This window comes from Lacibacter luteus, assembly GCF_004118265.1.
Taxonomy (GTDB): Bacteria; Bacteroidota; Bacteroidia; order Chitinophagales; family Chitinophagaceae; genus Lacibacter; species Lacibacter luteus.
In genome coordinates this window covers 1038085-1095755 of record NZ_SDHW01000001.1, presented here as the reverse complement: position 1 = coordinate 1095755, position 57671 = coordinate 1038085, and the positions used below count along the sequence as shown (strand labels likewise).

Sequence of the window (57671 nt, the reverse complement as noted above, 5' to 3'; positions counted from 1 at the left end):
TAACTGTAGTTTCTGCAGGTACATTATTGTCATTTTTTTATCATGCGACTTATTGATAATCCTGCTGCTAAGAACTGTTAGTGTTAAAACCACAATGGCGATGAAGGTTTTACTTCCATTGCAAGGCAGCCATCTTGATCGTCTTCGCCTTACTATCCGTCCAAGCAAAGATCAGTTTATTACCAGCTTTTGTCATTTGCGGAAAACCGCTTGAACGTGCATCGGACGATTCGGCAATAACAACAGGTTGTTCTTTTGTACCATCGGCATGTATTTTCATCGCTTTAATGGTAGCGCCTTCCATCCAGCTGATCATGGCCGAATGTTCATCGAGCATAACAAGATCAACACGACCAATGGCTTTACCTTCATCCACTTTTACAGGTTGATTGAACGTTGCACCGCCATCTGTTGAGAAAACAACTTTCACTTCGCCTTTGTTCTCTTTCATCGAAAACCAGGCAATGGCTAAGTTGTTGCCGAGGGCATCGGCTCTTGGTCCGTTTACAGGGCATCCTGCAATTTTCCATTCATCAGCATAAATGCTTTTTGCTGTGGTCCATTCACCATTCACCAAACGTACAATCGACATATCCCTGATCTCTTCATCGGAACGATCTCTGTACACCACAACAGGTCCGTTTGCCGTAACAGCAATGGTTGTCTGGCAGCAATCACAAATGCGTCCATCAAGTTCCCATTCTTTTGTTTTTATTCCTTTCTTATCAAGCAAGGCTGCACGCAGGGTCATTTCACCATGATGTCCTTCATGACCGCTGTGTTCGCCTTCCATGGCTGTCTTTCTTCCATCGAGCCATGACACTAAGAATTGATCGTTGTACGGCACAATAGATACAAAACCATGTTCAGCTTTCTTGCCATCATCATGTAAGATGGTTGGCGTGCTCCATGTATTACCTGTATCGTTGGATGCAAGCAATTTTACATCGTAGGTAAATTTTGCTGTATCGCTTTTCTCTAAAAAATGTGCCAGCATGTTGCCGTTTGCATCGGATGATACAACCGGATAATCGGCCCAGTTCACAAACCAGTTGTTACCGGTATTGATTGCAACCGGTTTCGACCATGCATCGTTTTGCAACGTAGAAAAGAACAAGGTTGATGTTTTCCCTTTCTTCTCCACCCATGATAAATGCACAATGCCTTTTGCATCGGTAAAGAGATAGGGCTCTGCGCAGGAATCGGCAGCAGGAGAGGCGAGTGTTGTGATGGCTGTAGTTGCAGCTGCTTCTTTTTTCTGCTCGTTGTTACAGGCTGCAAATGAAATTGCAACGATGAAGAGGATGATTAGTTTTTGCATGCTTTATTTACTGTTGGTGATGATGTTGATGTTTTCTTTACTGTCCCATTTACGATAACCCATTTCATTAAATACACGTTCGCCTTTTGTATTAAAGATAAATGTGGTGGGGATGGTCATAATATCTAAGGACTCAAAGTTGTCGACCTTTACGTAGTGAAACTTAAAAGGTTTTTGTTGCTGAAATGCTTTGATCTCTGCTGCATCTTCGGTTGATGCAAACAGGAATACCACTTCATCTTTGTTTACTTTTTCCATAGCGTTTGCAATGGATGGCATTTCCTGTATGCAGGGTTTGCACCAGGTTGCCCAGAAATTAAGGAAGATGGTTTTGCCTTTGTATTGGTTAAGATCAATGGGTTCGCCATCAAGTGAAGTAAGCTTTACTTTGTCGAGGTCTGATTTGGTTTTTACTGCAGGTGCGGTTTTCTCCTGTTGATCGTTCTTTGTTTTTTCTTTACAGCCGGTGAACACAACAAGCAGTAAAAGCGATAGTGTGAAGATTGTTTTCATTTGTTGGATGATTATTAGTGAAACCGTTGCAATGTTACTTGCTTTTCGGTTAATGATTATGCCCCGCCATTGGATCGGCTCCTTTTTTAAATACATATTCGCTGTGCAGCAGGTACGCACCGCTGATGACCACAATATCACCAGCGTTTAACCCGCTTTTTATTTCAATACGGTCGCCGCTTTCCAAACCTGTTTCCACCATTTTACTTTTAAACGAATGTGTGCCTGTGCGTATCCAAACGGTAGCACCTTTGCCATCACGTATCACCGCATCAATTGGTAAGCTTAACGAACTGTGTTGTTTACTTTTCAATACAACATAGGCTGGCATACCTGGCTTTAAACGGTTGCCATTATTGGGAATAGCTACACGAATTAAATTGATCCTTGTATCAGGATTGATCTCCGGGTTTACAAATTCAATTTTTCCATTGATCGAAAGCCCATCCATATCGGGAAACTGAACAGTGGCACTGCCATTCACATCAATCACTGCCAACTGTGATGTATACAGCTGTGCTTCGGCCCATAAGCCGGAGAGATCAGCAAGCTTTACAATGGTACCACCATCCATTACATAATCGCCTTCACGAATATCGAGTGTGGTAATGGTGCCCGATGCTGTACTGTAAAATGTGGTAATGGGAGTTGGTTTTTTTGTTTTCGCCAGTTCGTTGATCTGTGCTTCACTCATGCCCCACAGCAGCAGTTTGTTTTTTGCGCTTTGCAGCAGTTGATCGAAGTCAATAGCTGTTTCTGTTGCAAATGTTCTTTTGCGTTCAACCGCCAAAACATATTCCTGTTTTGCATTGTTCAGTTCTTCGCTGTACAGATCGTAAAGTGCTGCGCCCTTACTTACCTGGTCGCCGATGTTACGGTAATACAAACGTTCAATGCGCCCGCCCACACGTGCACTTACCGAAGTTGTTTTATCCTGGTTGAAATTTAAACTGGCAGTTAACACGAGCTGATCACCAATAGTACCTGTACGAATGGTATCGGTTTGAATATTGCCCAACTGTATCTGCTGTTCACTTAATTGTATCTCATCTTTCTTAGCACCGTTGCTTTTCTTAACAGGCGTAAGATCCATTTTGCAGATAGGACATTTGCCCGGCTTATTCTCGATCACCTGCGGATCCATGGAGCAGGTGTAGTACACATCGCTTTCTGTATGCACATGTGTTTTGCTTTTGCAGGAAGAAAAAACAAACAGGCAAAGGGCAATAAGCAAAAGGCAAACATGCACTTGTGTGCTAAATAGCTTTAAATAGTGTCGTATCATAAAACTTTTTTAGTCAATTATCATTTATTCATTATCCACTGCTTTTCATTCATATCCGTTAGACGAGGGCCTCAGACGGTAACCACTCATCATTTATCACTCATTCTCCTTCACCTTAATAAAACTCTCACTATCCATTAAATACTGTGCATTGGCTGCAACCGAATCGGTTACATGCAAACCACTCAATACCTGTATATGTGTTTTGTGCAAAATGCCTGTGTTGATCTTCTGTGCTTTAAAACCATCTTTCACTTTTTGAAACACCACTTTGTCCAATCCTAATGAAAGCACAGCTTCTTTTGGCAACCAGTATGCATTTTTTGAATTGCCAAACACGATGGCTCTTACCTGGCTGCCGATGGGTATTTTCAAACTGCTGTTATCGAAATAGACTCTTGCAGTAAGCGTTTTGTTTTCTTTTCGATAGAATGGTTCAATAAAATCGATCCTTGCACGAAAGTCTTTACCCGGTGCTGTTTCAGGAACAATACGCACTGCATTTCCTTTTTGCAACAAGGCACTGTTATCGCCAAAGATGTTGAGCACAGCCCATGCTTTTGCAGGATTGTAAACAAGGAATACAGTTTGTCCTTTGTTCACATACATGCCTTCTTTCAATAGCAGTTCTTCGGTGAGCAGCGAAACATCTTTCATTTTTTCAGAACTGTTGTCCATACCTGTTCCTGTTGATTCATGAATATGTCCGCTGTAATTGCTGTACACCGCAACGGTGAGTGATGCCTGTTTGCTTTGTAGTACCTGTTGCAATTGTTCTTTGCTCATACCTGCCAGCAACAGTTTTTCTTTTGCTGCTTCAATCATAGCTGTGTTGCCTGCATCATTCTTCAAGAGGAATAAAAGATTCTGTTGTGCCGTAAGTAACTCCGGACTGTAGATGTCCATGATGCGTTGCCCTTTATTGATCTTCTGGTAACGGTGACGCACATACAGTTTTTCAATACGTCCGCTTACACGTGCTGAAATGCTGCCAACAGCTCTTGTATCGTAAGCTATGCTACCCAATGCTTCGATCTCAATTTCCTCGGCTCTTTTTTCAATGCTGGTAACGGGTACTGATGAGATCACAAATTCATTGGTTGGTTTGATAAGTGCATCGAGTTCCACTTCTTTAACTGCAGCACCACCTGTTTCTTTTTTTACAAGATCCATTCCGCAGATGGGGCAGGAGCCAGGGTTGTCTTTCACCACATCAGGATGCATGGGACAGGTATATGCTGCCGCTACATCATTATGCCCGTGTTGATGTTGTTGTTCATTTGTAACTTTCACCAATTCCATTCCACACTTTGGACAAGTGCCCGGCTTATCACTGAACACCGAATCCTGCGGCATGGGGCAGGTGTACATTTCTTTTGCTGCATCTGTTGTTTGCTTTGCCTTGTTGTTTTTGCAGGAAGCAAAGAGAACTAGCAGGAGAAATGGTATGTAGAGATATTTGTAGTTCATTGTTTTGTTTTTGATTGTTCGCTACGCTTACAATGGTTACTCACGCTGAGGTCACAGAGTACACAGAGGAACTTGCTTTTTCTTCTTTGAATTTGTTTCTTGGTCATTGGCTTTTCCTTCTTCCTTTAATCCTAAACCTTAAACCTTCTTTCTTCACCTTCCACCTTATTCCTTTTGTATCAGTCTTTCAATTGTTACCTGCAGTTGCAATGCCTGCTGCAACAGATCGCTGTACTGCAGTTGCGTCATGTACAATGTTTCCCATGCATCAAACAGCATAAACAATTCTTCGGTGTTTTGCTCGTATGCCAGCTGCATGGTTTTGTAATTGTTGCGCAAGGCCGGAATAATATTTTCATCATACAGCTTCAATTGCTTTTGTTTTAACTCCAGTTCGTTGCGCATGCCATAAGCCATGCCACTGTATTCGTTCAGCAGCATTTCTTTTTGCGATTGCAATGCCGCTGCTTTCCACTTTAAACTTTCTACATTGGCTTTGTTCATCTTCGACGACCATTTGGTAAGCGGCAGCTTCATCATACCCATCAACGAAAACTGCATGGGTAAACCACCAAAGCCAAACATGTGCTCGTAGCGAATACCAAACTGCGGTTTCAGACTTTGCTTTTCTGTTTCCTGTTTCAGCCAGGTAAGGTTAATGTCTTTGTCAATTGCTTTCAGATCGCTTCTGCTGGTATAGAACAGACTGCTGTCGAACACAAGACCGGCATAGGTTTTCAGTTCATACGAAGTATCAATATCAAGCGGCGTCATTGCATAGCGGTTCATGAGTGCATTGATGCGGATGCGTTTTTCTTTGATGTCGTTTTCAAACATCAACCGCATATTCTGCACATTGCCCAATGCTGCTTTTGCTTTATAATATGCATTGATCTTTTCAAGATTATTCCTGTAACGGATCTCTGCATTTTTGATCATAAACTCCAGCAGCTTTTCATTCTGATCAAGTATAACAAGCTTCTTTTTCAGTATGATCCAGTCGTAATAAAATTGTTTGGCATCGTTGATGAGTTCGTTCAGTGATGCATTCTTTTTTTCTTTTTCTACAGAAGACATGGCTTGCATATACGCCGCATCTGCATTTTGTTTTTGTTTGCTGGGAAACATTTGTTGCCCGCCAAGCATGTATTGTCCCATGCCTTCTTTATAACCGCCCATGCCATCATCCATTTTTTGCCAACGCATGGGATTGTAGGGCGTCATAAAAAATCCGCTGCTGAACTCCGGCGGCATCCAGCTCTTTGCACCTTTGGCTGCTTCATCCATGGAGCGTATTTCATGTTCATACATTTTTACAACCGGGTGCGATTGTTTAATGCTGTCGATGATGGCATCGAGTTTTAAGGTTTGTGTTTGTGCGGTTACAGCAACAAACAACATGGCTGCAAGTAGGTTATTCTTTAACATCGATTAATTCAATTTTGCCTTTACGTTTTAATTCCCGTTCCTTGATCATTTCAAAGATCACAGGTGTAATAAGCAGTACATAAATGGTTGATGAAATAGTGCCGCCGATAAGTGGTATGGTGATGGGGCGCATAATATCGCTTCCAACGCCGGTTGCCCATAAGATGGGAATTAAACCAAACAAACCAACAGATACAGTCATGAGTTTTGGTCGCAAACGTTTTACCGAACCTTCCAATACATAAGCACGAATGATGGCGGATGTTAATGTTGCTTTTGAATTACCATGTTTCGCTACCATGTTATTCATGGCTTCGTTGAGGTAGATGGTCATGAGCATGGCGGTTTCAATGGCCATACCAAACAACGCAATAAAACCAACAGCAACTGCAACCGATAAATTGATGCCATAGAAGTACACCATAAATACACCACCAATGAGTGCAAACGGAACAGTGATCATGGTAACAATGGCTTCTTTAAACGAATGATACGTAAAGTACAGCACCATGAAGATGATGAGAATAACAATGGGCATGATCATCGTAAGTGTTCTGTTTGCACGGATCTGGTTTTCCCACTGGCCACTCCACTCAAGGAAATAACCTTTGGGTAATTTGGTCACCATCTTGTTGAGTTTTTCCTGCGCTTCTTTTACCGTGCTGCCAAGATCCCGTTCACGAACATTGAATAAAACGGTACCACGCAACATTGCATTTTCAGAATTGATCATCGGCGGGCCATCAGTCAATTGGATGTCGGCAACTGCTTCCAACGGAATGGGACCGAAGTCCATTGTTTGTACCTGCAATCGTTTTAATGCCTGCAGATTGTTACGGAAGTCTTGCCCGTAACGTGCATTCACCGAAAAACGTTGACGGCCTTCAATGGTAGTTGTCAATTTCATACCACCTAATGCACTTTCAACAACGGTGTTCACATCATCAATACTTAAACCGTATCGGCCGATCTCTTCTCGCTTCACCACAATATCAATATACTTACCACCGGTGATGGGTTCTACATACAGATCTTTCACGCCATCAATACCATCGAGTTGTTTTTTGAGGATTTGTGCAAACGCATAAATGCTGTCGAGGTTTTGTCCATACACTTTAATACCAACATCTGTACGGATGCCTGTTGACAGCATGTTGATGCGGTTGATGATGGGCATGGTCCAGCCGTTTGTAACACCCGGTATTTGCAGCTTTGCATTCAGTTCGTTAATGATGTCGTCTTTTGTTTTACCGGCACGCCATTCGTGTTTTGGTTTTAACAGAATGATGGTTTCGATCATGCTGATGGGAGAGTTATCAGTTGCGGTGTTTGCTCTGCCTGCTTTGCCCAACACATGTTCTACTTCGGGTACTGTGCGGATCAATTTATCCTGCACCTGCAACAAACGTTTTGCTTCCGAGTTGGAAACATCGGGTAATGTTACGGGCATAAATAACAACGAACCTTCATCAAGCGGTGGCATAAATTCAGAACCCAGTCTTGTCATCATTACAACACCTGTTGCCAATGCAAGAATGTTTACGGCAATGGTTGTTTTTCGCCAGCGTAAACAGAAGTTCAATATAGGTGTGTAAATTTTTTCGAGTGTGCGTGTAATGGGGTTGGCGCTTTCGGGTTTCAATCTTCCTTTTAAGAAAAAGGAGATGAGTACCGGTGTTAAGGTGATGGCAAGGATTGCATCGATCAGCAGGATAAATGTTTTCGTCCATGCCAATGGATGAAACAATTTTCCTTCCATGCCTGTTAACAGAAACACCGGTAAAAAAGACGCCACTACAATAATGGTGGAATAAAACACACCCGGCCCCACCTGCTTCGATGAACGTTCAATGATGTTCATCTTTTCTTCAGCTGTTAAGGGATCTTTATGTCGTTTAAATAGTTTCATTGTAAGTATTATTGCTTGTTGCCAATTGCCTGTTCTTTATTCAACTGCGCTTCGCTGATATGCCTGTACGCATTCTCCACCATTACAATGCCATCATCCACTACCACGCCAATTGCAAGTGCAATACCTGTTAAGCTCATGATGTTGGATGAAATACCAAACAGTTCAAGAAAAATAAAACCGGCTGCCACGGAGATGGGCAGTTGAATAAGAATGATGAGTGCGCTGCGCCAGTGAAACAAAAACAACAGTACAATGATCGATACAGCGATCATCTCTTCAATCAATGTACCTTTTACCGATTCGATTGCTTCCTGTATCAACGTGCTTCTATCGTACGAAGTTTTAAAGGTTACGCCTTCGGGTAAACCTTTTTCCACTTCTTTCATTTTCTCTTTAATGGAAGCGATCACTTTGTTGGCGTTTTCGTTGTAACGCATTACCACAATACCACCAACCACTTCACCTTTACCATCCATATCAAAAATGCCGAGACGCAGATCGCCACCCATTTGTACCGAACCAACATCTTTTACACGAACAGGAATGCCATTGTAATTTGCCAGTGCAATGTTCTCTACATCTTCTTTGCTTTTGAGATAGCCTAATCCACGGATGATGTAAGCCATGTCGGCCATTTCAAATTTTCGTCCGCCCACATCATTGTTGTTTGCTTTTACTTTGTTCATTACATCCATGAGAGAGATGTTGTAGAACTGCAGCTTCACGGGATCGATCACCAGTTGGTATTGTTTTTCAAAACCACCGAACGATGCTACTTCTGCAACACCAGGCACTGTTTGTAATGCAAACTTGATGTACCAATCCTGCAATGCACGTTGTTCACCAAGATCGAGTTTAGGCGCATCAAGATGATACCAGAAGATATGACCGACACCTGTACCATCAGGACCAAGCGTTGGCATGATGCCCTGCGGTAATAAACGTTGTGCATAGTTCAAACGTTCGAGTACCCTTGTGCGTGCCCAATAGATATCAACATTGTCTTCGAAGATCACATACACAAAACTCATCCCGAACATCGAAGAGCCACGGATGTTTTTAATTTTCGGAATGCCTTGCAGATTACTCACCAAAGGATAAGTAACCTGGTCTTCGATCACCTGCGGACTGCGGCCCATCCATTCCGTAAAAACGATCACCTGGTTTTCACTTAAGTCGGGAATGGCATCGATAGGATTTTTTTGTACAGAGTAAATGCCATACGCAAACAGTGCAGCTGCAAACAGCAGCACAACGATCCTGTTGCGTAATGCGATCTCAATTATTTTTCGAACCATGTGTTTAATTTGTAATAAGCGTTTGCAATAGCAATTGGCAATAAGCAAGATTTATTTACAATTGCTTATTGTCAATTAATTGATCACTTCTTCCACCGAACCACAGGTGAGCATGGATGCACCGAAGTATGGGTTCTTAACTTCCTTCAGTTCGCTGATCCACATAGCACCTTTGTTATCTCTTGCCATCGGGCAATGATCGTGGTAAACTGAACGGCCGGCACCAAATGCTTTTACGAGTGTGTATACATCTTCGCTAAGCGATGCAAAATGCGAACGCTGATGTTTAATGTCATCGCCCTTCTTTGCAATATGTTCTGCATGTTCTTTCAGTTCATCACCCACTTCATCATATACTTTTTTCTGTTCGATTGTGAACAACGACTTGTCAATTTTTGCAACTGCTTTTTCCATAGCTGCTGCAGCATCGGCTGCTTCTTCAGCATTATCATTCGCTAATGCATTTTTAATATGCAGGTAATGATCCACTACTTCGTTGATAACAGTCGAGACCGATGCATCTACATCTTTAAATGTTACTGCAACAGCAGGAATGTTTTGTTCCGCTTCAGCAGCAGGTTGTGTACTTTCCGTTGTTGTGCTGTTCATGTTGTGGCCTTCGTGTCCGTTCTTGTTGTTTTTGTTTGAACAGGCAGCTAATACAACTGTTAAGAGGATGAATGCAATGCTTATTTGTTTCATGTGTTATTTTATTATGCCGCTGAAGCTCAGCTATCCTGAAAAGAAAGCTTCTGTATTTCTGCGGCTTGTTTATTTAATTAGTGATTGTGATTGGAATGATCTTCTTTTTTCTTTAAGTCCATGCCGCATTTACTGCATTTGCCGGGTTTGTTGCTTGTGACATCGCTGTGCATGGGGCATACATATTGATTCATTACTTCTGTTTTCATTTTTTCTTTTGATCTTACCAGGTCCATACCGCACTTGCTGCACTTTCCGGGTTTATCGCTGCTGACATCTGCATGCATGGGACAGTTGTAGCTTTTTGTTACTTCCGTTTTCATCTGTTCTTTTTTCGATAACTCAAGCTTCATTCCGCATACAGTACAATTGCCGGGTTTCTTTGCAGCTACAGTGTCGTGCATAGGGCAAGTGTACAGCTGTGTATGTTTGGTATTGTCTTTTTTACCTGCTTTGTTTTGTGCAGTTACAGTTAATGCAAGGATGGAGAATACTGCCATCAACAGTACGTTCAATGATTTCATTGTTTAGAATTAAAAGGTGAAGAATAAATACAGGGCATAGGGAAATGCCAAGAGCCCGGCATAGCAATGCCCGGCTTATAACAAGAAGCTGATCTTAAATACGGAAAGTACAGTTACGGATGTAAAGCGAAGTAGCATCCGTTAGGGGAGGTGCGTTGCTGCGTGGATTTTCTTCTGTAACCGAAGTTACATGCGGCAATGTGTAAACAATGGATGAAACAGGGATAGCTGTTGCAATCAATTGCATTGCCTGGAACGATTCAGCTACTTTCTGATCTTTTTCCAGCTTTATCTGCTTTTGTTCGTCCTTACAGCAATCATTTTTGCCTTTGCCATCCTTCTCCATACCGCAGTTGTCGCAAGTGTTGGAGTCATCATGACCAATGCTCATGTTTACCAGCTTGCCCATACAGTAATGCAACTGTACAGTGGCACCGCTGGCAGTGCCGATATAAAGAATGGCTAATATGGCGATGATGAGCTTTTTCATCTGAATGAGAAATCGAAAGTACAATTTATCCGCACAACTTAAAATAGCTTAACAAAATTAAAACAGGAAGTGCTGTAAAAGCATGACCACGCTCATACTAATCATCAGGCCGTCTTCAATAATGGTGATGGTGCTCATGGGCAGGTTAAATACTGCTCCAAGACAGGCACAACGGATCTTTCGTTTGTTTAGTACACTTTGCAATACGCCAATGATGCTTACACTCATTACAACCAATGTAACAATGTTTGTAACAAGTGGGTTGAAGTTAACAGCATAAGCGATACCCAAACCAAGTTCAACAAACGCATAGATATAACCCCAGCTGCGGAAACGTTTGGCAACAATATCGTACATCGAATAGCTGTCGGCAAAGCCCTGAAGATCGAGTAGTTTAAAGAAAGAAAACACCAGGAAGAAGCCGCTCATGAATACACGCATGAACTCCATATTGCTGAAGCCGTTTACCGAAAAAGCAGAGAGTAAGCTGATGGTTGTAATAAAACCAAACACAAGTAAAATGGGCTTGTAAGTGGCCAGCCAGCCTTTTGCCTGCTCTGCTGTTTCGTTATGATGAACTGCATCGATCTTGTATTTACTATCGCTGCCGCCCAGTGCTGTTTGAAAGGTATTGATTGAAATATGTTTCTGCATTTCGATGGTAGCAGAGTTGTTGTCTTTCGAAACTTCAACCGATAAAACATCCGGAACAGCAAGCAGTTTGCTTTTTACTTTGGCTTCGCAACTGCTGCAGGTCATTCCGGTAAGTTGGTAATTGTGTGTCATAGCAATTTAATTTAACACAAAGCTACCTGCACCGGCTGCGGGCATTGTTATACAATTATGGAAACGATTTACATGATTTTGAAGCTGCTTGAGTTGGTTGTTCTGAATAGATAATGGATGATTTTTGGAGCGAAACAAGGCGAATTTTGCAGCCATAGTCTAAACGCCTAAGGCGAGAAATTCAACGCAGTTGCAGCCCAAAAATCGCCATTAGTATATCGAACAACTGACTCAAGCAACTTCTCATAGTTCCTCGATGTTGCGTCGCTTGTTTTCTTTGAGCGATTTGAAGAAAGTAGGCGTAAGGCCGGTTTGTTTTTTAAACTGGCTGGAAAGATGTGCCACACTGCTGTAACCCAGGTCAACTGCTATCTGCGAAAGCGACAGTTCATCGTACATCAGCAGTTCTTTTACTTTTTCTATTTTCTGGGCGATGTAATATTTTTCAATGGTGGTTCCTTCCACTTCGGAAAAAAGATTACTGAGATAACTGTAGTCGTGGTGAAGTTTAGCTGAAAGATGATGGGAGAGGTTTTCGGTCAACTCTTCATTACTGTGGTGAACCAGTTCAATGATGACTGTTTTTATTTTGTCGATGATCTTACTTTTCTTATCGTCGATCAGTTCAAATCCAAGCTGCTTAATATTATCGCTGAACTGCTGCAGTTGTTTGGCAGTGGGTTCTTTTTTCAATTCCACTTCGCCCAGTTCTACATGCAGCGGCACAATACCTGTTTTTTCAAGTTCAGAAGCAACCACCATTTTGCAGCGGCTGCAAACCATATTGCGGATGTAGAGTTTCATGATTGATGCGAAGGTAAACCGCCGGATTAATTTCCCAGTTTGTTTTTCTGAAATTCAGTTGGCGTCATGCCGAATTGTTTCAAAAAGTTGCGGCCAAAATTTGTCTGCGAGCCATAGCCAACCATATCCGATACTTCGTAAATTTTATATTCGCCGGTAGAAAGTAACTCAGCTGCTTTTTTTAAACGGGTAATATTGATGAGCTCGTTGGGCGTAAGATCGGTTACCGATTTAATTTTCCGGAATAAACTGGTACGTCCCATGTTCATCAGCTTTGCAAGTTTATCAACATCCAGTGCATGATCGTCGATGTTTTCACGAATATGCTGATTGAGTTTTTCAAGAAACAACTCATCCGGTTTATTATGTGCTACCGATTTCAGGTTAACGAACGGCGTGTTAACGAAATACTCTCTTATTTTTTTTCTGTTGTTGAGCAGGCTTGCAACATGGGCCAGCAGGTATTCTGTTTCGAAAGGTTTTTCAATATAGGCATCGGCGCCAATGCTTAATCCTTCAATTTTCGATTGCAATGTATTCTTTGCTGTTAACAGAATAACCGGTATATGACTGTATTCGAAATTCGATTTGATTTCTTTACACAGTTCAAAGCCATCCATCACCGGCATCATTACATCACTGATGACCAATTCAACCGATTCGGTGCTGAGCATTTTTAAAGCCTGTGCACCATCTGTAGCTTTCAGTACTTCGTATTGTTCCTGCAACTCATCTGCAATTACTTCCAGCAGCTCTTTGTTGTCTTCCACTAAAAGTATCTTCGGCTTCATTGGTTTCGGTTTATGTGTGAATGTATAAAAGATTTGCTATACAGATGTTGCTGAATCGTTATTCAATGGTAATGTGAGCGAAAAGCAATTCATGTTCTCCGATGGCGGGTCAAGTACAAGTGCGCCTTTGTGCAATTGAGTAAGCGACAAAGCAAGTGCCAAACCAATGCCCGAACCTGTTTGTGTTTCCGTTTCACGAATACGGTAAAATGGTTCAAATATTTTTTCTTTCAACTCTTCGGGTATCAGGTAGCCATCGTTTTTTACCTGTATGGTAAATGAGTCTGCGGCTTTATAATTTGGAAGCAATGCAACGGTTACATGCTTTGCTGCAAACTTTACAGCATTACCAATCAGGTTGTACAGTATTTTATTAAAGGCATCTACATCGATCTTTGCATACAGTGGTTCCTGAGGTATGTTGCATATAAAAGAAAGATTGTTTTCTTCTGCAAGATCCGTAAAGTCGTTACAGGCTTCTTCTGTTAATTGTGTAATATTCGATACCGCAAGGTCAAGATGAAACTTGTCAATTTCTGTTTGCCGGAAATCCAATAATTGATTTGTTAATTCAATTAACCGGTTGGTGTTCCGGTTCATGATCTTGATGCTTCTTTCCAGTTCCGGCAGTGCTTCTGTTTTCTTGGTGATTTTTGTAAGCGGAACTTTAATTAACGTTAGCGGCGTTTTAATTTCATGCGCTACATTGGTAAAGAAATCGATCTTGGCATCGAGCAGTTCTTTGTTTTTTGCCAGTTGCATTTCCAGTAATTCTTTTTCCTGCGCCGCTTCCAGTTGTTCGAGCTGGCGTTTGTTTTTTTCTTTCATACGCAGATAGTAATAGCGAATGACAAAAACAACAAACAACAAAGCAGCAAGAAAGTAAATACTGTAAGCAGAATTGCTCTTCCACCACGGCGGCAAAATGCGGATGATGAGTAATTTTTCGTTAGGACTGGAAATGCCGTAACTGTTCATTGCTTTTAACCGGAAATGATACGTACCTGCCGGTAACTCTGCAAAATCAACCCGCCTGTTTTTTTTCAGGTTCACCCAATTGTTCGATAACTCTTTCATCTGGTAAGCATACTGGATGGTTTCTGTTGCAGAAAATTCCAATGCTGCAAAATCGATGCTGAAAGTTGATTGGTTATGCGTAAGTACAATACTGTCGGTAAACGTAATTGAAGCCTGCAGCGGCGATCCTTTTTTGGCAATACCTGTTTCCTGGTTGGCAATTTCAAAGCCGGTAATATAAACAGGAGGCGAGAAAGTTGATTGCCTGAATTCTTTCGGATGAAAACTGACAAGTCCTTTCATACTTCCGAAATACATGCGCCCGTCTTCATCTTTATATGCCGAGCTGTAATTGAACTGATCGCTGATCAATCCGTTTGCTGTAGTAAACACATCCGCTTTTTCTGTAACAGTATTAAAACGTGCAAGACCTTTGGTTGTACTGATCCAAAGCTCATTAGCATTTGCTTCCAGTATGGAAAACATAAAATTGCTGGGGAAGCCATTTGCGGTACCGTAACGGGTGAAGCGGTGTGTCGTTTCGTTCCATCTACACAAACCATCTTCGGTTGTAAACCAAAGATGATTGCGACTGTCTTTAAATACGCTGTTAACACGGTTGCTGCTTAAGCTTGTTGTATCTGTTTCTTTGTATTCAAACGTTTCGCTTTTTCCTGTAGCGGGGTTGTAACAATGAATACCTCTGCCAAATGTTGTTGCCCAAAGTTTGCCGTAATTATCTTTTACTATGCCGGTATACCAATCCCATTCAGGAAAACCCTGTACCCGTTTTAACTGATCCTGTTTGCGATCGTAATAATAAATGCCCAGTGTTGTTCCAATCAAAACAGAATCGGGATGCAATGCATAGATGCAGTAAATAAAATTACTTGCCAGCACACTACCGGGACTGTTTTGAAAATGTTTTACAACTTTACCGCTTTGCATATTCAATACATCCAGCCCGTGTTCAAACGTACCTATCCATACTTCATTGCCGGTTACTTCCAACCCATGTAAATTAAAAAAGGAAAGGCTGCCGGGCTTGCCTGTTGCTTCGTAATGTGTAAATGTTCCCGTTGCCGGATTATACCTGTTGAGACCTGCGTCTTCAGTGCCTATCCACAGATTTCCGTTCTTATCTTTTTTTATTTCCCGCACCACATTTCCACTCAATGAGTTTTCGTTCTTTGCAGGAAAGAATTTTGTAAATGCTGTAACCTGTTTTGGATAATAGTTGATGCCACCAAAATAAGTACCCACCCAAACGCCGCCCTCTTTATCGGTACACATTGTTTCAACTGCATTATCGGAAAGCGAGTAGGGGTTGCTGTAATTTTTTTCTAACTGTGTACCTTTACCTGTTTCAAGATTATAAACAAATATGCCGGATGCGGTACCGAGCCAAAGTGTATTGTTGGCAACCTGCAGAATCCGTTTAACGTAGAAATGGGTTTCACGTTTTAACGGCAAGGGAAGATCTGTATAAGTTCCCTGATTTGGGTTTATGCGCTTTACACTTGCATTATTGGTTCCCGCAAGTAAGTCGCCGTTTGCTGTAACCACCAATGTTTCAATGTACCTGAATTTTGCTGGCGAAGATTTTGCAAAGAGTGGAATTGTAGAAAAGGATCTGCTTCCAGGAATATATTTTTTTATTTCGCCATCAATGGTGCCTGCCCATACCGAACCATCTCCTGTTGTGCAAATTGCTGTTGCAATAAAAAAATTGATATGATCGAAGTACTCGAGCTTTGCAGTTGCAGGCGAATAACTACACAATGCAAAACCTGAGATGAACCAGAGGTTGCCATTTGCATCGCCGGTAAGTTTAAAAACGCTGTGCTCTTTTGTGGAAGGCATAAGCAAGAAGCCTTCTGTTTTTTCATTGTATCTATATAGTCCTCTATCGGTGCCCACATACAATGTACCTTGCTTATCCTCGAAAAGCGAATTAACAAAGTTGTTGCCGATGCTGTTGCTGTCTGCAGCGTTTTTGCGAAAGGTTTTAAACGAATAACCATCAAAACGGTTTAAACCATCTTTTGTGCCAAACCACATAAAGCCTCGTTTATCCTGCAACGCACAAATTACACTGTTGTGCGATAATCCGTTTTCAACCTGGTAGCGTTTAAAATAATAAGGTTGTGCTAATAGCAAATGAGGCAGCTGTGCTGCAAGTAGTAAACATATGGCAATAATAAATCGCAAAGGCAAATCAGTTAATACTTGTTACAGATGAATAAGTTTTACGGGGTAATTGATCATTGGCAGCAATTAAAAATGGTACTTTTTGTTGAAATATTGGCACTTTTGTTTGAATCAAGTACGTTAATATTTGTCAAATTTACACTTATTAATTTAAACTCCTAAAACGAACTTGCTATGATTTATTCAACACATTCCCCTGTGTCAACCTGATCGATTTTGCTTGCCTGCAATGTTTCCTTTCTGAAGATTTTACCGGTATAAATTTTCCGAGGATTTCTTTCCAGGTATATCTCATGTAATTGGCGGTATCAAATACTTATGCTTCATCATACTTACGAAGCAGGTACAATGGTGCTGATGGGATTACTATGTCTGCAGGCCAAACAACAGCTATTTAACCAAAACATACACGGTTCATTTATTTTTTAATTAAACAAGTATTTGATTGCTTATGAAAGAATTTGTAACCAATAAAGCAGGCAGGACCTGGTCTTTATTTGTGCTGATGCTTTGTTTTTCTGTTGCCGTAACAGCACAGGAAAATGAAATTACAGTACGTGGTATCGTACGTTCAGATTCTGCAGTGTTGCAGAGTGCAACGGTTCAGCTGAAAACCGATGCAAAAAAAGCTACACAAACCGACGACAAAGGAAACTTTGTGTTGCGTGTACCATCCAAAGGAACTCTGGTTATTTCCATTATCGGTTATGAAACGCAGGAGGTTCCCATAAACGGCCGCACAACGATTGATGTATTAATGAAGTCGTCGAGTGCAAATCTTGGCGATGTGGTGATCATTGGTTTTGGTGGTACCAAAAAGAAAGAGAGCATGGTTAGTTCTATTACTACTGTTAATGTAAAGGAATTAAAAGGGCCAACAGGTAATCTTACCAATGCCATCGCCGGACGTATTCCCGGTGTTATTTCTTTTCAACGTAGTGGTGAGCCCGGTCTTGGTACCGATAACTCGGCGTTTTATATTCGTGGGTTATCAACCTTTGGTACAGGTAAACAGGATCCGTTGATTTTAATTGATGGTGTTGAATCATCTCCAACTGATCTTGCACGTTTGCAACCCGATGACATCTCTGATTTTTCGGTGTTGAAAGATGCTGCGGCTGCATCGGTATATGGTGCACGTGGTGCAAACGGTGTGGTACTTGTAAACACACGCACAGGTAAAGAAGGTGTTGCTAAGTTTTCGTTCCGTGCAGAGAACCGTGTTTCATCGAACACCAAAAATTTTAACCTGGCTGATAATATCACTTACATGGAGCTGGCAAACGAAGCAGCGCTTACACGTTCGCCGCTTGCCATTCAGCCATACACAAGAAATAAAATTGAACATACAAAAGCCGGTGATGATCCTTATCTCTATCCCAACAATAACTGGATCGATCAGCTGATTAAAAAATATACCGTTAACCAAAGCTATAACCTCAACATCAGTGGTGGTACTAACAGAACACGCTACTATGTTGCAGGTACATATAACCAGGATAATGGTTTGTTGAAAATTGATCCCATCAACAACTTCAACAGCAATATCAAACTCAAGAACTATTCTATCCGTTCAAATGTTAACCTCAATCTTTCCAACAATACCGAATTGATCATTCGTATGTACGGACAGTTTGATGATTACAACGGACCGATCGGTGGTGGTTCTGCAACGTTCAACAATGCACTCTGGTCCAACCAGGTAATGTTCCCGGCTGTATATCCGCAATCGAAACTTCCTTACATCACACATCCGTTGTTTGGTTCGGCACGTACAGTTGATGCAAACGGGTTAACTTCAACATTATATGTGAATCCTTATGCACAAATGGTGCGTGGTTATTCGGTTTATAAAACATCAAACCTGCAACCACAGGTTGAATTAAAACAGAACCTGAATTTTGTTACTCCCGGTTTAAGCTTCCGTGCAATGGGTTACCTGAGAAGATATTCTTATTACTCAGTAGACAGAAGTTACAATCCGTTTTATTATTCTGCTATTATTGATCCAACAACACAAGACTATAATCTTGTTGTGTTGAACGATGGCAGTGCAACATCTATCGGTACAGTTGGTACAGAGTATTTAGGTTACAGCGAAGGAAACAAAGTGGTTGATTCCCGTTTCTGGCTGGAAGCTTCTGTTAACTATAACCGCACATTTAAACAACATGCAGTTGGCGGCACATTAATCGCTGTTGCATCGAACTACGAAACAGGTAATGCAGGAAGTGTAACTGCTTCTTTACCGCAACGTAACCAAACACTTTCCGGTCGTTTTACATATGGTTTTGATAACCGTTACCTCGCAGAGTTTAACTTTGGTTACAACGGTTCCGAGCGCTTTGCAAAGAACAACCGCTTTGGTTTCTTCCCGTCTGCAGGTGTTGCGTACCGTATTTCGAACGAGCGCTTTTTTGAACGTTTGAAAAACGTAATTACCGATCTTAAATTCCGTGCAACTTATGGTTTGGTGGGTAACGATCAGATCGGTAATATCAACGATCGTTTCTTCTACTTATCAAATGTAAATCTTAACGATGGTGGCTTTGGTGCATCGTTTGGCCGTAACGATGGTGCCGGCACTTATTACCGAAATGGTGTTTCCATTTCACGTTATGCCAACGAAGGTATTACATGGGAACAGTCACGTTCGATGAACCTTGGTATGGATATGAAACTTTTTGGCGATCTCAACATTACAGTTGATGTATACAAGCAATGGCGTTCGCAGATCTTACAGGCAAAATCAACTGTTGAATCTGCAGCAGGCTTCTCCGCTATTCCATCTTCAAACTATGGTAAAGCAGAAACACAAGGTATTGATGTGGCCATGAACTATCAACGTTCGCTCGGTAAAAATTCATGGATGAACATCAGAGGTACGTTTACGTATGCTACAAGTAAAGTAAAAGTATCGGATGAAATTGTTTATCCTTCAAACATCTCTTACCTGTCAAGAGTAAATCATTCCATCAGTCAAACATGGGGCTTAATTGCTGAACGTTTATTCATCGATCAGAAAGAAGTAGCCAACTCTCCTGTACAATTTGGCGACAACGGTTTGCTGGCGGGTGATATTAAATACAAAGATGTAAATGGCGATGGTCTCATTAACAACGATGATATGGTGCCGCTTGGTTTTCCGCAACAGCCCGAAATTATTTATGGCTTTGGTGCATCATTCGGTGTTAAACGTTTCGACTTCAGTTTCTATTTCCAGGGTGCTGCACGCAGCTCTTTCTTTATCAATCCATGGAATATTCAACCGTTTTATTTGAATGGTGGTTATCAAAATAACCTGTTACAGGTTATTGCAGATAATCACTGGTCAGAAGATAATCAGAATCCTTATGCATTCTGGCCACGCCTCAGCACATGGAGAGTGAATTCAAATAATCAAACCTCTACATGGTGGATGCGTAACGGTTCGTTCCTGCGATTGAAAAGTGTAGATATGGGTTATACATTGCCCGATTTTAAAGCACTTCGATTAAAAGGCACACGTATTTATTTCTCTGCAACCAATCTCTTTATCATCAGCGGCTTTAAGCTGTGGGATGTAGAGATGGGAGGCAACGGATTAAACTATCCAATTCAATCTGTTTACAGCATGGGTGTGCAGCTCAACTTTTAATTTAAACATTCAACCTTTTAGAAATGAAGACAAGCATTAATTATAAAGTTGTAAACAGGGGTTTGCTTTTTGCTGCAATCTTTGCACTTACAACAACACTTAATTCCTGCCGCAAGTACCTTGATGTGGTGCCGGATAATATTTCCACCATCGACAATGCATTTAAACTGCGTGTGGAAGCAGAGAAGTTTTTATTTACCTGTTATTCTTATTTACCCAAGAATGGCGATGGCTGGTACAATGCAGGTATGGCTTCTGCAGATGAGATATGGTTACCGCAGGACGATCAAACACACTGGCATGCTGCTTTCCGTATTGCACAAGGTCAACAGAATGTTGCCGATCCGTATTTTAACGAATGGGCAGGCTGGCGCAAAGGTGGTACCGGTAATACCCGTTACGATCATCAGAAAATATGGAACGCCATCCGTAACTGTAATATTTTTTTAGAGAACATGGCCGATATGACGAAGGTACCCGATATCAATCCGGCAGAACGTTCACGCTGGATCGGTGAAGTATTGTTCCTGAAAGCCTACTATCATTATTATATGCTGCGCATGTATGGGCCCATTCCGCTTATTACAAAAAATGTTCCGGTAGAAGCAGATCCTGCAAGCTCGTATGTAAAACGTGCACCTGTTGATGAGTGTGTAAGCACCATCACTTCATGGCTCGATAGTTCGATTAAGTTATTACCCGAACGTATACAAAACGAAAACACAGAGTTGGGAAGAGTTACACAGCCGATTGCGTTAGCCGTAAAAGCAAAATTGCTGGTAATGGCTGCAAGTCCGTTGTTTAATGGTAATCCTGATTTTGTAAACTTTAAAGACAAAGATGGCATTGCCTTGTTTAACCCTACTGTTGATCCTGATAAGTGGGCCGATGCAAGAGATGCAGCAAAGGCAGCAATAGATGCAGCTGAAGCAAATGGTTTTGCTCTTTACTATTACAAGAATGATATTTATAATCTCAATACCGCAACCAAAACACAGCTCAACATCCGCAATGCTGTAACAGAACGTTGGGGGTCGGAAACTGTATGGGGCAATTCGCAAATGTATTTCCCGAACGAAGCATTGTGTATGCCGCCGATGACGAGAGGCAGCAATACCAATCGTTTTCAGTTGCAGGGTGTATGGGCACCGCCTATTAAAATTGCAAAAATGTTTTACAGCTCCAATGGTGTACCTATTGAAGAAGATAAAACATTCAACTTTACCAATTACGATCAGCTGCGTACTGCAACAGCAGCAGAGAAATATTACATTGAACCGGGTTTTGTTACGGCACGTTTAAACTTCGACAGAGAACCACGTTTCTATGCCAACTTAGGATTTGATGGTGGTATCTGGTACATGAAAGATGGTAATGCAACAGGCAGCGATAACGGTACGTACTATGTAAAAGCAAAGAATGTTGAAAGTGCTGGCTTTGGTCATTTTACCAACTGGAGCGAAACAGGCTACTTTGTTAAAAAATTAGTTAGCTGGCAATCTACAACTGCGGGTACAGCTGCTCCTGTATGGCGTTCATATCCGTGGCCCGAAGTTCGTCTTGCAGATTTGTACTTGTTGTATGCAGAAGCAGAGAATGAAGTGAATCCTGCATCGGGTATCGCTATTCAGTATGTAGACAAAATCCGTGAGCGTGCAGGTTTAAAAGGTGTTGTTGAATCGTGGACTAATTATTCAAGTAATCCATCAAAGTATAGTTCACAGGCTGGTTTGCGTTCCATCATTCATCGTGAACGTACACTCGAATTAATGTTCGAAGGACAACGTTTCTGGGATCTGCGCAGATGGAAAGAAGCGCCGGATGAATTGAATAAAGACATCACAGGCTGGAGTGTACAGGGTAAAACCGATGCTACTTACTACAAAGAGAAATTTATTTTCAGTCAGCGTTTTGTTGCACCACGTGATTATTTCTGGCCAATCGGCAATTATGATACACGTCGTAATCCATTGCTGGTAGAAAACCCAGGTTGGTAATCTGATTTAAAAATCCTGAAAAAAATTACAATGAAACTCATTCAAACAATAATTCCTTCTTTGTTGCTTTCGGCATTCATCATTGCGTCGTGCAACAAAGAACTGGAAACACATACACCCATCAGCAACGATCCTACGGTTCCTGCACAGATAACAGATGTTACGGTTACTAACGGAAGTGGTAAAGCAACCATTACGTATAAACTGCCAAACGATCCGCACTTGCTTTACGTAAAAGCCGTTTACACGATTACAACAGGTAAGCAGTACGAAACAAAAGCATCGTACTACAACAACTCACTTACAGTAGAAGGTTTTGCAGATACGTTGGAGCATGAAGTAAAACTGTATTCGGTTAGCCGTTCCGAAGTGCAATCGCAACCCGTAACAGTAAAAATTAAGCCGCTTACAGCACCAATATGGGAAGTGTTCCGCAGTATTACAATAACCGATGCATTTGGTGGTTACAATCTTACAGCTGTAAATGCATCGAAAGCAAACATCTCTATTATTGTTACCAAACCCAATGTGTTTAAAGAATATGAAATTGATAACAATAAAACGGTGTACACCAATGTAGACAGTGTGCTGTCGAAAATTCGTGGATTGGATACCGGTAGTTATCGTTTTGGTTTTTTGGTTGCCGACAGATGGGGTAATAAAACCGACACCATGTATAAGGTTATTCGCCCGATTTTTGAAACACAACTCGATCCTGCTAAATTCTCCGGGTTGGTATTACCTGGCGATGCGCCACAGGTAACCAATGGCGCCGCTCTGCAATATGCATGGGATGGTAAGCTGGGTTGGCCTTATACAAGCTTTACCAACCAGGTACCCGGTGGAAGTGGTCCGCACATGATCACATTCAATACAGGTGCGTTGGCAAAACTCAGTCGCATTTGGATTCGCCCATTCCCGGAAGGAACACGTTATTACTATCTCACAACCATGAAGCGTTTTGAAATTTATGGTTCAGACAATCCAAACCTGAGTGGTGCATTGGATGCTTCATGGAAGTTGCTTGGATCTTATACAGTGAAGAAACCTTCGGGTCTGGCATATGGTACTGATGATGCAAACGACCAGGCAACAGCAGCTGCAGGATTTAACTGGGAAATTGATCTGGCTGCACCGAAAGTGCGATACATCCGCATCCGCTGCCTCGAAAATTTTGCAGGTGGTACGGCACAAAGTATTAATGAGTTGAAAGTGTACGGCGATCCCCGTTAATACGAATCTGATTGTTTGATAACATGATTGCTGCAGCGTGCAGTTTCAGATAAAAATTTTACAAATGAAAAAACAATATAAAAAGCTTTCGTTCATTGCAATGCTGGTGCTTGTATTGGCAGCCTGTTCCAAATGGGATGGTTATAAAAAATACACAGAGGCAGGCGAAACGATCTACTCCGGTAAAATGGATTCAGTAAAAACATTTCCGGGTAAGAACCGTATAAAAATTACAGGCTTACTTCCTGCAGATCCGAAGATTGTAAAATGTAAGATCAAATGGAATGATGGTAAGGATTCTGTTATGTATGATATTACAAAAGGCATCGGTATCGACAGCTTCAGTAAAATAGTTGCAATACCCGAAGGTATTTACAATTTCACTATTCAAACGTTTGATGCTGTTGGTAACAGTTCAATGAAAGTAAATGCAGCAGGTACTGCGTATGGGGCAAAGTATGAAAGTGGACTCAGCAACAGAGTGGTGAACCGTGCAGAGTTAATGCCAAGCGGCAAAGCAGAACTGGCCTGGGATAATCTTGATGCCGCTTCAGGCGCATTGGGTACATGGGTACGATTTACAAAAGTTGGAGATGTGGTTGATTCGGTATTTGTACCGCTTACGCAAACATTAACATCAATTGATAATTTCAAACCAGGGTCATCGGTTGTACTGCGTACCTTATATCTGCCGAAACCAACTTGTATTGATACGTTCAGCTGTCAACAACAAACGGTGGGCGTGAAGTATGAAATAACAAGTCAGTACTTATCGAATACAGGTCCCGGATTTCAGCGTGCTACATTTGATGGCAGGTGGGGAACACTTGCTGCTCCCTGGATCACCAATGCTGCAGCTAAAAATAAAGGCGGCTTATATGGAGGCTATTCTTCAGATGCAGGTGGTGTTATAAACTGGGAAACATGGAATAATACACCTGTTACCAATGGTATTGTTTACCAAACAACGTCATCGCCGTTGCCTGCAGGAAAATATGTTGTTTCATTTGATGAGTATTCTGAACTACAGGCAAATTCAACGATCTACTGTGTAGCAGCAGCGGGAGATGCCGGTATTCCTGTACTTGCAAATCTGTCTACTGCGTTGGGTTATGTTGGAGCGTATAATGGAGCAAACATTGGCGCTACTTCGCCAAGTGCTACCGATACAAGAAGTTTCACGTTTACGCTCAGCAGTCCGTCTGTTGTTTCAATTGGCTTTCTTGCAAATATTGTCGGCAGCGGAAACCCCGGTAGTTATATCCAGATAAAACGAATTCAACTTTTCAGTACGAATTAAAACTAAGTGCGATTATAGCTTACTCCTTAGCAGTTGCCGTTTTGAATAAAAAGGGGATAAATAAAAATTGAATCCGTCAACTATTGTTAGGGTCATAATCGACAGAAAGGCTCCATTGTTTCCACAAGGGGCCTTCTTTATTCGATGCAAAATCATTGTTTAAGCAGTTAAAAAAAATAAATGAAGTTGAAGAAAGCAGGCTGTTTAACAGCAGCAATAGTTTTGGTTTGTGCAATAAGTAAAGAGTTACATGCGCAAAAAACAAAACCACAGTACAGCGATTCTGTTCCGTTCAATCCCATCATCCGTAATAAGTTTACAGCCGATCCTGCAGCATTGGTTTATAACGATACTGTTTATTTGTACACCGGGCATGATGAAGCACCAAGAGGACAGGCACGCTATGTAATGAATGAATGGCTTTGCTATTCTTCAACCGATATGTTAAACTGGAAAGAACATCCATCGCCGTTGAATGTAAAAGCATTTGAATGGGCCAAAGCCGACGCATGGGCTTCGCAGGTTATTGAACGCAATGGAAAATTTTATTGGTATGCAGCTGTTGAACATAAAACAATTGGCGGCAAAGCAATCGGTATTGCTGTATCAGATAGACCAACAGGTCCGTTTACCGATGCATTGGGAAAAGCACTTGTTACAAATGATATGACTAAGGCAACCGCTATTTCCTGGGATGATATTGATCCGTCCGTTATTATTGATGATGATGGGCAAGCTTATTTATTCTGGGGCAATACGAAATGTTATTATGCCAAACTGAAAGAAAACATGATCGAGTTTGATGGGCCGATACAGGTGGTGGAAGGTTTGCAGAAATTTACAGAAGCGCCGTGGATCCATCAACGCAACGGCTGGTATTATCTTTCGTATGCTTACCAGTTTCCGGAGAAGATTGCTTATGCCATGAGTAAAAACATCAATGGCCCATGGGAGTACAAAGGTATCCTGAACGAAGTGGCAGGCAACAGCAATACCAACCATCAGGCTATTATTGAGTTTAGAGGCAAGTGGTATTTTATTTATCACAATGGTGTGCTGGCCGATCATGGCGGTTTTCACCGTTCGGTTTGTATCGACCGCTTGTATTACAACAAAGACGGAACCATGAAACGCATTGTAATGACGAGTGAAGGGTTGCTGAAAAAGTAAAACTTACGATCATCTTATTTGTCAGTAAGCGTCGAAATAAATACTTTGGTTATAAAATAATTCAGTTATGCGTTGTGTCAGTTTAATGATGTTGTTGCTTGTGCAGTGTTGTTCTGTTTTTTCACAAACAATACAACGGCCAACATGGATTTCCGATAATGGCAACGGTACATTTACCAATCCTTTGTTTTACGATGAGTTTTCTGATCCTGATCTGATTCGTGTGGGTGATGATTATTATCTCACCGGTACAACGATGCATGCAATGCCGGGCTTACCTGTGCTGCATTCAAAAGATCTTGTGAACTGGACTTTTCTCACCTACGCTGTGAACAAACTTGATTTCAGCCCGGCATACCGTTTGCAGAACGGCAGAGATATTTACGGCCAGGGAATATGGGCTCCCTGCTTTCGTTATTATAAAGGAATGTTTTACATTTTCACGAATGTAAACGGACAAACAACGCAATTGTTTACTGCAACCAATCCAAAAGGACCATGGAAACAGACTGCATTAAAAAAATCATTTCATGATCTGTCGGTTTTATTTGATGATGACGGGAAGGTATATGTTGTGTGGGGTTACGATGAGGTGAAGATGGCGGAGCTTACAGACGATCTTACCGATACAAAACCCGGCACAGAGAAAGTAATCGTCAGCAAATCAAGCGGCGCAGGAGAGGGTTGTCATTTTTACAAGATCAACGGCAAGTATTATATCACCAATACCAATTACGATCCGCTTTGTTACCAGGTTTGTTTGCGTGCCGATAAACCCGAAGGTCCTTATGAAGTAAATGTAATGAGTGCTGAAGAAAGTTTAGGTGTTGGTACAGGCTGGCGTTTGAACGATACACGTAACGGACCTCCGTATAAACTAGTTGCACCTGTTGAAAATTATGTTGGTTGTATACCGATGCATCAGGGTGGTATTGTACAAACACAAACAGGTGAGTGGTGGGGATGGAGCATGATGGATTATAATTCTGTAGGACGTGTTACCTGTTTATCGCCTGTAACATGGAAAGATGGCTGGCCTTATTTTGGTTTGCCCGGTAATCTTACACGTTCGCCACGCACATGGATAAAACCCAACACCGGTTTTTCATCGAAGCCAACGGCAACCTATGAACGCAGCGATGATTTTTCTGCAACAGTATTGAAACCCATCTGGCAATGGAATCATGTGCCTAATGATTCGTTATGGTCGTTAACAGCAAAGAAAGGTTCGTTGCGGTTACAATCATCACCTGCAACAGATTTCTGGAAAGCAAGAAATTCATTAACACAAAGAGCCATCGGGCCGGAATCAATTGCAACAACTGAAATTGAAATCGCCGGGTTGAAAACAGGTGATGCGGCAGGGTTGGCTTTATTAAATCTTCCTTATGCATGGATCGGCATTGTAAAAAGCAATGAAGGGTTGCAGCTAAAAACATTCAATCAACAAACGGGTAAAGCCGATACTGTTTCGTTCAACGGAAAAAAAATATGGCTGCGTGCACATTGCAATTTTGATACAGACAAAGCAAGATTTGCTTACAGTACAAATGGCAACGATTTTCAATTGCTGGGCGATACAGTGATCATGCCTTTTCAATTAAGAACATTCCAAGGAGTGCGTTATGCTTTGTTCAATTATAACAGCAGCAATGCAAAAGGAGGTTATGCCGATTTTAACTCCTTTGTTGTAGATGAGCCACGTTCGAAAGGATTAACCAAGCCTATTCCATACAACCAGATTATTACACTTACTTCATTAGCCGATGGTACCGTTCTTGCCAACTGGAAAGATTTTGTTCGTCCGTTTGCAGCGGCCGATCCCTTAACAAAAACAAAGGCTGTACAGTTTCGTGTGCTCGATCGTGGTAATGGCCGTATTGCATTGCAATCTGTTTTGAACAACGGTTTTGTGACAGTGAAAGGCGATGGCGTACTGGCACAGGTGCGTATTGAAAAAGAAGAGCAGGGAACTGCTTCTCTTTTTCAATGGCAGGATATGTTGAAAGGTGATTTGATGCTGATGAGTTTGGCCACACATAAATATTTGTTTGCAGACCCGAATGCAAGAAGCTTGACTTCTGCTGATGCAGCAGGTACAAGACCCGATCGTAAAGACGGTGCTTGTTTTACATTGGTAATTGTAAATGAATAATAAAAAATCAAGATCAATCATTTGAAGCAGTGTATTGTTTTTTGTTGTTGTGTCTGGCTTGGTGCTTTTTTTGCAAAAGGACAAACAGTAACTTTTACCATCGATCTCAAACACAAAGCGCAAACCATTGAGAACATCGGTGCATCCGGCGCATGGTATAGCGAAGGAATAGGAAAGTATTGGCTTGCAGAAAAAAAAGAACGAATGGCAGAATTGCTATTCAGTAAGTCGTTTGATTCAACAGGCAACCCATTGGGTATTGGTCTTTCTGCATGGCGTTTCAATATCGGAGGAGGAACGTTTGAACAAGGCGACAGCAGCGGCATACGCAATGCATTTCGCAGAGTCGAAAGTTTTCTTTCGCCAGACGGCACATACGATTGGACAAAGCAGGAAGGTTATCTATGGTTTACAAAGAAAGCTGTAGCGTATGGCGTAAAAGACTTGATCGCTTTTTCTAACACGCCACCTGTTCAGTTCACAAAAAACGGTTTAGGCTTTCGCACACAAAAAGATTTTGTTACCAACTTAAGCGATGATAAGTACAACGACTATGCTGGATTTTTAGCAACAGTGCTTGCTCATTTTGATAAAGAGGGCATTCGTTTCAATTACATCAGCCCGGTAAACGAACCACAGTGGGATTGGTCGGCAAAGTTTGGAAGTATGAACCAGGAAGGTTCGCCCTGGCATAACAAAGACATTTATAAGATCGCTGTAAAACTCGACAGTGCATTAACGGCTCAACATCTCACCACAAAAATTCTTGTTACAGAAGCAGGCGATCTTACATATCTGTACAGCCGAAACAATCATGCATCAAAACAACTGCAACAGTTTTATGCGAAGGATAGCAAATTGTACATTGGAAACCTACAACATCTGCACAACGTAATTGAAGGGCATAGTTATTTTACCGATCATGGCGATAGTGCGATCATCAGCGTGCGAAAACAGTTGCATGATACAGCAGCGAAGTACAATACATCGTTCTGGCAATCGGAGTACAGCATGTTGGGCGATGGATATAAAGAAGGGTCGAAAGAGCGACGATCGTCAATGGACTGCGCCTTGTTCCTTGCCAAAATGATTCATCACGATTTTACAATAGCCAATGCAACTGCCTGGCATTTCTGGAATGCATGGGAACCCGGTCGTGCCGAGGCAGAAACACGTTATAATCTAATTGCATTGCGGAACATTGCGGATTATAAAAACGCCGATTACTCCGTTACAAAAAATCTGTGGGCACTCGGTCATTACAGCAGGTTTGTAAGACCGGGTATGCAACGGATCTTTACCGAACGAAACGATGGATTGAGCTTAGTGCAGCAGGCACAGGATATAATGCTGACTGCATTTGCAAATGAAATGACAGTAACGGTGGTGATCGTCAACTACACAACATCAACAAAAAATATTGCAGTAACACTTCCGGGAGTAAAGAAGCTGAAACAAATAAAGCGCTACACTACATCTGCAGATGCAGGAGAGAACATGAAATCATCTGTTGAGGAATCGTTGCGTTCTCTTCAGCTGAGCCCCAGATCAATCACAACATTGGTGATTGATCTGTAGCACTTCAGCTTATGCGGTTACAACTGTTACATTCATTTCATTACGTTCAAGTAAAAAGGCACTCATGTCATCGTTCATGTCAAATCCTTTTTCTACAGTACGGATGCTGATCTTCCAATTGTCCTTTGGTTCGTAGAGATTAAACTTGAGATTGATCTTACCCGGATTCTTCTTAATATTCTTTTCAAAAAACTCAACGATCTCTTCGGTGAGGAAACGAGGTTCTATATCTACGATCAACTGCTTGGTCATGGTACGCTTTACTGTTTCCAGCAACAGCACCTGGCTGATCTTGAATTCAAAATCATCGCTCTTGTTCCAGCGTGTTTTAAAGGCGCCCGTAACAAATACCACAGCACCGGGTGTAAAATGATCTTTGAATTTTACAAAGTCTTCACCAAACAAAGCAAACTCGGTGTTGCCGGTATAATCTTCGATCATGGCAATGCCAAACTGCTTTCCGGTTTTGGTTACACGTTGCTGATGGCTTGTTACCAATCCTGCCAAACGGAATGTCTGGAATGGATTGGCATGCATCAGTATCGCTTCTTTAAATTCATTAAAGTCGGCCAGTGTAGAAATTTTGTAATGCTGTAATTCAAAACGGAAATGGTCAAGCGGGTGACCACTGATGAAGATACCGGTGATCTCTTTTTCATGATCGAGCTTTTCCGTTAACGTCCATTCTTCACAGTTCACAATTTTAGGTGTAGGTATTTCCATCATCATACTTTCACCAAACAACGTGTTGGTATTGCTTTGCACATTTGCCTGGAAACGGTTGCCGAAACTGATGATGCGTTCCAGTGCATTCACTGTATCGCCGGGCATTACATGAAAATATTGTGCACGATGATATTCTTTAAAACAATCGAACGCACCACCGTACACCAAACATTCCAATGATTTTTTGTTCACCGTACGTTGGTTCACACGCTTAATAAAATCAAACACATCTTTATACGGACCTTTCTTTGCACGTTCATCAATAATACTTTCAATCGCTGCTTCACCCACACCTTTCAATCCGCCCAAACCAAAACGGATCTCACCTGCTTTGTTTACAGCAAAACCATTTTGCGATTCATTAATATCCGGACCAAGCACTTTAATGCCCATACGTTTACACTCTTCCATAAAGAAGGTGATCTTTTCAATAGCGCCTGCGTTGTTTAACACCGCACTCATGTATTCGCCGGGGTAGTGTGCTTTTAAATACGCTGTTTGATACGCCACAAATGCATAACAGGTAGAGTGCGATTTGTTGAAGGCATATTGTGCAAACGCTTCCCAGTCGGTCCATATTTTTTCCAGTTTGTCTGCAGGATGTCCTTTAGCCATCGCTCCATCCACAAACTGTTTTTTCATTTTATCCAGTACAGCTTTTTGTTTTTTACCCATCGCTTTCCGCAACACGTCGGCATCACCTTTACTAAAGCCACCGATCTTTTGCGAAAGCAACATCACCTGTTCCTGGTAAACCGTAATACCATACGTATCGGCGAGGTATTCTTCCATCTCCGGTAAATCGTAACTGATGGCTTCCTTGCCATGTTTACGATCGATAAAGTTGGGGATATACGCAATAGGGCCGGGACGATACAAGGCGTTCATTGCAATCAAATCGCTGAACTGATCGGGTTTCAGTTCACGCAAGTATTTCTGCATACCCACGCTTTCAAACTGGAATGTACCAATGGTAGAGCCTTGCTGATAGAGTTCGTATGCTTTTTCATCATTGAGTGGTATCTCATCAATTGAAATTTCCACACCATGATTTTCTTTGATCATCTGCAACGCATTCTTGATGATGCTGAGTGTTTTCAAACCAAGAAAGTCCATCTTGATTACACCTGCTTCTTCAATTACACTTCCTTCAATTTGTGTTAACCACAAATCCGATTCCTTTGATGTACAAACAGGAATCAATTCAGTTAAATCTTTTGGTGCAATGATGATACCTGCCGCATGAATGCCCGTGTTACGAACAGAACCTTCAAGGATCTCTGCTTCGTGTAAAATTTTTGCAGGCAGATCATCGCCATCATACACTTGTCGAATTCGTTTTACCAATTCCAATTCATCAGGACCGAGTGCTTCTTTTTCTGATAAACTTTTTTCACCTGCAAGCGGTGCATGCAATACACGCTTTAATGAAATGCCCGGCTTTTCCGGAACAAGTTTCGATAAAGCTCTGCTTTCAGGCAAAGGCAGATCCATTACACGTGCAACGTCGGCAATACTACTCTTTGCCGCCATTGTACCATAAGTGATGATCTGTGCCACCTGTGCCTTACCGTATTTATCAACTACATAGTCAATTACTTTTTGTCGACCTTCATCATCAAAGTCCGTATCAATATCCGGCATCGATTTACGATCGGGGTTGAGGAAACGCTCAAACAGCAGATTGTATTTAATAGGGTCGATATTGGTGATGCCGATGCAATAGGCCACTGCACTTCCTGCAGCCGAACCACGACCGGGACCAACGAATACACCCATATCACGACCGGCTTTAATGAAATCACTTACAATTAAGAAGTAACCGGCGAAGCCCATTGTTTGGATCGTGAAGAGTTCAAAGTCGATGCGTTCTCTTGCTTCTTCTGTTATTTCGCCATAACGCTCTTTTGCTCCGATGTAGGTAAGATGTTTTAAAAATTCCCATTGATTTAAGTTGGCATCGCTGTGAATCTGGAATTCTTTTGGAATAGGAAAGGCAGGCAGCAGAATATCTTTCTTCAGATTCAGTACTTCAACTTTATCTACAATTTCATTGGTATTGTCGATGGCCTCTGGCACATCAGCAAATACCTTTTTCATTTCGGCAGTTGTTTTAAAATAGAACTGATCGTTGGGAAATGCAAAACGTTTGTTCTTCACATTCACATCATCATCACTAAACTCACGAAGGGCAGGCGTGCTTTGTTTTTCACCTGTGTTGATGCAAAGCAAAATATCATGCGCATTAAAATCTGTTTGATCTACGTAATGCGAATCGTTGCTGGCAATTACTTTTACATTGTACTTCTTTGCAAATTTCAACAACACTGCATTTACTTTATCCTGTTCGGCCATGCCATGTCGCTGAATTTCCACATAGTAATCCTGCTGAAAAATATTTAACCACCATTTGAATTCGTTCTCTGCATCTTCTTCACTCTTGTTCAAAATCATTTGCGGCACCATGGCACCAAGGCAGCAAGTGGTGGCAATCAAACCTTCATGATATTTATGAATAAGTTCTTTATCAATACGTGGATACTTGCTGTACATGCCTTCAATAAAACCAAGCGATGTAAGCTTTACTAAATTTTTATAGCCCTGTTCGTTCTTTGCCAACAATACCTGGTGAAAGCGATTATCACGCTGTTCTTTCGTGAACTGTCGGGCGTGTCTGTTCTCAACAAGGTAAAATTCGCAGCCAACAACCGGCTTCACTTTTAAAGAACCATCTTCGTTCTTATGCTTGTAAGCCTCGGCCACAAACTGGAAAGCGCCGAACATATTGCCATGATCGGTAATGGCCAATGCAGGCATACCATCATTAATGGCTTTGTTGTATAACGAACCGATGGGGGCAGCACCATCGAGCAGAGAATATTGTGTGTGAACGTGTAAATGGGAAAATTTGCTCATAATGATAAACGGGTGAATAATCGCACCTGAGTCCTGAGCGCAGTCGAAGGACGTTGCCCGGAGCATCGAGCGGAGTCGAGATGCGATCTCTCTCCTTCGACAACTCAGGCGTCAAATTTCGTAGTTCTCATTCGAAAAAACAGGAATAAGAAATCCACAAAATGAACGTTTTATAAAAAAGGCCGGGTGAAAATTTGTCAGCATTTCAGCAGAAGCTTATCTTTAAACGATTGACGATTTGGCTCGTTTCTTGCTCAAAAAGGGCAGCGTCGCTACTTTTGCGCCGTGTTGAAAGATTCAATATCATGATGAAACATTTGTTTACATACCTCTCAGCCATCATTCTGCTCAGTAGTTGCAGTATGGTAAAGAGTGTGCTTCAGCCAAAGCAAACAGCAGTTTCACAAGCACCCGCTTCCGAACCAATGCCCGAAGTAAAGCCCGAGAACAAACGGGCAAAAGTGGGCAGTTCTTCTACTGTTAATAACAGCACCGCTTTTCAAACAAAAGAAATCAGTGGTTACAGTGCTTCTCTCGAATTGTTTTCGTTACAGCAGTTTAAATATGCTATTCGTTTAGATGTGCCGGTTGAGGCGTTACAGAATAAATCGCTTTACAATCTCATCGACGAATGGTGGGGTACACCTTACCGTTTAGGAGGAACCACGCAACGAGGCATCGATTGTTCTGCATTTGTGCAAACGTTGATGTTTGGTGTGTTTGCACTCCAATTACCACGAACTGCAAGAGAACAAAAAGAAAGTACTACCTGGATACCGATGAGCGATTTGCGTGAAGGTGACCTGGTGTTCTTTAATACTAGAGGAAGCGTATCGCATGTAGGTGTGTATCTGCATAACAATAAGTTTGTGCATGCTTCCACTTCGGGGGGAGTCATGATCAGTGATCTGAACGAAACCTACTGGAGCCGTAAATTAATTGGAGCAGGACGGCTTGCGGGCACTGTTCCACTTCCATAAGCATTATCTTTGCAAAAGCTTGGCTTCAATTAAGTTGAAGCCTTTTTTATTTAAGCATCAGTAGGTATGCCATATTTAAACAGGTAGATTGAAGGGTTACAGACTATTGGAAATATGGCATACCTAACCACGAAAAAAATATGTTAACAAAACGCATTATTCCCTGTTTAGATATAAAAGATGGCCGCACGGTAAAGGGTACCAACTTTGTTGACCTGCGTGATGCAGGTGATCCTGTTGAACTGGGTGCTTTGTATGCACAGCAGGGTGCAGATGAACTGGTGTTCCTTGATATTACAGCTACAGTAGAAAAGCGCAAAACCTTAAGCGAATTAGTGAAGCGTATTGCCCGTCATGTAAATATTCCGTTTACAGTGGGGGGAGGCATCAGTACTGTTGACGATATGAGTGTGTTGCTGAACTCCGGTGCAGATAAAGTGAGTGTGAATACAGCCGCTTTTAAAAATCCTCAACTCATCAATGATATTGCATTGGCAGCAGGCAGCCAATGTTGTGTGCTGGCCATTGATACAAAGAAGGAGGAAGACGGTGAATGGTATGTATACCTCAATGGAGGACGTACCAAAACGGAGATGAAATGTATCGATTGGGCAAAGCAGGGTGTGGAACTTGGGGCAGGTGAAATATTGCTTACCAGTATGAACAACGATGGTACAAAAGCAGGTTTTGCGTTGGATATTACCAAACGTTTGTCGCAGGAATTGCCCATCCCCGTTATTGCCAGCGGTGGTGCAGGCACTATGCAGCATTTTGCTGATGTGTTTGAGCAGGCTTATGCCGATGCGGGATTGGCTGCCAGTATTTTCCATTTTAAAGAAATTGAAATTGCTGATCTGAAAGCGTATTTGAAGGCGAGAAATATTGCAGTAAGGGTTTAGCTTTGCGGGGGAAAACAATAGAGTCGCAGATGACACGGATGTTTACAGATGATAACGGATAAAGAATTGATCTGTTGAATCAGCTTTAATCAGCGTTATCCGTGTTTCTATCAACTAAAAATAAAAAATCAACAACGTTGAAACCGGATTTTAAAAAATATCAAGACGGGCTGGTACCAGCCATCATCCAGGATTATAAAACCAGCAAAGTGCTAATGCTGGGCTTCATGAACCAGGAAGCATTTGTTAAAACAGAAGAAACAGGAAAGGTTACATTCTTCAGTCGCAGTAAACAACGGTTGTGGACAAAAGGCGAAGAGAGTGGTAACTTTTTAAATGTAAAACAGGTGCTGCTCGATTGCGATCAGGATACATTGCTGATAAAAGCTGAACCGGAAGGTCCAACCTGTCATACAGGAGCTGATACCTGCTGGAGCGAAAAAAATCACAGCGATGATTTTTTAATGTATCTCGAAGAGATCATTGAACTGCGTCGTAAGAGCACCGATGGTAAAAGCTATGTAAAGAGTTTGTTCGATAAAGGCATTAATAAAATTGCACAGAAAGTAGGTGAGGAAGCAACGGAGATTGTAATTGAAGCAAAAGATAACAACGAAGAGTTGTTTTTAGGCGAAGCGGCTGATCTGATGTTTCACTTTATCGTTTTGTTAAGGGCTAAAAATGTTTCTTTGCAGGATGTGATCTATGTGCTGAAAGAACGCCATGCACATAAAGGATAAATCATGAAGTACATTGTAACGATATGTTTGTTGATGATGGTGGCTGTGCAAACGCAGGCACAACAGGCTTTTGCGATTAAAGGAAACATCAGGGGGGCGCAGGAAAATGCGAAGGTGAGCATAAAGCTGGATAGTCCGGAAAGTAAAACGCTTGCGGAATCTGTTATAAAAAAAGGAAGCTTTGAGCTCAAAGGCAAAGTTCCGGAGGCAGCGATCTATGTAATTACAATTGATGGAGCTTCGCAACCGCTGGGTATTTTTTTGAATGGAGGCAATGTAGAGGTAAACGGGCATATTGATACATTGAACCGTGCAGTTATAAAAGGCTCGGCAATACACGATGAGTTTATGCAGTTCCGTGGCAGCTTCGATCCTTATTTTATGAAGCTTGATCAGTTGGGCAGAGAACTATCGAACCCTGCTATGCAAATGAAACAGGATTCGTTGTACAATCTTATCCGCAATCTTGCAACAGAAATCAATACAAGGGCCGATGCCTATGTTGCAGCAAATAATAATTCGGCAGTAACACCTTTGCTGCTTTATTTTACGTACAGCTTTTTTCAACAGGCCGAAGTATTGGATACACGGTTCACACAGCTTACAGCTTCTGCACAGCAAAGTTATTTTGGTCGATTGGTTGGAAGCATTGTAAAAGAAAACCGCATTGGTGCTGTTGGTTACGAAGCGGTTGATTTTACACAGGCCGATACATCGGGCAACCCTGTTTCACTGCAATCGTTTCGTGGTAAATATGTACTGGTCGATTTCTGGGCAAGCTGGTGTGGCCCTTGCCGTATGGAGAATCCTAATTTAGTTGCAGCTTACAACAAATTCAAAGCAAAGAATTTTACGGTGTTGGGTGTGTCGCTCGATCGTGACCGTGGTAAATGGTTAGAAGCAATTGCACAGGATAAACTTTCATGGACACATGTAAGCGATCTTAAATTCTGGAACAACGAAGCTGCACGCATTTACAAGATCACTTCTATTCCGCAGAACCTGCTCATTGGACCCGATGGTGTTATCATCGGAAAAAATTTACGTGGCGAAGAACTGCAGATGCGCCTCGAAGAATTATTCAAATAACATTTCGTACATGATAAAACAGCTCTTGTTTGTTTGCAGCCTGTTTACAGTAGTTGCTGTAACGGCGCAGGATAAAAAAGTTACCATTAGTGGCAACCTGCCTTCTTATACCAAAAAGTACAACGTATTGCTCAGCTGGAATAACGGCAACGGTGCAGAAGAAGCGAAACTGGTTGATGGAAAATTTACCATCAATGCAGAAGTGAGTGGTCCAATGCTGGCAACCATCAGCATTGAAGAAGCAAATCCTGCTCCCGGTAAGAAGTTTGATATGGCTGAATATCGTAAGAACAATCTTATGTTGTTTTTAGATGAAGGAACTATTACCATTACTTCTAAAACAGGATTGAATGATGCGGAAGTAAAAGGCTCTGCTGTGGTAAATGATTATTACAAATATCAGCAGCAGACAAAGAGTCTGCAGGATCTTGAAAATAAGATTGGTGATGTGTATGCAGATTATGCCCAGACAAAAAACATGAAAGCAACCAACACGCTGATGGATATGTATCACCTGCATCAGTCGCTTATTTATGTTGAACAGTTGAAATTTGTTCAAAACAATCCGGCATCGCCTGTTGCATTGTTTATGGTAGAGCAGGCGTTGGGCATGGACAGGGATGCTGCTAAAGCAGAGCCAATGTTTTTGTTGTTGAGTGAAAAGCTGCGTACATCTGAAAAAGGGAAAGAATTAAAGGAGATGATCGAAGTGGGAAAGAAGTCGATGGTGGGCGTTACTGCTCCAGATTTTTCACAACCCGATGCAAATGGAAAAATGATCAGTCTTTCTTCGTTCAAAGGAAAATACGTTTTGATCGATTTCTGGGCGAGCTGGTGTGGCCCTTGCCGTGCAGAAAGTCCGAACCTGGTGAAAGCATACGAACGATTCAAGAATAAAAACTTTGAAATCTTCGGTGTGTCGCTCGATCAAACAAAAGACAAATGGCAGAAAGCAATTAAAGATGATAACTATACCTGGCCACAGGTTGGTGATATGAAAGGTTGGGAAAACGCAGCTGCAAGACAGTTTGGTGTAATGGGTATACCGTTTAATATGATCGTTGATCCGAATGGTGTTGTTGTAGCAAGAAATTTAAGAGGCGAAGCGTTGGAGAAAAAGTTAGAAGAAATATTAAAGTAAATGAAATGCGGCCTAAGCTTCTGTTCATATCTCTAATGCTGATAAGTTTAATTAGTTCAGCTCAGGAGAAAAAATTTAAGATAATTGGCACTGTACCTTCTTCTGAAAAAAAATACCATGTAAAATTAAGGTGGGGTAGTGGTGAAAGAGAAAAGGAAGTGGCAATTGCAAATGGGAAGTTTGTTATTACTGGGTCAATTGATGCTCCAATCAAAGCTTTGCTGAGGATAAGTGAAGTAGGTCAGGTTGCAGAAAACAGTATTTCTGTTTCTACGCTATCACAAAATTCACTAGAGCTGTTTCTTGATGAAGGAACAATAACAGTAACTACTAAAACTACATTATCGCTTGCAGAGGTTAACGGGACGAATGTTGTGAATGATTTTCAATCTTATAAAAGAAGATTAATAGGTATAAATGAATTGCTGGCGAAAATATATGATGTGAAAAGAAATTATCCGTCTCAAAGTGAGCCTGCTCAGATTTTGAGTGAGATAATAAAAAAGCATGCTGATTTGGTTTCATTGGAAGAGATGGAGTTTATTAAAGCGCACACTACTTCGCCTATTTCGTTGTATTTAATAAAGAATTTTTTAGGGTATGATATGGATGTAACGAAAGCGCTGCCTGCATTTTCATTGCTTAGTGATTCTTTGCTAAAAACTGAAAGTGGGAAAAAAATACAAGAGATGATCGAAGTAGGTAAGAGGTCAATGGTTGGTGCAACTGCACCTGATTTTTCACAACCTGATGCAGATGGAAAAATGATCAGTCTTTCTTCGTTTAAAGGAAAATATGTGTTGATCGATTTTTGGGCAAGCTGGTGTGTTCCCTGCCGTGCAGAAAGTCCAAACCTGGTGAAAGCTTATGAGCGTTTCAAGAACAGTAATTTTGAAATCATAGGAGTAACGCTCGATGAAAAAAAAGATAAGTGGCTCAAGGCAGTAAAAGAAGATAACTATACCTGGCCACAGGTAGGAGATATGAAAGGTTGGGAAAATGCTGCAGCTCTGCAGTTTGGGGTACTAGCTGTTCCATTCAACATGATCGTTGATCCCAACGGTGTTGTTGTTGCAAGAAATTTAAGAGGCGAAGCGCTGGAGAAGAAGCTGGAAGAGATATTGAAGTAAGGAGGTGCAAGTAAGAAAACCCAAGGAACAAGGGAATCGACTTTTTAATCTTTTGTTTGCTAGATCGAATGCGAGTTTTTATTTCAATAATTGTATCATTTGTTTGTACAACATCCTGTAATCAAGAAATATCTATTGTAGGTCATTGGCGGCCTGTTGACGCATTTGTGCAAGAACAGAATGGAAATTCTAATGTTGCAAGGTTTAGAGATTTGATACTTAACAACGATTCAACTTTTATCTTAGTGGGCTTAGATCAACAGCCGAAACAATCTGAAGGCTGGAATAATACCGGAACTCTAAAAGGCAAATGGAGTTTGACCAATGGCATACTCTCTCTACTGATTGATGAAGTTCCCCTACCTGTAAAATTTAAAGTTATAAAATTGACCAATCGAGAGATGGTCATAGAAAATGAACATATGAAGTCTGTTGAATCGAAATTAATGCGAGTAAAGAAGTAGTTTAATAGGCTTAATAAAGCCAGCTAAATTAAAAAGCCGATGTTCATTTACGAACATCGGCTTTTTCTTGTGCCTTGTATATTGTGCCTTGAATGTTTATTTCTTCACTTCAACAGTCGACTTCGGGTCAAAGTATGCTTTGCTGTAATTCGCTCCCCACAGATCGTAACGTTTAAACTGAACGAGTAAACGCTTTTCAAAATCGGCAGCATTGCGTTTGTCTTTTGCTGTCCATAATACTTCGCTTAATGCAGCCATACGTGGTAAGATCATGTATTCCACTTTGTTTGTATTGTTCATGTATTCGGTCCAAACATTTGCTTGCGCACCACGTACAAACTTCCACTGACTTTCAGGTAACTCTTTCGGGATAGGTTCGTAAGTGTACACTTTTTGTACCGTTGTAAAACCACCGATTGTTACTGAATCTTCATTTGCTGTTTGTTTATGATCGAAGTACATGTGACTGCCCGGCGTCATGATCACATAATGGTTTTCTTTTGCTGCAGCAATACCACCCGCTTCACCACGCCAGCTCATCACTTGTGCATTCGGAGCTAAACCACCTTCCAGAATTTCATCCCAGCCAATAATGGTTTTGCCTTTTGCATTCAGATACTTTTCAATACGCTGAATAAAATAACTCTGCAGTTCATGTTCATCTTTCAGGTTCAGATCTTTCATGCGCTTCTGGCAATTCGGACATTGTTTCCAATGTGTCTTCGGACATTCATCGCCACCGATATGCACATACTTCGACGGGAAGAGTGCAATTGTTTCATCTAATACATTCTCAAGGAACTTAAATGTTTCTTCTTTACCTGCACAAAACACATCATCAAACACGCCCCATGTTTCCTGTACAAATTTTATGCGGCCTTGCTGTGCTTCCTGTACTGTTTTCAACGATACCATGTTCAAGGGAATTTCAGTTGTTTTCTTGGGGAAACAACTTAACCATGGATAGGCTGCAATCGCTGCACTACCATGACCGGGCATTTCAATTTCAGGAACAACTTCAACAAAACGGCTTTTTGCATAAGCAACAACGTCTTTAATTTCATCCTGTGTATAAAAACCATCGTGTGGTTTGTTATCGTTGCCTTTGCCGGGATAACGGCCAATGATGGTTCCGTTACGTTTGCTGCCGATAGTTGTTAACTCAGGATATTTTTTTATTTCAATACGCCAGCCCTGGTCTTCTGTCAAATGCCAATGGAATGTATTGATCTTGTGCAATGCGAGATAATCAATATACTTTTTAATAAACCAAACAGGTTCGTAATGGCGGCCCACATCAAGATGTACACCACGATAGTCGAAACGGGCTTTATCAAAAATCTGTACAAACGGAATAGTTGCAGTTGCGTTTTGAGCAACAGGTAATAATTGAATTAACGATTGAACTGCATGAAAAGCTGACTCGTCAAAATTTGCTTCAATGCGGACGCCGCTCTTAGTAACATTTAAACGATAAGCTAACCCACCACCTGTAGGCATACGTGTAGACAAAACAGTGATGTCTGCTTTTCCTTTTGTGGCTACCACTTCGGTGTTATAATACTTCTTCATGTACTCTGCGAAGTAATTGAACACCGCATCGCCGTTGCTGTTTGAAAAATTACTGTTCCATGTAATTTTTTTGTTTAAGGTGTAGGTTCCTTTTTGTGGTTGCTTTACTTCGAGCGGCTGAGGAATAATACTGATTTCCTGTGCCGAAGCCCAAAGCGTACAACACGCAAGCATGATCGATAAAAACCTTTTCATCTGCTGGTTTGTTTTTTGTTTTATGATAATGAATAGTTGACTTTATTTTAAGACAGGTAACACAATGCTCGAACTGTTTTTTGCATCGTGCCAGATCTGAATTTTACTTTTGATATAATCTTTCGCATCGGCTTCATAAATATTTACAAACTGTTGGGGATTGCGATCAACCAACGGAAACCAACTGCTTTGTATCTGTATCATAATGCGATGTCCTTTTTGAAAAGTATGCGCTACATCAGGCAATTCAAATTTTACTTTCTCTACTTTGTTGGGCGTAAACGCCTGTGGTTTTTCAAAACTGTTACGGAAACGTCCACGCATTACTTCACCACGTACCAGCATCTGGTAATCGCCCATTGGGTAAGAACCACCGCCAAGTCTTCCTGCTGCTGCAGTTGCACCGGGATAAGTGAAATCGCTGGGGAATACATCGATCAACTTCACAACAAAATCAGCATCGGTTGTTGAAATGCTGGTGAGCAGATCGGCAATCACTGTACCTGCAAGTGTAACATCATCCGTTAATACATCTGTTTGAAAACTCAATACATCTGTACGACGGTTAGCAAAACGCTGATCATCGGTCATGTATGCAATGGTTCTGCTGAAATGCACATCTTCTGTATAAGGAACAGGTTTTGATGGATCACTGATATAATCGGAAGAACTTTTTGCAACAGATGGTTTGCTCCAGCTTAATTCGCCGTCTGCCTGTAAATACATCGGCGTCATTTGTACATTGGCTGCAGGCCATTGTGCAAAATTTCTCCATTTGTTTTCGCCGGTGAAAAAGATGGTTGCTTCTGCCAATGCATCAATATTTGCTTTGCCTTCTAAATGATGCATAAAGAAAGGCAGTTCAATTTCGTTTTGATAATAGGTTGAAGTGTTGCTGCCGAATTTCACATTGCCTAAACTGCTGCCATCGCCTCTGCTCCATTGCCCATGAAACCAGGGTCCCATCACAATACGGTTATTGTTCTTTGCTTTCTTTTCAATTGCTTCATACGTACGCCATGCACCAAAACAATCTTCCGCATCAAACAAACCACCAACAACAAGTGTTGCGGTGTGCGATGGAACATGATCAACAAAATTGCGGATGTTGCGTGCTTGCCACCAATCATCATAGTTAGGATGCTTGTACATCTCCTGCCAGAACGCAATACTATCGCCTAATAATTTTGCAAGTTGGTTGGTACTTCCTGCTTCTAAATAAAATTTATACGCATCTTTTGTTGGGAAATTAAAACCGGGTGAGCCAACTGTTGTTGGCTTGGGTCTTGGTTTGCCAAACGAAGAGTAGAATGAAAAACCATCCATCTGAAAGAATGCGCCGTTGTGATGAAAATCATCGCCCATGAACCAATCGGTTACAGGTGCCTGCGGACTAACGGCCACGAGTGAGGGATGATTACTCAGTGCAGCAATAGTAGAGTAGAAGCCGGGATAGGAAATACCGAAGATGCCGACCTTCTTGTTATTGTTGGGAATATTTTTCACCAGCCAGTCAATCGCATCGTAGGTATCACTTGCTTCATCAAATTCAATTCCCTTTTTTGTTGGGTTGAAAGGACGCACATCAACGAACTCTCCTTCACTCATCCAACGTCCACGCACATCCTGGATAACGATGATGTAGTTGCGGCGCATGTAATAACGCCAATGATTATCCCAGAATGCACGAAAATTACTTTCGCCATACGGAGCACAGGAATAAGGTGTACGGTTCATGAGGATGGGATGTGCTTCACTGCTGTTCTTTGGAAGATAAACAGCTGTAAACAGTTTAATGCCATCCCGCATGGGAATAAGTATTTCTTTTTTAATATAGTTGTCTTTGATCCAGGCAGAATCCTGCGGGTTCAGTGTTTGAGCAAAAACAGTTGTAAGAAGAAATAAAAAACCAAGTGTAAAAAGGAGCTTTCTCATGCCGGAACTATTTAAGCTCGAAAGTTATCGAATTTGAGTGAAAGCGGTTTTGCCGTTGCTGTATTGTGCACAAACGGTTGCATTGAGCGGTGAGTCACCCGCCAGTTGTTTTTGGGTGGCTCACCGGCATTAAAAAGTTTGCTCAGCTATCACATTCCATTTAGCCGGACTTAATTTTAGCAGGGATATTTTTGATGCCGGAAATGATTGCTCATAATCCAGTTTTTCGAAATGAGCCCATGCTTTGTTGAAATCGCCGGGTTTAATATCCCTGTTGGCAATGGTCACATGCGGATGAAAAGGCCGATCATCGGGCTTGATGCTGTCGTGAAAAACAGTAATAAAATGATCTTCTGTTGCTTTACGCAAACTGCCCAGCACATGATTTTCCTCCACTGCTGCAAAAATTACTTTGTTACTGAAATGCGAAAAGTTTTTCAATTGAATGGTGAATGATTGAACAGAAGTGTTGAGTGAATGCAAAGTGTTGATCAGGATCTGTTCCCGTTCATTCGCCAGCCAGAAAGGTGGTATAAGTGTTATGTGTGCAGGAGATTTCATGGCAACGGTACAAGCAAACCGTTCACGCATCCATACTTTGTGTGCCTGTATTTTGTTGTCAATTTCAGGCGGACAAAGAACAGCAATGTAAAACATACTATGTGTTGCTGCATTATTCATTTATTTCTGATTCAAAGTTTGAGTCTGCAATCACCCTTCGGGTGAGCAGACACTAAAACAACTTTGGTATTTCGTTGATGCAGGTTACAATACTCATCCACAGCATTACAGCAACAACCAGCCAGCCGCTCCACAACAACCATTGCGGATGTTTATAGCCGGGCAATTGTTTTCGCATCATGATCCATAGCATTAAACCCAGTGAGAAGGGAAGAATAAATCCATTGAGTGTGCCAACAATTACAAGAATGAAAACCGGCTTGCCCCACACTAAAAAGATACAAGTGGATAGTAGTATGAAACTGATGATAACAGCACGTTGCTGTTTTTCAAAAAACGGATGCAACGTTTTTAAAAAGCTTACTGATGTAAATGCAGAACCAACCACCGAAGTAATGGCTGCACTCCACAATACAATACCAAACAGTTTATAACCAATGTTGCCTAGTGCAGATTGAAAGACAGAAGCTGCAGGATTTGCATCGTTGAGTTGTGCGCCCTGTTGCAATACGCCTAATACAGCAAGAAATAATAATATGCGCATACAGGCGGTAATGATGATGCCTGTTACTGCACTTCGTTTTACTTCGCTCATGGCAGGTGCGGCTGTTTTGTTTTCTAGTAGACGATGTGCACCTGCAAACGTAATATAACCGCCAACTGTGCCGCCTACCAACGTAACAATGGAAGTAAAGTTGATGGTTGATGGAAGTATTGTACGATGTACAACCTCGCCCATAGATGGTTGTGCGAAAAATACCACGTACAACATCAACCCAAGCATGACAAAGCCCAGCACTTTTACAAACAGGTCCATTGCTTTGGCAATATCTTTCGAAAGAAAAAGTACAACGGCAATCACTGCACTGATGATGCTGCCGGTTTCAACGCTCACCGGAAATAGTATGTTTAATCCAAGACCTGCACCGGAAATATTGCCGATGTTAAATGCAAGTCCGCCCAAACAAATAAGCACTGTTAGTGCATGACCACTGCCCGGCAATACTTCATTCGCCAGTTCGCTTCCACGTTTGTTGTTGGCCGTTAGTATTTGCCAGATGTTGAGCTGTGCAATAATATCGATGAGTACAGAAATAAGGATCACAAAGCCCATGCTTGCCATCAGCTGTTGTGTAAACACAGTTGTTTGGGTAAGAAAACCCGGACCGATAGCAGATGTTGCCATTAAAAATGCAGCACCAATACCGGCGGAACCTGCAATGTTTTTATACCAGGGCTTTGATGTCAATGTGGTTTTGTTTTAAGTTGTCAACAATTGCTTTGCAAAATTCTACGGCATGTTTTCCATCGCCATGCAAACAAATGGTATCGGCAGTAACATGAATGGGTTTACCTGTAACACTCATTACTTTTTGTTTTTGCACCATTAACAAAGCCTGCTCAACAGCGGCATCAATCGATTCGATTAATGCATTCGGTTGGGAGCGTGGCGTTAAGTTGCCTTCGTTTGTGTACGTACGATCGGCAAACACTTCATTGGCTGTTTGCAAGCCTCTTTGTTTCGCAATGGTAATTGAAAGGCTTCCACTTAATCCAAATAAAACAAGTGATGGGTTAAATGTATGTACCGCATCCGCAATTGCTGCAGCAACAACCATATCTTTTGCTGATTGATTATACAAAGCCCCATGTGGTTTTACATGGGTAAGCGTTGCACCAAGTTGCTTTGCTGTTTTATCGATCAACTGTAATTGCTCCAGCAACAGTTCAATGATCTCTGCAGCTGATTTGTGCATTTCTGTTCGTCCGAAATTTTCTTTATCAGGCCAGGATGGATGCGCACCAACAGCAACATTATGTTGCATGCACAATTCAATCGTTCGTTTCATGGTGTCTGTATCGCCTGCATGATAACCACAGGCAATATTTGCACTGCTGATGAGCGGAATGATCTGCTCATCGGTTAACAAGCCTTCACCTAAATCGCAATTAAGATCGATTGATTTCATATGAACATTGGTCGGTACGGTCGCAGACCGTCAGACCATTTTTTTATTCGGCGGGTGAGCCACTCAAATACAGCCGGTGACTCACCGTTATTAACTCAGCTTTGTTTGTAAAACTTCCTTCAGCCGCTTCAAATCATCAACACGTTTCATGTACAGTTCTTCTGCTTCCTGTAAACTTACAATTTGAAATTGAATTGTATCACCTGGTTTCTTCTGTGCCAGCAACGAAAGATCGGCAGCACATACCTGTGCAATGCGAGGATAGCCACCAACAGTTTGCGCATCGGCCATTAATACAATGATTTCTCCCGATGCTGTTAATTGAACAGTGCCTTGCGTTACCGGTGATGAAATAATTTCACAAGTCTGTTTTGTATGCAAAGTATTTGCTTTAAGCCGGTAACCCATGCGGTTGCTTTGTTGTGTAACAGCAAAGGATTGTTGTGTAAAGTTTGTTGCCGATTCTTCTGTAAGGTAATTCCATTCTGCACCCTGCAATACGCCTATTGCATTTGAAGTATATGAAGCAGCTTGCTGAAATAATGTAAAGAAAGCACCCGCTTTTAATACCTGCAATAACTGTTGCTGCAGTTTACTTAGTTTGTTTTTTTGATAGAGTGCATCTGCTTTTTTTAAGGGTCGTCCATTATAGCCACCAGCTTTTGTCAGCAGATCGGTTGAATGGCTTTGCAGAAACGCATCGGCTGCAAAACCGCCGGCTACGGCCATGTATAAACGAAAACCGGGTAGTTGTTGTTTGCAGATCACCACTGTTCCGGCTGCAATAAACAATGGTTGATGTAAGGGTAATAACTGCTGCTCTGTTTCCGGTTGTAAACCGCCACCTGTAAAAGCGATCACAGCATCAGCTGTAAACAAAAAGCGATGTGGCGATTGTGTTAATTCCAATACTGTTTCATCTTCATCATTCCCAATCAATACGTTTGCGAGTTGCGCAGCATCTTTATCCATTACGCCACCTTTACTTACGCCGTATTGCAGGTAGCCGGTGCGTCCTGTATCCTGCAATGTGGTTAAGAAACCGCATTGTTCAATTTGTATAATTTGATTTTTGTCATCAAAGGTTTTCGACGGATGAGTAATACTATTTATTGAATCCCGTCCGACGAGGATGTCTGACGGAAAGTAGTTTTCAAACGCATCTTTTGTGATCGCTTTGAACGTTATTTCATCACCTGCTTTTAACAGGAACGGATTGGTTCTGTTTGCATCAAATAATTGCAAAGGGGTACGACCAATAATATTCCAGCCGCCGGGTGTTGCAAAAGGGTAGATGCCTGTTTGTTCGCCTGCAATGGCAACAGATCCGGGTTTAACTGCAAGCCGTGGTTGCTGTTTTCGTTTTGTAAAGATGCGTTCATCAACCTTACCCATGTATGGAAAGCCCGGTGTAAAACCAAGCATGTACACATGATAAGTTTTACTGCAATGTATTTGAATTAATTCTTGTGTACTTAACTGCAAAGTGCTTGCCGTTTCTTTAAGATCAGGAGCAAAAGCTTCATCGTAACAAACGGGAATTTCAATTTGCCGGGTAGTTGTTGCTGCAGCTGTGTTTGCTGCATCTGCAATTACTGCCTTTACAGTCTGTTCAACCGAAGCCGCAATGGTAGCAGCTGTTTTCACAATTTCAACAGGATTGTAATATACTGCCAGTGTATTGTATGCAGGAACTGTTTCAATAAAACCGGGAAAAGGATGTTGTTCAATACATTGTTTCGCATGCATCAGTTTCCGGTGAATAAGTACATCAATGCTGTTTCCAAAAGAAAGCAGGATCGAATATTCATTAACATGTTGGATAGTGAAGGAGTACATGCAGGCTCAAAATACAAACTAAACAAAAACGCTCCTTTAAAAGGAGCGTTTCTTTATTTCTTGTTGTTGAAACTAATTAGTCAACCACGCTGATCTTGATGAGGTTGGTTGGCAGATGCAGATGAACTGGAGTACTGCCGGTGTTCACCACAATATCGCCTGTTTGTACAAACCCACGCTGACGCAGAATATTGATCTGGTCTGCAATGATATCATCCACACTGATCTCTTCAGAATAATAAAAGGCACGAACACCCCAGCTTAAACTCAACTGGTTAACCAGTGTACGTTCTTTCGTAAAAATAAAGAGCGGGGCTTTCGGACGGAAACTGCTCAGCATAAAACCAGTGTAACCGCTCTGCGTCATACCAATCAATGCTTTTGCATGTACGTCTTTTGCAATTTCGCAGGCATTGTAGCAGATCGCATCACTGAGGAAAGAAGGAGAGTGCGGTTGCGGTTTCAGATCTTCTTCACGATCGTAACGGTAGTAAGTACTTGTTTCTACTTCTTCAATGATCTTGCACATGGTTTCAACAACCAATGCAGGATGATTACCTGTTGCTGTTTCGCCGCTCAACATTACCGCATCGGTACCTTCCATTACGGCATTGGCAACGTCGGTAATTTCACTGCGGTTAGGTTTCACACGGTCAATCATGCTTTCCATCATCTGCGTAGCAACAATTACCGGTTTTGCACGGTGAATACATTTGCGGATGATGTCTTTCTGGATCAACGGAACTTTTTCAACAGGCATTTCAACACCCAGGTCGCCACGTGCAATCATAATGGCATCACTTTCAATAATGATGTCACGGATGTTTGCAACGGCTTCGGGCTTTTCAATTTTCGCAATGATCTTGGTTTTGCTTTTACGTTCGTCGAGTTTATTACGTAAAATGATAATGTCTTTTACGTTACGTACAAACGAAAGCGCCACCCAGTCAAGCTGCTGATCGATGATGAATTCCAGATCGGCCAGATCTTTATCGGTTAATGCAGGTAAAGAAATTTTTGTATCGGGGAGGTTGATGCCTTTCTTCGAAGAAAGACGACCGCCCAATGTAACCTGTACCTGTACATCGTTTGTTTTTGTAATGCCCACTACTTTTACTTCGAGCTTACCATCATCAATTAAGATAATGTTGCCGGGCTTTACATCTTTATGAAGGTTGGGGTAAGAAACGTAGATGCGTTCTTTTGTACCAACCAGTTTTTCGTTAGTGAAAGTGAGAATGTCGCCTTCTACTACTTCAATACCACCATTTTCCATTTCACCTACTCGCAACTTCGGACCTTGCAGATCGCCAAGGATGGCAATATTGAACGGTTCGTTTTTGTTGATGTTGCGGATGTGTTCAATGATCTGGGCTTTGTCTTCGTGTGCACCATGTGAGAAGTTAAGACGGAACACATTTACACCTGCTCTTACCAACTCAAGTAACTTATCGTAAGTATCGCAGGCCGGACCAACTGTTGCAACTATTTTAGTGCGGTGGCTCATGTGGCGTTTACCCGCTTCCTTATCCATTTCCTGATGCAAATATTTTTCAACGTTTTTTGACATAACAGTCAGTTTGGGTGATTATTTTTTATAAAGCCCGCTACGGGAATTAAGTTTCAAAGTGCGAACAAACAGATAGACGATCATTAGCTCGCCAGGATCTTCACGATCTTCATCCATTCTTCACTGATGCGTTGTTTTGCTTTAACAGCTTTATCAAGCGCAGTGAAATGGAGTTTGTTGTTCATAATACCGATCATGATATTGTGCTTGCCTTCCAGTAAACAATCAACCGCTGCATAACCTAAACGGCTGGCGATTAAACGATCGAGGCAGGATGGTGAACCACCACGCTGGATATGACCGAGAATACAAACACGTGTATCTAAATGTGGTAAACGCTTTTTAATGATCGATAACACTTCGTTGGCACCACCGGTTTCATCACCTTCGGCCACAACGATCATGTTTACGAGTTTTTTACGACGTTCTTTTTCTTCCAGCGAATCAACAACAGCTTCAATATCTGTTTTTGTTTCAGGAATAAGAATGTGTTCGGCACCAGTGGCAATACCACTGTGTAAGGCAATATAACCTGCATCACGCCCCATCACCTCAATAATGAAAAGACGGTCGTGTGCGTCGGCTGTATCACGGATCTTGTCAATTGCTTCAATAGCTGTGTTTACAGCCGTATCGAAACCAATGGTAAAATCGCTGCCTGCAATATCCTTATCAATGGTGCCCGGTAAACCAATACAGGGAATATCAAATTCGTTGGAGAATTTCTGTGCACCACGGAAACTGCCATCGCCACCAATAACAACCAGGCCATCAATGCCGTGTTTCTTTAAGTTATCGTAGGCTTTCTTTCGTCCTTCGGGTGTGTAGAAATCTTTACTTCTTGCTGTCTTAAGAATGGTGCCGCCACGTTGAATGATGTTTGCTACGCTTCGGCTGTGCATGGGAACAATGTCGTCGTCAATCATACCCTGGTATCCACGCATGATACCAAACACTTCCATATTGTGATAGAGACCGGTTCGAACAACGGCTCTGATGGCCGCATTCATGCCAGGTGAGTCGCCACCTGATGTTAATACGCCGATCTTGTGTACTTTTTTGCTCATTAGATAGTTGAATTAGATCGTACCGATTCAAGTTGCTGCAACGATTTGCAGAATAGCTTGCTTTTGGCGGGCCAAAAATAAGGAAATGCTGTGATAACAATTGTTCGTCGATGGTTTTCAAACGTTTGCAAATTGTTCATTCATTATTCTTTTTGTTTCAGCGGTACCAAGCTGCCAGTTTTACTTCCGTTTTACATGTTTTACTCATTATCAGGCATTTCTTATATTCAATGCACGAAATGCGCCTGCAGCAACAGCAGGCAAAGATCAATCAAACGGCTGTTGTCATTTTTTTGCAAATACACTTCATAAAAAATAACAATTAGGAAATGAAAGTGCTTGTAACAGGCGCAAATGGCTTTTTGGGGCAGCATCTTGTCCGCCAGTTGGTTGATGAAGGCAAGTTTGTCATTCATGCCTGCGGAAAAGGGGCCAGTCGTTTATCGTACGGCGAACGAAACGGAGTGCACTACCACAGTTTCGATTTAACCGATTACCGGCAAACACAATTACTCATCGAAAAAATTTCTCCCCACATCATTATTCATACAGCAGCGATAACTCAACCCAACGATTGTGCAAAAGATAAAACAGGCTGCTGGAAAACAAATGTTGCAGCTACACGTGTATTGTTGCGTGCTGCACAAAAAACACGATCGTATTTTATTTATCTCAGTACCGATTTTGTGTTTGATGGAAAAGAAGGGCCTTACGATGAGTCGGCTAAGCCTAATCCTGTAAACGATTATGGTGAAAGCAAACTGCTGGCAGAAGAAATGGTTACCATGAGTTCGTTGCATTGGGCAATCATCCGAACCGTGTTGGTATATGGTGGTAAGGTGCCCGGAAGCAGAAGTAATTTTGTTCAATGGGTGAAAGATAAACTCACTGCGGGAGAACATATCAAAGTAGTAGATGATCAGTTGCGCACACCAACCTATGTAGAAGATTTGGCGAAAGGGATATTACTGGTTGTAATGAAACATGCAAAAGGCCTGTATCATATTTCCGGAAAAGAAATGTGTACACCTTATCAGCTTGCAGTAATGGTTGCCGATACGTTACAACTTAATGCAGGCTTAATAGAAAAAGTTACTGCCGATACATTTACCGAACCTGCAAAACGTCCGCCAAAAACAGGATTTATTATTACAAAAGCGGTAAAAGAATTGGGATTTGTTCCTGTGCGTTTAGAAGAAGGATTGCGGAAATCGTTTGGGATATAAAGATTTTATTTAACAGGGAAAGCGGAACTTTGTCTTCGAATGTTTGCCATGAATATTCTTCAACAATATACCGTTAAGCAGTTGGATACTGCAACAAAATTGCTGAAGGAATATGCAGTTGAAAAAGATCCTGAAACACTGCATCAATTACGGGTGGCACTGAAAAAAATAAAAGCGGTGCTGCACTATCTCCGCTCTGAAACATCTTGGAACTCTAAAAAGAGCAAACAATTATTGCAGTTGTTATTTCGTGCAGCAGGAACGGTTCGTGAAATGCACTTACGCAGTAACTGGCTGCAACAAAATAACTACTCTGCACTGGCAGCAGCTGCGCAGTTACAGCAGAAAATAAAAGAAGAAGAAAGCGTTTTTGTTGACCGTGCAGCAGAATGGGAAGGTATTCTCGTAAAGCTGCAAACAAAACTGGAGAAGTTAACTTCAGATACAAAGCATGAACAGTTGCTGAAATATATACCAGCACTTAAAGAACAGGTTGGACAGTTTTCATTTGCAACTTCAAACGAAGGCTGGCATGAATACCGGAAACAGGTAAAGCAACTGTTATATGCACAGCATTGGTTAACAGAAAAAGAAAAGCTTCAACTGTTGCCGGTTAATGAAAGTAAACGTTTAGATACACTGCAGGAGAAGATCGGCAACTGGCACGACATGATTGATATGTTCGATTGGTTGCAAGAACAACAGTTCTATCTCAGTAAAGACAAATTACTGCACAGCGAATACAACAGGGCAATTAAGAAACTTCAGCAGCAGCAACTGAAAGCAGAACAACAATTGCAAACGGAATTTGCTGAAAAGAAAACGGCTCTTACGCAACGTAAGAGCCGTGAAAAAAAATAATCAAAACTTATTTTAACGGCAGAAACACTTCCGCCATCATGCATCTTGCACTGCCGCCGCCATTTGTTTCAATGGTTGTAAGATCGGAATGGATGATGGGATTGTAGCTTTCCAATTGCTCTACCTGCTCTGCAGTTAATGAATGATAAGCCTGGCTGCTCATTACCAAATAAGGTTGTCCATTTTTATTTTGTACCTGCAACATATTGCCAGCAAAACGATTCATCTGGCTGTATGAAATTTCGATAAGCTGTTTGCCGCTGTTGATGATGGTGCTGCGGATGTGATTGCGTTCTGTTGTATCACGAATGCTGTCTAAACAGATCACCACATATTTATCGGCCACACACATCATTACATTGGTGTGATAAATTTCGCCACCGTTCTCATCAACACTGTAAAAACTGCAAGGCGTGTAATGCATGGTGCGGCACCAGTCTTCAAACACCGTTTCATCGGTGCGAGGGGAAAGGCAGGCGTATGCAATTTTATGTTCTCGGTCGAGCACCATACTGCCGGTGCCTTCTAAAAAATGATCTTCGCTTTCGGTATGTGTAAAGTCAAGTTTGTTCTTTACTGCAAACTTTGCTTCAACAGCATCCAGCACATGTTGCTTGCGTTCGGCTCTTCTGTTTACGGCATACATGGGGTAGAGAATGATCGTTCCATCGTTGTGAAAACTGATCCAGTTATTAGGAAAGATACTGTCCGGCGTATGCGGCACAGCTGTATCCTGCACCACCGTAACATCAATACCGGCTGCAGTTAACTTTTGTACAAAACCATCAAATTCAGCTTCTGCTTTTTGCTGTGCACCGTTGTTGCTGCCCTTTTGCTGAAACGCATTGTTGACAGCTGTTTCGGCATTAAAATCAAACGCAACGGGTTTGATCATTAATATGTGTGAAGTTGTTTGCATTCTAGTTAATAGTTAATAGTTCATTGTTCATGGTAATACAGTTACGGGTTATGGGTTAAGAGTTGAAAGTGGCTTGCTGCACCCGTAACCCATAACCATTAACTCATAACTGATCCCTCAACAACGGCATACTCATACAATGGCTGCCGCCTCTTGCTCTTGATAGTTCTGCACTGGGCAATAAGATCAATGTGTTTTCAATTGTTTCCGGATCAACAGCATTTTCAAATTGAGTAAATGCTTCAGCAGTAGTCAGCACGTTGAAACCTGCTTCTTTAAATGCTTCAGCGGTTTTATCGTTACGGTCGTAACCGATCACCACACCTTCTTTCAACGCAACCACATTGCAACTGTCTGTCCATTGTTCACGCTCATCATGCGGAAACACATTGCCGCCACTGTAAATAATTTTCACATCGTTGGGTTCTGCACCAAAATCTTCAATACTTATTTGTCGCAACAACGATTCAATACCGGTAACACGTTGCGGCACACTGTAATCTCTTGTACGCACATAAGGTTCATTGGCTGATTTTCGGAACTGCAGAATTTCCACTTGTTCCATTTCAAGTTGACGGGGATTGTGCGAAAGTTTGTTGACATAACTATGTCTGCTGATGTGCTCTGCACGAAGAATGCGTTCGCTGAAACGACCGTACAGCACCCACACATTTCGTTTCACCTGCGTGAAAATAGTATCGATGTGCATCTGTGCCCTGTTCTTCGGAATTTTTACCACCGATATTTTTTCAATGCCCAGTTCTTTTTTACTGAACAGCGTATGTACAATTTCATTTACCGCACTACTGCTTGTGCGTATACTGCAACCAATCACAAAATGTTTGGGATGGATCATCATCACATCACCACCTTCAATGCTAATGATGCGGTGTTTGCGTTCTTCTTCTTCGTACAAAAAGAAATCACTCTCTTCAATGATCTCCATTACCTTTTGAGGCTCTTCTTTAAAGAAATAATAGAGCGATAAAAATTTGGTGAGCAATGATTCTCTTCTTCTGGCACCGGTAGCCATACGGCTCAGCAGAATGTGATCCTTCACCATAATGCCAATGTCACGTGTAAAAATAAAATTGGGAATAGGAGGGAAGATGTATTGATCTTCCTGCGTGCCTGCAGCTTCAGCAGGCAAAATACCCGTGATGAAAATTTTTGAAAGCAATGCTGCATCAGTAATGTTTTCCAGCACCTGTTGTATGGCAAAGCTCGATTCTTCGTATGAACAGATAGCAGAGATTAGTCGCAGTTTTACTTTTTCATCTTTAATGATCTCGGCCAGCATCTGTTGTGTATCCAGTACTTTATCGCTGTTGAAATATTCGTCTTTGCCGGGAATATAACACCATGATCGCTTATCAGCATCTGCTGTTTGCTGATATTGGTTAATGTAATTCACCTTTTCTCTGTCGAGGAAATACAGCAGCAGTTTTACATAATGGTTGTATTCTTTCTGCATACTGTTGAGGTGCACAATGTCATCATACAGGTTATCGGCAAACGTACCGGGGATAATTTTTCCAATGCCGCCATCGGGGCTATGAATGAGTAATTTTCGTAAACGTCCTAATTCGTTTTCAACGTAATAATTATGTTGAGCCATAAAAGAAATATTTAAATGATAAGTGTTTTGTGCGTAAAGAAAGGAAACAGGAAAATGTTTAGCCGCAGCACTGTTTACACGCATCAACAGAAAATAGATGTGCATGCAGCACCTTCCGGTAAACAAGTTAGGAAAATGAATTAGTAATCCGGCAGACTGCCTTCACCCGCAGCGATGAGGTTGAGGAAATATGGAAGCAAGTTATTTGTAGTGATATGTTTCTGTAAAAACATACTGCAAGATAGGGAAAATGAATGATGAGCGATGAATGATGAGTGGTGCCTGCCCTCCGAAGCTTTAGCGTAGGAGGGAGTGGTAAATGCAGAGCTGTAAAGCGATATTTGACAGCAGATTGTTGCCTTTGAGCTGTTTTTTTGAGAGCAGAGCGATTGATTATCCCCTCCCGGGAGGGGAGTTGGGTTGTTACACAGAATGACGGTGAAAGGGGTGGGTATAGATGATACTAAAAGGTTACGCCGCATACTCAATCCCGATCAACTCAAAGAACTCTTGCTCATTCATTTCTTTTACTGCACCAGGTTCAAGATCACCGAGTTTTAAGTTGCCAATAGAAACACGAATTAAACGAAGGCAGCGACGGTGAATGGCTAAACACATTTTTCGTACCTGGTGAAATTTACCTTCGGTTAAGGTCATCAACATCCAGGTGTGCGGATATTGCTGACGCACATCATCCATGTGCAGGTAATAATCTTTTACATTTTCAACGATTTCAATAGAAGTGGGTACAGCAATATAATCTTCACCTGTTGTAACAGGAATGGAGACACCTTTTCTTAATTGTTCTAACAATTCAGGCGTTACAATATTTTTGACCATGATGAGGTAAGACCGTTCATGTTTTTTCTTTGGATCAAACAGCAGGCGTGTTACTTTTTTATTGGTTGTAAGCAGGAGTAATCCTTCTGAATGATTATCTAAACGGCCAATGGCATGTGTGCCTTCCGGAAAATCAAAATTAAGATCACCCAGCAACCGCACATCATGCGAGCTGATAAACTGCGAAACCATGTTGTATGGTTTGTTGATGATGAAATAACGGTGTGGTGAAGTTGACATGTTCAATTGCTGCAAGATTACAGCTTTTAAGCGAGTGGGCGGTTTGATGTTGTTGGCGTACCTGCCAACTGAGGTGATTGTTATTTACAAATTTTACCTTCTACACGTTGGCGAGGACACCAACATGAGCATAGTATTAATTATTTGAAATGCCACATCAAGTAATCTTGTATTTGGCTTTTGTATGCTAAGTCGTATAGACTTAGGGTATTCCAATCAATTAGAACAAGTTCACATTCCTCTCCTAAAGTGTATAATGTGTCTTGAATAAGATCAAGCTGTGGTACTGAAACAATAAGTCCGATGTCTACCCAAATGTTTTTTACAAATTCATCATCTGTGTCAAAGAAGATTGTAAAATTTGAGAAGCCAAACGCTTTTGTCTTTCCAGACTCACAATTCAGGATTTCACTTTTGTTATAACGAATGTGCCTTGCTTTTTGAAATTTAAAGTCAGTCAAGGTTTTTTCAAAAAAGTTAACTCTGAATTCTTTTGAGCGAGTTGTAACTGGCATCGGCCCTCTTTCAAACGTTTCTCCAAAACCATAGTCTGTTCTTGACTTGGAGGCCAATTCATCAATTTGTTGTGACTGTTTTTTTATAAAGTATCGATTCTCTGCAGGGACAATTTCTATTTGACAATAATCATCCTCCCAAAATGATGGAACATACTCGTTTGGATCAAACTCTACTTTTTGATTTTTGTCAGCTTTGAGAAAATTAAGAAATGAAAAAAGTCCCATTGATGTTTATTGAAGAGGTGTTGTGCAATGTGTTAGGGCCGCCACCAACCGAAATTAGATAAAAGTATGTGGTTGGTGAGGACACCAACCATTAAAGAAAGAACTATTTGTCATTGTTGTGTGTATTGTTCTGGGCCCTGCGGCCTCCACATTTTAAGAAACTTAAACATTTTAGCGTATTCTTCTCTTGGTGCAAATGCAATACATACCTCTTGGTTATCCAATGAAGACTCTGTTAAAGTAATATTGTCAGGTTCTTTTTGCGCATTTAAAAATTCTGCGTCTGTAACAACACAAACCACCTTTTTAAATATCCCGTTTATCCATGTCTGCATATTAGCTGTGTGTTCAAACTTTCTGAAACAGGCAAGAGAAGCATGTGCCGTAATAACCGGTACAAGTTTATCGGGAATATGCCTTTTGACCAGGATATACATTTTCATAGTTGAAGATGATTAACAGTAACGTTGAGCACAAATATAGTTGATGTTAAAACCGGAAAATGTTTTTGTTAACGGTGAGTGCTACAAGGCCATCGTTCAATGCTATCTGACACGACTTGTCCCGCCTATGCGGGATCGCCTTTGAGGTGCGGAGACTCCGCAGTGAATAAGGGATCGCCTTTGAACTGCTGAGACTCGGTAGCGAAGAGAAATGTTGTTAAGGATCGTTCAAAGTATATCACTTG

Annotated in this window: 44 protein-coding genes; 16 read left to right on the top strand and 28 right to left on the bottom strand. The window is 41.5% G+C overall.

The window, feature by feature from the left end; translation table 11 throughout:
• Positions 1-109: 109 nt before the first annotated feature.
• The 14 genes from ESA94_RS04145 to ESA94_RS04080 all read right to left on the bottom strand — a co-directional run bounded on the left by ESA94_RS04145 (position 110) and on the right by ESA94_RS04080 (position 16501).
• Positions 110-1321, bottom strand: coding sequence for a sialidase family protein (locus ESA94_RS04145; RefSeq protein ID WP_129129581.1), 1212 nt, complete (start codon positions 1319-1321; stop codon positions 110-112).
• A gap of 3 nt (positions 1322-1324) precedes the next feature.
• Positions 1325-1834: a TlpA family protein disulfide reductase gene (locus tag ESA94_RS04140; protein ID WP_164972643.1), complete on the bottom strand. Its 510-nt coding sequence runs from the start codon at positions 1832-1834 to the stop codon at positions 1325-1327.
• Between the two features lie 49 nt (positions 1835-1883).
• On the bottom strand, positions 1884-3119 hold the full coding sequence (locus ESA94_RS04135; protein WP_129129579.1) for an efflux RND transporter periplasmic adaptor subunit: 1236 nt from the start codon (positions 3117-3119) through the stop codon (positions 1884-1886).
• Between the two features lie 96 nt (positions 3120-3215).
• Positions 3216-4589: an efflux RND transporter periplasmic adaptor subunit gene (locus ESA94_RS04130; RefSeq protein ID WP_240670983.1), complete on the bottom strand. Its 1374-nt coding sequence runs from the start codon at positions 4587-4589 to the stop codon at positions 3216-3218.
• Between the two features lie 165 nt (positions 4590-4754).
• A complete protein-coding gene (locus ESA94_RS04125) occupies positions 4755-6017 on the bottom strand; it encodes a TolC family protein (RefSeq protein WP_129129578.1) in 1263 nt (420 codons plus the stop codon).
• Positions 6004-7926, bottom strand: a complete 1923-nt coding sequence (locus ESA94_RS21740) for an efflux RND transporter permease subunit (protein ID WP_129129577.1) — start codon at positions 7924-7926, stop codon at positions 6004-6006. Before ESA94_RS21740 ends, ESA94_RS04125 begins: the two co-directional genes overlap by 14 nt.
• Positions 7927-7934: 8 nt before the next feature.
• A complete protein-coding gene (locus ESA94_RS21735; RefSeq protein WP_129129576.1) occupies positions 7935-9227 on the bottom strand; it encodes an efflux RND transporter permease subunit in 1293 nt (430 codons plus the stop codon).
• A 75-nt stretch (positions 9228-9302) separates the two neighbouring features.
• Positions 9303-9929: a DUF3347 domain-containing protein gene (locus ESA94_RS04110; protein ID WP_129129575.1), complete on the bottom strand. Its 627-nt coding sequence runs from the start codon at positions 9927-9929 to the stop codon at positions 9303-9305.
• Between the two features lie 77 nt (positions 9930-10006).
• The gene (locus ESA94_RS04105; protein ID WP_205755904.1) at positions 10007-10453 is read right to left on the bottom strand and encodes a heavy metal-binding domain-containing protein; all 447 of its coding nucleotides are present in this window, start codon (positions 10451-10453) and stop codon (positions 10007-10009) included.
• A gap of 94 nt (positions 10454-10547) precedes the next feature.
• A complete protein-coding gene (locus tag ESA94_RS04100; protein WP_129129574.1) occupies positions 10548-10943 on the bottom strand; it encodes an HYC_CC_PP family protein in 396 nt (131 codons plus the stop codon).
• A 57-nt stretch (positions 10944-11000) separates the two neighbouring features.
• Complete coding sequence (locus tag ESA94_RS04095; RefSeq protein ID WP_129129573.1) at positions 11001-11729, bottom strand: heavy-metal-associated domain-containing protein; 729 nt, start codon at positions 11727-11729, stop codon at positions 11001-11003.
• Between the two features lie 243 nt (positions 11730-11972).
• Positions 11973-12533 carry a helix-turn-helix domain-containing protein gene (locus ESA94_RS04090; RefSeq protein WP_129129572.1) on the bottom strand — a complete coding sequence of 187 codons (561 nt, stop codon included), beginning with the start codon at positions 12531-12533 and terminating at the stop codon, positions 11973-11975.
• A gap of 26 nt (positions 12534-12559) precedes the next feature.
• Complete coding sequence (locus ESA94_RS04085; protein WP_129129571.1) at positions 12560-13324, bottom strand: response regulator transcription factor; 765 nt, start codon at positions 13322-13324, stop codon at positions 12560-12562.
• Positions 13325-13360: 36 nt separating this feature from the next.
• Positions 13361-16501 (bottom strand): ligand-binding sensor domain-containing protein, encoded by a 3141-nt coding sequence (locus tag ESA94_RS04080; protein ID WP_164972642.1) that lies wholly within the window; start codon positions 16499-16501, stop codon positions 13361-13363.
• Positions 16502-17003: 502 nt separating this feature from the next.
• On the opposite strand from ESA94_RS04080, the gene ESA94_RS04075 reads away from it, so the two are divergent.
• From ESA94_RS04075 to ESA94_RS04045, 7 genes are all read left to right on the top strand, one after another.
• Entirely contained in the window at positions 17004-20189 is a 3186-nt protein-coding gene (locus tag ESA94_RS04075) for a SusC/RagA family TonB-linked outer membrane protein (RefSeq protein WP_240670982.1), read from the top strand.
• A gap of 23 nt (positions 20190-20212) precedes the next feature.
• On the top strand, positions 20213-22186 hold the full coding sequence (locus tag ESA94_RS04070; RefSeq protein WP_129129569.1) for a RagB/SusD family nutrient uptake outer membrane protein: 1974 nt from the start codon (positions 20213-20215) through the stop codon (positions 22184-22186).
• Between the two features lie 30 nt (positions 22187-22216).
• Positions 22217-23419, top strand: coding sequence for a DUF4959 domain-containing protein (locus ESA94_RS04065; RefSeq protein ID WP_129129568.1), 1203 nt, complete (start codon positions 22217-22219; stop codon positions 23417-23419).
• Between the two features lie 64 nt (positions 23420-23483).
• Positions 23484-24719, top strand: a complete 1236-nt coding sequence (locus ESA94_RS04060; RefSeq protein ID WP_129129567.1) for a DUF4998 domain-containing protein — start codon at positions 23484-23486, stop codon at positions 24717-24719.
• Positions 24720-24899: 180 nt separating this feature from the next.
• Positions 24900-25889, top strand: coding sequence for a glycoside hydrolase family 43 protein (locus tag ESA94_RS04055; protein ID WP_129129566.1), 990 nt, complete (start codon positions 24900-24902; stop codon positions 25887-25889).
• 67 nt (positions 25890-25956) lie between these two features.
• Positions 25957-28044, top strand: coding sequence for a glycoside hydrolase family 43 protein (locus tag ESA94_RS04050; protein WP_205755903.1), 2088 nt, complete (start codon positions 25957-25959; stop codon positions 28042-28044).
• Between the two features lie 21 nt (positions 28045-28065).
• The gene (locus ESA94_RS04045) at positions 28066-29622 is read left to right on the top strand and encodes a glycoside hydrolase (RefSeq protein WP_129129565.1); all 1557 of its coding nucleotides are present in this window, start codon (positions 28066-28068) and stop codon (positions 29620-29622) included.
• Positions 29623-29631: 9 nt separating this feature from the next.
• Here the strand turns inward: ESA94_RS04045 and dnaE are convergent, their stop codons facing one another.
• Positions 29632-33264, bottom strand: coding sequence for a DNA polymerase III subunit alpha (gene dnaE, locus ESA94_RS04040; RefSeq protein WP_129129564.1), 3633 nt, complete (start codon positions 33262-33264; stop codon positions 29632-29634).
• Positions 33265-33569: 305 nt separating this feature from the next.
• Here dnaE and ESA94_RS04035 point away from each other — a divergent pair, with 305 nt between their 5' ends.
• From ESA94_RS04035 to ESA94_RS04005, 7 genes are all read left to right on the top strand, one after another.
• Complete coding sequence (locus ESA94_RS04035; protein WP_129129563.1) at positions 33570-34244, top strand: C40 family peptidase; 675 nt, start codon at positions 33570-33572, stop codon at positions 34242-34244.
• Between the two features lie 140 nt (positions 34245-34384).
• A complete protein-coding gene (gene hisF, locus ESA94_RS04030) occupies positions 34385-35143 on the top strand; it encodes an imidazole glycerol phosphate synthase subunit HisF (RefSeq protein WP_129129562.1) in 759 nt (252 codons plus the stop codon).
• A 101-nt stretch (positions 35144-35244) separates the two neighbouring features.
• Complete coding sequence (gene hisIE, locus ESA94_RS04025) at positions 35245-35883, top strand: bifunctional phosphoribosyl-AMP cyclohydrolase/phosphoribosyl-ATP diphosphatase HisIE (protein ID WP_262708015.1); 639 nt, start codon at positions 35245-35247, stop codon at positions 35881-35883.
• A gap of 3 nt (positions 35884-35886) precedes the next feature.
• Positions 35887-36972 (top strand): TlpA disulfide reductase family protein, encoded by a 1086-nt coding sequence (locus tag ESA94_RS04020; protein WP_129129560.1) that lies wholly within the window; start codon positions 35887-35889, stop codon positions 36970-36972.
• 10 nt (positions 36973-36982) lie between these two features.
• A complete protein-coding gene (locus tag ESA94_RS04015; protein ID WP_164972641.1) occupies positions 36983-38113 on the top strand; it encodes a TlpA disulfide reductase family protein in 1131 nt (376 codons plus the stop codon).
• Positions 38114-38118: 5 nt separating this feature from the next.
• A complete protein-coding gene (locus ESA94_RS04010) occupies positions 38119-39243 on the top strand; it encodes a TlpA family protein disulfide reductase (protein WP_129129558.1) in 1125 nt (374 codons plus the stop codon).
• 68 nt (positions 39244-39311) lie between these two features.
• The gene (locus ESA94_RS04005; RefSeq protein WP_129129557.1) at positions 39312-39707 is read left to right on the top strand and encodes a hypothetical protein; all 396 of its coding nucleotides are present in this window, start codon (positions 39312-39314) and stop codon (positions 39705-39707) included.
• Positions 39708-39803: 96 nt separating this feature from the next.
• On the opposite strand, the gene ESA94_RS04000 is transcribed toward ESA94_RS04005, so the two are convergent.
• The 8 genes from ESA94_RS04000 to pfkA form a co-directional block, all read right to left on the bottom strand.
• Positions 39804-41474 carry a beta-N-acetylhexosaminidase gene (locus ESA94_RS04000; RefSeq protein ID WP_129129556.1) on the bottom strand — a complete coding sequence of 557 codons (1671 nt, stop codon included), beginning with the start codon at positions 41472-41474 and terminating at the stop codon, positions 39804-39806.
• A gap of 42 nt (positions 41475-41516) precedes the next feature.
• On the bottom strand, positions 41517-43409 hold the full coding sequence (locus tag ESA94_RS03995; protein WP_129129555.1) for a CocE/NonD family hydrolase: 1893 nt from the start codon (positions 43407-43409) through the stop codon (positions 41517-41519).
• Between the two features lie 129 nt (positions 43410-43538).
• Positions 43539-44090: a 2'-5' RNA ligase family protein gene (locus ESA94_RS03990; RefSeq protein ID WP_129129554.1), complete on the bottom strand. Its 552-nt coding sequence runs from the start codon at positions 44088-44090 to the stop codon at positions 43539-43541.
• A 52-nt stretch (positions 44091-44142) separates the two neighbouring features.
• The gene (locus tag ESA94_RS03985) at positions 44143-45339 is read right to left on the bottom strand and encodes an NRAMP family divalent metal transporter (RefSeq protein WP_240670981.1); all 1197 of its coding nucleotides are present in this window, start codon (positions 45337-45339) and stop codon (positions 44143-44145) included.
• Positions 45317-46060: a 5-oxoprolinase subunit PxpA gene (locus ESA94_RS03980; RefSeq protein ID WP_129129553.1), complete on the bottom strand. Its 744-nt coding sequence runs from the start codon at positions 46058-46060 to the stop codon at positions 45317-45319. Before ESA94_RS03980 ends, ESA94_RS03985 begins: the two co-directional genes overlap by 23 nt.
• 90 nt (positions 46061-46150) lie before the next feature.
• Complete coding sequence (gene pxpB / locus ESA94_RS03975; RefSeq protein WP_129129552.1) at positions 46151-47899, bottom strand: 5-oxoprolinase subunit PxpB; 1749 nt, start codon at positions 47897-47899, stop codon at positions 46151-46153.
• 76 nt (positions 47900-47975) lie between these two features.
• Positions 47976-49469 carry a pyruvate kinase gene (pyk, locus tag ESA94_RS03970; protein ID WP_129129551.1) on the bottom strand — a complete coding sequence of 498 codons (1494 nt, stop codon included), beginning with the start codon at positions 49467-49469 and terminating at the stop codon, positions 47976-47978.
• Between the two features lie 83 nt (positions 49470-49552).
• Positions 49553-50536 carry a 6-phosphofructokinase gene (gene pfkA, locus ESA94_RS03965; RefSeq protein ID WP_129129550.1) on the bottom strand — a complete coding sequence of 328 codons (984 nt, stop codon included), beginning with the start codon at positions 50534-50536 and terminating at the stop codon, positions 49553-49555.
• A 329-nt stretch (positions 50537-50865) separates the two neighbouring features.
• Between pfkA and ESA94_RS03960 the strand changes: the two genes are divergently transcribed.
• Complete coding sequence (locus tag ESA94_RS03960; RefSeq protein WP_129129549.1) at positions 50866-51762, top strand: SDR family oxidoreductase; 897 nt, start codon at positions 50866-50868, stop codon at positions 51760-51762.
• Between the two features lie 48 nt (positions 51763-51810).
• On the top strand, positions 51811-52623 hold the full coding sequence (locus tag ESA94_RS03955; RefSeq protein ID WP_164972640.1) for a CHAD domain-containing protein: 813 nt from the start codon (positions 51811-51813) through the stop codon (positions 52621-52623).
• 7 nt (positions 52624-52630) lie between these two features.
• On the opposite strand, the gene ctlX is transcribed toward ESA94_RS03955, so the two are convergent.
• The 5 genes from ctlX to ESA94_RS03930 all read right to left on the bottom strand — a co-directional run bounded on the left by ctlX (position 52631) and on the right by ESA94_RS03930 (position 57426).
• A complete protein-coding gene (gene ctlX, locus ESA94_RS03950) occupies positions 52631-53542 on the bottom strand; it encodes a citrulline utilization hydrolase CtlX (RefSeq protein WP_129129547.1) in 912 nt (303 codons plus the stop codon).
• 103 nt (positions 53543-53645) lie between these two features.
• Positions 53646-55265 carry an arginine deiminase family protein gene (locus ESA94_RS03945; protein WP_205755902.1) on the bottom strand — a complete coding sequence of 540 codons (1620 nt, stop codon included), beginning with the start codon at positions 55263-55265 and terminating at the stop codon, positions 53646-53648.
• A 366-nt stretch (positions 55266-55631) separates the two neighbouring features.
• On the bottom strand, positions 55632-56240 hold the full coding sequence (locus ESA94_RS03940) for a pseudouridine synthase (RefSeq protein ID WP_129129546.1): 609 nt from the start codon (positions 56238-56240) through the stop codon (positions 55632-55634).
• A 140-nt stretch (positions 56241-56380) separates the two neighbouring features.
• Positions 56381-56983 carry a hypothetical protein gene (locus tag ESA94_RS03935; protein ID WP_129129545.1) on the bottom strand — a complete coding sequence of 201 codons (603 nt, stop codon included), beginning with the start codon at positions 56981-56983 and terminating at the stop codon, positions 56381-56383.
• 110 nt (positions 56984-57093) lie between these two features.
• Complete coding sequence (locus tag ESA94_RS03930; RefSeq protein ID WP_129129544.1) at positions 57094-57426, bottom strand: aminoacyl-tRNA hydrolase; 333 nt, start codon at positions 57424-57426, stop codon at positions 57094-57096.
• Between the last annotated feature and the right edge of the window lie 245 nt (positions 57427-57671).

Bases quoted from the DNA above. Each gene is read 5' to 3' on its own strand.
- ESA94_RS04145 (WP_129129581.1), bottom strand. From the start codon at position 1,321: ATGCAAAAACTAATCATCCTCTTCATCGTTGCAATTTCATTTGCAGCC.
- ESA94_RS04140 (WP_164972643.1), bottom strand. From the start codon at position 1,834: ATGAAAACAATCTTCACACTATCGCTTTTACTGCTTGTTGTGTTCACC.
- ESA94_RS04135 (WP_129129579.1), bottom strand. From the start codon at position 3,119: ATGATACGACACTATTTAAAGCTATTTAGCACACAAGTGCATGTTTGC.
- ESA94_RS04130 (WP_240670983.1), bottom strand. From the start codon at position 4,589: ATGAACTACAAATATCTCTACATACCATTTCTCCTGCTAGTTCTCTTT.
- ESA94_RS04125 (WP_129129578.1), bottom strand. From the start codon at position 6,017: ATGTTAAAGAATAACCTACTTGCAGCCATGTTGTTTGTTGCTGTAACC.
- ESA94_RS21740 (WP_129129577.1), bottom strand. From the start codon at position 7,926: ATGAAACTATTTAAACGACATAAAGATCCCTTAACAGCTGAAGAAAAG.
- ESA94_RS21735 (WP_129129576.1), bottom strand. From the start codon at position 9,227: ATGGTTCGAAAAATAATTGAGATCGCATTACGCAACAGGATCGTTGTG.
- ESA94_RS04110 (WP_129129575.1), bottom strand. From the start codon at position 9,929: ATGAAACAAATAAGCATTGCATTCATCCTCTTAACAGTTGTATTAGCT.
- ESA94_RS04105 (WP_205755904.1), bottom strand. From the start codon at position 10,453: ATGAAATCATTGAACGTACTGTTGATGGCAGTATTCTCCATCCTTGCA.
- ESA94_RS04100 (WP_129129574.1), bottom strand. From the start codon at position 10,943: ATGAAAAAGCTCATCATCGCCATATTAGCCATTCTTTATATCGGCACT.
- ESA94_RS04095 (WP_129129573.1), bottom strand. From the start codon at position 11,729: ATGACACACAATTACCAACTTACCGGAATGACCTGCAGCAGTTGCGAA.
- ESA94_RS04090 (WP_129129572.1), bottom strand. From the start codon at position 12,533: ATGAAACTCTACATCCGCAATATGGTTTGCAGCCGCTGCAAAATGGTG.
- ESA94_RS04085 (WP_129129571.1), bottom strand. From the start codon at position 13,324: ATGAAGCCGAAGATACTTTTAGTGGAAGACAACAAAGAGCTGCTGGAA.
- ESA94_RS04075 (WP_240670982.1), top strand. From the start codon at position 17,004: ATGAAAGAATTTGTAACCAATAAAGCAGGCAGGACCTGGTCTTTATTT.
- ESA94_RS04070 (WP_129129569.1), top strand. From the start codon at position 20,213: ATGAAGACAAGCATTAATTATAAAGTTGTAAACAGGGGTTTGCTTTTT.
- ESA94_RS04065 (WP_129129568.1), top strand. From the start codon at position 22,217: ATGAAACTCATTCAAACAATAATTCCTTCTTTGTTGCTTTCGGCATTC.
- ESA94_RS04060 (WP_129129567.1), top strand. From the start codon at position 23,484: ATGAAAAAACAATATAAAAAGCTTTCGTTCATTGCAATGCTGGTGCTT.
- ESA94_RS04055 (WP_129129566.1), top strand. From the start codon at position 24,900: ATGAAGTTGAAGAAAGCAGGCTGTTTAACAGCAGCAATAGTTTTGGTT.
- ESA94_RS04050 (WP_205755903.1), top strand. From the start codon at position 25,957: ATGCGTTGTGTCAGTTTAATGATGTTGTTGCTTGTGCAGTGTTGTTCT.
- dnaE (WP_129129564.1), bottom strand. From the start codon at position 33,264: ATGAGCAAATTTTCCCATTTACACGTTCACACACAATATTCTCTGCTC.
- ESA94_RS04035 (WP_129129563.1), top strand. From the start codon at position 33,570: ATGATGAAACATTTGTTTACATACCTCTCAGCCATCATTCTGCTCAGT.
- hisF (WP_129129562.1), top strand. From the start codon at position 34,385: ATGTTAACAAAACGCATTATTCCCTGTTTAGATATAAAAGATGGCCGC.
- ESA94_RS04020 (WP_129129560.1), top strand. From the start codon at position 35,887: ATGAAGTACATTGTAACGATATGTTTGTTGATGATGGTGGCTGTGCAA.
- ESA94_RS04015 (WP_164972641.1), top strand. From the start codon at position 36,983: ATGATAAAACAGCTCTTGTTTGTTTGCAGCCTGTTTACAGTAGTTGCT.
- ESA94_RS04010 (WP_129129558.1), top strand. From the start codon at position 38,119: ATGCGGCCTAAGCTTCTGTTCATATCTCTAATGCTGATAAGTTTAATT.
- ESA94_RS04005 (WP_129129557.1), top strand. From the start codon at position 39,312: ATGCGAGTTTTTATTTCAATAATTGTATCATTTGTTTGTACAACATCC.
- ESA94_RS04000 (WP_129129556.1), bottom strand. From the start codon at position 41,474: ATGAAAAGGTTTTTATCGATCATGCTTGCGTGTTGTACGCTTTGGGCT.
- ESA94_RS03995 (WP_129129555.1), bottom strand. From the start codon at position 43,409: ATGAGAAAGCTCCTTTTTACACTTGGTTTTTTATTTCTTCTTACAACT.
- ESA94_RS03990 (WP_129129554.1), bottom strand. From the start codon at position 44,090: ATGAATAATGCAGCAACACATAGTATGTTTTACATTGCTGTTCTTTGT.
- ESA94_RS03980 (WP_129129553.1), bottom strand. From the start codon at position 46,060: ATGAAATCAATCGATCTTAATTGCGATTTAGGTGAAGGCTTGTTAACC.
- pxpB (WP_129129552.1), bottom strand. From the start codon at position 47,899: ATGTACTCCTTCACTATCCAACATGTTAATGAATATTCGATCCTGCTT.
- pyk (WP_129129551.1), bottom strand. From the start codon at position 49,469: ATGTCAAAAAACGTTGAAAAATATTTGCATCAGGAAATGGATAAGGAA.
- pfkA (WP_129129550.1), bottom strand. From the start codon at position 50,536: ATGAGCAAAAAAGTACACAAGATCGGCGTATTAACATCAGGTGGCGAC.
- ESA94_RS03960 (WP_129129549.1), top strand. From the start codon at position 50,866: ATGAAAGTGCTTGTAACAGGCGCAAATGGCTTTTTGGGGCAGCATCTT.
- ESA94_RS03955 (WP_164972640.1), top strand. From the start codon at position 51,811: ATGAATATTCTTCAACAATATACCGTTAAGCAGTTGGATACTGCAACA.
- ctlX (WP_129129547.1), bottom strand. From the start codon at position 53,542: ATGCAAACAACTTCACACATATTAATGATCAAACCCGTTGCGTTTGAT.
- ESA94_RS03945 (WP_205755902.1), bottom strand. From the start codon at position 55,265: ATGCACATCTATTTTCTGTTGATGCGTGTAAACAGTGCTGCGGCTAAA.
- ESA94_RS03940 (WP_129129546.1), bottom strand. From the start codon at position 56,240: ATGTCAACTTCACCACACCGTTATTTCATCATCAACAAACCATACAAC.
- ESA94_RS03935 (WP_129129545.1), bottom strand. From the start codon at position 56,983: ATGGGACTTTTTTCATTTCTTAATTTTCTCAAAGCTGACAAAAATCAA.
- ESA94_RS03930 (WP_129129544.1), bottom strand. From the start codon at position 57,426: ATGAAAATGTATATCCTGGTCAAAAGGCATATTCCCGATAAACTTGTA.